The organism is Kitasatospora sp. NPDC101235, from assembly GCF_044767505.1.
Taxonomy (GTDB): domain Bacteria; phylum Actinomycetota; class Actinomycetes; order Streptomycetales; family Streptomycetaceae; genus Kitasatospora.
On the sequence record NZ_JBIWNZ010000025.1, the window covers coordinates 1 to 57,671 of the forward strand.

A 57,671-nucleotide genomic window follows, 5' to 3' on the forward strand; every position below is an offset into this window, starting at 1 on the left:
GGTTACATTCCGAACCCGGAAGCTAAGCCTTACAGCGCCGATGGTACTGCAGGGGGGACCCTGTGGGAGAGTAGGACGCCGCCGAACAATTATTCCGAAAAGCCCCTTCCCATCCCGGGAAGGGGCTTTTTGCGTTACCCTCTGCCAATGCAGAACCTGACCCTGAACTGGCAGTCCGCCGGGGCCGCCGCCATCGGCCTCTACGCGGGTGCGTACGCGGCGGTGAAGGGCCGGAAGCCTGCGCTGTCCGCGCTGTTGCGGGAGGCCGGCACGCTGTTGGCGCTGTTCGCGCTCTGGCAGCTGGTCGGGCACCTCTCGGTGATGAGTACGGACCACGCGCTGGACCGTGCGAGCTGGATCCACCACACCGAGCAGGTGATCGGACTGCCGGACGAGGCTTCCTGGCAGAAGGCGGTCACGCCGTACCCGGTGCTGGCGAGGCTGGCGAACTACTACTACGCGGTCATGCACTTCGCCGTCATGCTCGGCGTCCTGCTCTGGGTGTTCGTGCGGCACCGGGACCGCTACGCGTGGGTGCGCAACACGGTGGTGATCACGACGGCGGTCTGCCTGCTGGTGCAGTTCATCCCGGTGGCGCCGCCGCGGATGCTGCCGGAGAGCGGCTTCGTGGACCTGGCCGCCCAGTACGGGCAGTCGGTGTACGGCGGCGCGGTCGGCGGTGTGGTGGTGGCCGACCAGTTGTCGGCGATGCCCTCGGTGCACGTCGCCTGGTGCCTGCTGGCGGCGGTCGCGGTGATCCGGGTGTCACGCAGTTCGCTGCGATGGGTGATGGTGCTGCATCCGGTGCTGACGGTGGCCGTGGTGGTGGTGACGGCCAACCACTTCTGGTTGGACGGCATCGTGGCCGTGGTGATCCTGCTCCTCGCCTACGCCGTGCTGGCGTTGGTGGCACGCCGACGGGGCCGGGCCTCCGCCGGGACGGAGATCCGGCCCCGTACCACCGCCGAGGAGCGGCTGGAGCAGGTCGGTTGAACCGAGGCTGAACCCAGGTCGAGCCGAATCGGAACCCAGGTCGGGCCGAAGCGGAGCCCAGCTCCGGTCGAGGTCGGACCGAGGTCGTTCCGGACCGGTCACTTGACCGGCAGGGCGACCTTCCCCCAGGACCCGTTGCTCAGCGCGGAGGTGGCCCAGTACCAGGCGGCGAGCCCGGAGGCGGCCGCGATCCAGCCGGCGGTCTTGGCCAGGCCGCCGTAGCCGCCGAAGGTGGCGATGGCGGAGAGCAGCAGGGAGACCGTCAGCAGGCCGTAGACGGCGCGGCTGAGCAGGCCCGCGCCCCAGCTCGCGGCGGTGAGGGTGAGGGCGAGCAGGGCCCACAGCAGCAGGAAGAGGCCGGCGGCGTTCTTGCTCGCCCCGCCGGCCGCGGACCAGGTCGCCCAGAAGGCGCCGAGGCTGGTGAAGGCGGTTCCGGTGAAGCCCTCGCCGCCGCGGAGCTGCCAGAGGCCCGCGATGAAGAGGGTGACGCCGCCGAGCAGGTGGGTGAGGTGGGCCGCGTCCCCGAGTCCGGCGCCGTGCAGGATGCCGGTGGAGAGCAGACCGTAGGCGAGCAGTGTGAGTCCGAGCGCGAGGTAGCCGAGGTTACCTGCGTCGGCTCCGGTGGAGCGGGCGTTCGTTGCCCCGGAAGCGTCGTTGCTCACCGGAGGCTCCTTTCACTCTGGGCGCGCGCAGGGCGCAGTGACGCTGTGGGTGTCGTCTCGATGAGTGGATGCGCGCGACCGCACCGAAGGCACACGGCTGTGAGCGTGCGCGGGTTGCGGTCGGAAGTGATGGGCCATCGGAAGTGATGGGCCAGCGGAGAGCCGCTGGTCACGTCCCCACCGGAGGGATTCCCCGGTGAGATCGGTCTACCCGGGCCGGCCCGCTTGTACCCTTGTGAATATAACAATTTGTGACTGCGTCAGCACGGCGTCAGCACGGCACGAGCCGCGGAACGCTCACGCCTGGCGCTGGGTGGGCACCCGCAGGGTCAGGATCGCCATGTCGTCGGACGGCGGTTCCGGAGCGAAGCGCTCGACCGCGCGCTGCACCCGCGCCGCGACCGCGCCCGCGGTCAGGCCGGTGCAGCCGGTGAGCACCTCGGCGAGGCCGTCGTCGCCCAGCATCCGCCGGCCCTCGCGGCGTTCGGTGACCCCGTCGGTGACGCAGAGCAGGACCTCGCCGGGGGCGAGCACCAGGTGTTCGGCGGTGAGATCGAGGTCGTCCATGACGCCGAGCAGCGGCTGCGGGGTGGCGGCGCGGTCGACCTGGCCGTCGGTGCGCAGCCGCAGCGGCAGCGGGTGGCCGGCGCAGACCAGGGAGAGTTCGGTGCTGCCGTCCGGGCGGGGCGTCAGTTCGCCGTAGAGCAGGGTGAGGAAGCGGCTGCGCGAACCCTCGTCCAGGATGGCCGCGTTGAGCCGGCGCAGCACCTGCGGGGCGTCGAGGCCCTCGCGGGCGAGCAGCCGCAGGGAGTGCCGGGCCAGGCCGGTGACCGAGGCGGCCTCGGGGCCGGTGCCGCAGACGTCGCCGATGGCGAAGCCGTAGGTGCCCTCGCGGATGGTGAACAGGTCGTAGAAGTCGCCGCCGACCTCGTTGCCCTCGCCGGCCGCCTGGTAGTAGACGTCCACCTCGACGCCGGGGATCTCCGGCAGGTCCGGTGGGAGCAGGCTGCGCTGGAGGGCCTGGCTGGTGGCGGTGCGCTCGGAGTAGAGGCGGGAGTTGTCCAGGGCGAGGGCGGCCCGGCGGGAGAGGTCCTCGGCGAGTTCGAGGATCTCCTGACGGAACCGGACGCCGGCCGGGACGCCGAGCACCAGCAGGCCGATGACGCGGTTGCGGGCGGTCAGCGGGAGGACGACGGTCTCGCCGAGCAGTCCGGCGAGTTCCGTGCCGTCGGTGAGGCCGCCGGCTTCGGCGGTCTCGGTGGGGGCCGTCCAGAACCGGACGCCGTGGGTGGGGCCGGCCTCCGGGGCGGGGGTCTTGCCGAGCAGGTCGCGCAGTGGGTCGATGCGGTCCTCGTCCTCGTGCAGGACGAAGGCGAGCCGGGCCGGGGAGGCGTGGTCGGGGGTGGTGTAGACGGCGCACCAGGAGGCGAGGGTGGGGACGGCCATCTGGGCCATCAGCGCGAGGGTCTGCTCGTGTTCGAGGGTGCCGGCCAGCAGGTCGGAGGCCTCGACCAGGAAGGAGAGCGAGCCGCGGCGGAGCTGTTCGAGCTCGGTCAGCCGGGTGCTCTCGACGGCCAGGGCGACCCGGTCGGCGGCGAACTGGAGGCGGAGCGCGTCCTCGTTGTCGTAGCGGCCGGGCACGGCGGCGGCGATGCCGAGGGAGCCGATCAGCCGGCCCTCGACCTTGAGCGGGACGGTGACCAGGGAGCGCATGCCGCTGTCGGAGAGCAGGGGCAGGCCGGTGGGCCGAGTGGAGAGGTCCTCGTGGACGGAGGGCAGCCGGGCGGAGTCGTAGCGGTTGCCGGTCCCGACCGGGAAGCGGGCGTGCCGGCGGTGTCCGGCGGTGAGGCCGGTGGCGGCCCGGACCTCGAACTCGGCCTCGTCGTCGGTGGTGAGCAGCAGGTACGCGGCGTCGCCGTCGAGCAGGTCGCGGGCGCGTTCGACGGTGCGTTGGAGCAGGGTGTCGAGGTCGTCGGTGGCGACCGGGCCGGCCAGCAGGTCGAGCCGGGGGCCGGCCGGGTCGGGGCGGTCGCCGGGCAGGGCGCGGGCGGGGGAGCGCAGCACCGCGCGGTCGGGTTCGAGGACGAGCAGACAGAGGGTGGAGGGGACGCCCTCGGTGTCGCGCAGACGGACCTGGACTCCGTACACCTCGACCTCGCGGCCGTCCTGGAGACGGAGGCCGTAGCCGCCCTCCCAGCGGGCCATCCGCAGGGTGTCGGTCAGGCCGAGGCCTCGGGCGGGGGCCTGCGGCCAGACCGCGAGGTCGGCCCAGGGGCGGCCGAGGACGGCGGCGGCGGGGTACTGGAAGAGCGCCTCGGCGTCCGGGTTCCAGGCCAGCACCCGGCCGTCCTCGTCGAGTTGGACGACGGCGACGTGCACCGGGCCGGGGCCGCTGGGCAGATCGCTGCCGGGGGTCGCGGGAACGGCGTAGCGGGTGCCGAGCACGTGTGCGGGCAGCTGGAGGCGGAACCAGACGGTCTTGCGGCCGGCCGCGTACTCGACGCCCCACCGTTCGGCGAGGGCGGAGCACATCAGCAGGCCGCGGCCGCCCTCGCCGTCCGGGTCGGCGTAGCGGTCGGAGGCGGTGACCGGACCGTCACCGAGCGAGGGCAGGCCGCGCTCGGGGTGGTGGTCGGTGACCTCTATCCGGACGCTCTCCTCCTCGCGCAGGCAGCAGACCTCCGCGGCGGTGCCGGCGTGCACGACGGCGTTGGTGACGAGCTCGCTGACCAGCACGACCGCGTCGTCGACGACCTCGGGCAGGCCCCACCCGAGCAGAGCGTCCCGGACGAAACCCCGCGCGGCGGCCGCGGACCGGCCGTCGGGGTCGAAGGTGGCGGCTGCGCGCGCGGTGACCACGTTGCCACTTCTCCTCTGCTGCTCATGCCCTGGCTGTCCGGGGTGCGGCGCCGACTCCCCGTGCGCGCCGTCGGGGTGAGCGGCGGCGCTGGGTCGGGTCGTGGCCCGGTGCAGCGCTCCACCCTACTTTCCGCTTGGTTCCCCGTGGGGGCGGGGAGTCGAAACAGGCACCAGAGGGTGATTCTGCCCACCTGTTTCGGACGGTGCGGTACGAACCGAGCACAACCGGCGGTGCACCCGCTGCCGGTGCTGCCAGACTGGGGGGTCCGCGACGGCCGGTGGGAGCAGTACGGTCGTGTGGGTGCCGGCGCGTCTCGGGCCGCCGGTACGCAGCCCAGCCGGGCCGGTGCCCGGGTGCGTGCCGCACCGGCACGGTCGGTCACCGGACAGTTCACGATGTGGGAGGGGCCCGTTGAGTTCGGCCACCAAGGACGCAACCGGAACGACGCCACCCGCCGCGCGCGGTGGGCGCCCCGGGGCCGTGCCGCGGAACGCGGCCGGTCGGCGGGCGAGCCACAACCGTGGCGCGGAGCCCGCCGAGCTGCGCAAGCTGCTGTCGGCGCTGACCGCGATGCGGGACGGCAACTTCCGCCGCCGGCTGACCGTCCCCGGGGACGGTCCGCTGGCCGAGATCGCCGCGGTTTTCAACGAGGTCGCCGAGCGCAACCAGCACCTGACCGGCGAACTGGCACGGGTGCGGCGGGCGGTGGGCCGCGAGGGCCGGCTGAACGAGCGGCTGGAGACCGGCGCGGGCGAGGGCGCCTGGATGGCGGCGGTCGACAACTGCAACGCGCTGATCGACGACCTGGCCCGCCCGATGGCCGAGGTGGGCCGGGTGCTGACCTCGATCGCCGAGGGCGACCTGGACCAGAAGATGGAGCTGCGCTCGCTGCACAGCAACGGGGTGAGCCACCCGCTGCGCGGCGAGTACCTGAAGATCGGGCGGACCGTCAACGGGCTGGTGGACCAGCTCTCCGAGTTCACCGACGAGGTGACCCGGGTGGCCCGCGAGGTCGGCACCGAGGGCAAGCTCGGCGGCCAGGCCAAGGTCCGCAGTGTCTCGGGCAGTTGGAAGGACCTGGCGGACTCGGTCAACACCATGGCGGGCCGGCTGACCGCGCAGGTGCGCAACATCGCCCAGGTGACCACGGCGGTGGCCAAGGGCGACCTGTCCCGCAAGGTCACCGTCGAGGTGGCCGGCGAGATGCTGGAGCTGAAGAACACCGTCAACACGATGGTGGACCAGCTGAACGGATTCGCCGCCCAAGTCACCGCGGTGGCCCGGGACGTGGGGACGGAGGGCCGGCTCGGCGGGCAGGCCCAGGTGCCGGGCGTGGCCGGGGTCTGGCGGGACCTGACCGACTCGGTGAACTTCATGGCCGACAACCTGACCGGTCAGGTGCGCAACATCGCCCAGGTGACCACGGCGGTGGCGCGCGGGGACCTCTCGCAGAAGATCGAGGTGGACGCGCGCGGCGAGATGCTGGAGCTGAAGAACACCATCAACACGATGGTGGACCAGCTCTCCGGCTTCGCCGAGCAGGTGACCCGGGTGGCCCGCCAGGTGGGCACCGAGGGGCGGCTCGGCGGTCAGGCACAGGTGCCCTGGGCGGCCGGGGTCTGGCGGGACCTGACCGACAACGTCAACTTCATGGCGAACAACCTCACCGATCAGGTCCGCAACATCGCCCAGGTGACGACCGCGGTCGCCAAGGGCGACCTGTCGCAGAAGATCCAGGTGGACGCGCGCGGGGAGATCCTGGAGCTGAAGAACACCATCAACACGATGGTGGACCAGCTGGGCGCCTTCGCGGACGAGGTCACCCGGGTCGCCCGGGACGTCGGTACCGAGGGCATCCTCGGCGGGCAGGCCAGCGTGCCCGGTGTGGCCGGGATCTGGAAGGACCTGACCAACTCCGTCAACCTGATGGCCAACAACCTGACCAGCCAGGTCCGGAACATCGCCGAGGTGACCACGGCGGTGGCGCGCGGCGACGTCTCCAAGAAGATCACCGTCGACGCCCGGGGCGAGATCCTGGAGCTGGTGACGACCGTCAACACCATGGTCGACCAGCTGTCGGCGTTCGCCGACGAGGTGACCCGGGTGGCCCGTGAGGTGGGCACCGAGGGCATCCTGGGCGGCCAGGCCCGGGTGCGCGGGGTGTCGGGCATCTGGAAGGACCTGACCGACAACGTCAACTTCATGGCGTCCAACCTGACCGGCCAGGTGCGCAACATCGCCGAGGTCGCCGGCGCGGTCGCCCGCGGCGACCTCTCCAAGAAGATCTCCATCGACGCGCAGGGCGAGGTGGCGGCCCTCGCCGCGACGCTCAACACCATGGTCGACCAGCTCTCCTCCTTCGCGGTGGAGGTCACCAGGGTGGCCCGCGAGGTGGGCACCGACGGCACCCTGGGCGGTCAGGCGAGCGTGCCGGGCGTCGCCGGGATCTGGAAGGACCTGACCGACAACGTCAACCTGATGGCCAACAACCTCACCGGCCAGGTGCGGAACATCGCGCTGGTGATCACCGCGGTCGCCCGCGGCGACCTCTCGCAGAAGATCGACGTCGACGCGCGCGGCGAGATCCTCCAGCTCAAGACCAGCATCAACACCATGGTCGACCAGCTCTCCGCGTTCGCCGACGAGGTGACCCGGGTGGCCCGCGAGGTGGGCACCGACGGACGGCTCGGCGGCCAGGCCCGGGTGCCCGGCGTGGACGGCACCTGGCAGGACCTCACCGAGTCGGTGAACGAGCTGGCCAACAACCTGACCCGGCAGGTGCGCGCGATCGCCCAGGTCGCCACCGCGGTCACCAGGGGTGACCTGAGCCTGCGGATCGACGTGGACGCCGCGGGCGAGCTCGACGAGCTCAAGGACAACATCAACCAGATGATCGCCAACCTGCGCGAGACCACCCGCACCAACCAGGAGCAGGACTGGCTCAAGACCAACCTGGCCCGGATCTCCGGCCTGCTCCAGGGCCGCCGGGACCTGGAGGCGGTGGCCTCGCTGATCATGACCGAGCTGACCCCGGTGGTCTCCGCCCAGCACGGCGCCTTCTTCCTCGCCCAGCCGGCCGGCCGCACCGCCGAGCTGATCACCGAGGACGACGACGAGAACGACACCGTGCTGCGCCTGATCGGCAGCTACGGCTACCAGCGGCGGGCGATGCCGACCACCTTCCGCCCCGGCGAGTCGCTGATCGGCCAGGCCGCGGTGGAGAAGCGGGCGATCATCCTCAAGGAGGCGCCGCCCGGGTACCTGAAGATCGCCTCCGGGCTCGGTGAGGCCTCCCCGGCCCACATCGTGGTGCTGCCGGTGCTGTTCGAGGGCCGGCTGCTGGGCGTGATCGAGCTGGCCACCTTCAGCTCCTTCACCACCGTCGCGCTGGACTTCCTGAACCAGATCGCCGACCTGATCGGCGTCACCGTCAACACCATCAGCGTCAACACCAAGACCGAGGGCCTGTTGCTGGAGTCCCAGCGACTGACCGCCGAACTCTCGATGCGGTCGGCCGAGTTGGAAGCCCGCCAGGAGGAACTGGAGCGCACCAACGAGGAGTTGCAGGAGAAGGCCGAGCAACTCGCCCAGCAGAACCGCGACATCGAGATCAAGAACGGCGAGATCGAGGAGGCCCGGCAGGTCCTGGAGGAGCGCGCCGAGCAGCTCGCCCTGGCCTCCCGGTACAAGAGCGAGTTCCTCGCCAACATGTCGCACGAGCTGCGCACCCCGCTCAACTCGCTGCTGATCCTGGCCAAGCTGCTCTCCGACAACAACGAGGGCAACCTCTCGCCCAAGCAGGTCGAGTTCGCCGACACCATCCACGGCGCGGGCTCCGACCTGCTCCAGCTGATCAACGACATCCTCGACCTGTCCAAGGTCGAGGCCGGCAAGATGGACGTCCGCCCGGCCCGGATCGCCCTGGTCCAGCTGGTCGACTACGTCGAGGCCACCTTCCAGCCGGTCGCGCTGGACAAGAACCTGGACTTCGCCGTCCGGGTCTCGCCCGCCCTGCCGGTCACCCTGCACACCGACGAGCAGCGGCTCCAGCAGGTGCTGCGCAACCTGATCTCCAACGCGGTGAAGTTCACCGACGCCGGAGCCGTCGACTTCTCGATCCGCCCGGCCGGCCGGGAGGCCCCGCAGCACGTGCGCGAGCGGCTGCTGGAGTCCGGCTCGATCCAGGACCCGGACGACGAGCTGATCGCCTTCTCGGTCTCCGACACCGGCATCGGCATCCCCGGCAACAAGCTGCGGGAGATCTTCGAGGCGTTCAAGCAGGCCGACGGCACCACCAGCCGCAAGTACGGCGGCACCGGCCTCGGCCTGTCCATCAGCCGCGAGATCGCCCGGCTGCTCGGCGGCGAGATCCACGCCGAGAGCGAGCTGGGCAAGGGCTCCACCTTCACGCTCTACCTGCCGCTGCGCACCGAGGCCCCGGAGCCCGTCGGCGAGCCGCGCCCGGCCGTGGCGAACGGCCTGGCGCCGCGCGCCTCGGTCGGGGTGACCCCGGTGGGCCTGCCGGTGCCGGTCGGCGAGAACCCGGCCGACCACTGGGCCCAGGAGGTCCGCGAGCTGGCCGAGGAACGCCGCCGCGGTGCCGTGGAGCGCCGGCGCAGTGCCGCCCTGGAGAGCGTCGCCGGGCTGCGGGCGGCGGAGCCCGTGCAGCTCCGGCCGGTCAACGGGGACCGGCGTTTCGACGGCCAGCAGGTGCTGATCGTGGACGACGACGTCCGCAACGTGTTCGCCCTCACCAGCGTGCTGGAGCAGCACGGCCTGACCGTCCTGTACGCGGAGAACGGCCGGGAGGGCATCGAGATGCTGGAGCAGCACGAGAGCGTGGCGCTGGTCCTGATGGACATCATGATGCCGGAGATGGACGGCTACGCGACCACCGAGGCGATCCGCCGGATGCCCCAGTTCGCCGGCCTGCCGATCATCGCGCTGACCGCCAAGGCGATGAAGGGCGACCGGGAGAAGTCGCTGGAGGCGGGCGCCACCGACCACATCACCAAGCCGGTGGAGACCGACCACCTGCTGTCGGTGATGCACGAATGGTTGAACGGGGACCGCGCGTGACCGCGTGGGGAGGCGTGAACCCCGGACCGGGCCCCGGGGTTCACGCCAGCCGGTCGGTCGGTTTGCTGGCGGCGGGGCCCGGGAACCGGGTAGGGTCACCGATCGTTGCGAACAGTGACCGGACGGCGACACGCTGGTGAGCGTGCGCCGGAGCACTGGCTGCGCGCCGCTCCGGATCGGGTGACGACGGGGCGATGTGCCGGACGAGGGGGTGCGGCTAGCATGACCGGGGTAGCGGTGGGCAGCACGCGGGTGCCTGCACCGGGCGGCAGGCAGGCGACAGGAGGGCGAGCCCTGATGCAGAAGGCCAAGATCCTCCTGGTCGACGACCGACCGGAGAACCTGCTGGCGCTGGAGGCGATCCTCTCGGCCCTGGACCAGACGCTGGTGCGCGCGGCCTCCGGTGAGGAGGCGCTCAAGGCGCTGCTCACCGACGACTTCGCGGTGATCCTGCTGGACGTCCAGATGCCGGGGATGGACGGCTTCGAGACCGCCGCCCACATCAAGCGCCGCGAGCGCACCCGGGACATCCCGATCATCTTCCTGACCGCGATCAACCACGGCCCGCACCACACCTTCCGCGGCTACGCGGCCGGTGCGGTGGACTACATCTCCAAGCCCTTCGACCCGTGGGTGCTGCGCGCCAAGGTCTCCGTCTTCGTCGACCTGTACGCGAAGAACTGCCAGCTGAAGGAGCAGGCGGCGCTGCTGCGCCTGCAACTGGAGGAGGGCGGCGGCGAGCAGGCCCTCGGCGGGGCGCTGCTGGGCGAGCTGTCCGCGCGGCTGGCGGCGGTCGAGGAGCAGGCGGAGGCGCTCGGCAAGCAGCTGGACGGGGCCGAGGACGCCGGGGTGGCCGCCACCGCCGCGCACCTGGAGCGCAAGCTCGTGGGGCTGCGCCGGGCGCTGGACGCGATGCGCCCGGGCAGTTCCTGACCCGCTGCCGGCAGTTCACCCGTACGGGTGGTCCGGTGGGTGCGAACGGGTGAAACCCGGTCAGGGTGACGGGGTGTCTGCGACACGTCCGGGCACCCGGGCTCGGGCACGTGTGCAGTGGTCGCCCGCCCCGGTAGGCTGCTGACCCATGGCCACTCGCACGCCCGGGAACGCAGCACGTAAGACGAGTCCGGGACCGTCCAAGAAGGCCGCGGCGAAGGCCCCGGGCAAGCCGCCCGCGAAGAAGGCGGCGGCGAAGAAGGCGGCTCCCGCGAAGAAGACGGCGGCCAAGCCGGCCCCGCCCCCGCCGAAACCGTCCAGGTCGGTGCTGATGGGCGCGCTCAACGCCCTGGCGAGCCCGATCGCCGCGATCTTCCGGGGTGCCAGGAACCTCCACCCCGACCATCGCAAGGACGGGGTGGGCCTGCTGCTGTTCGGGCTCGCACTGATGGTCGCCGCCGGCACCTGGTTCAGCTCCGCCGGCTGGCTGACCGAGGCGGCCACCGCCGTGGTGTCCGGGCTGTTCGGCCGGCTCGACGTGCTGGTGCCCTTCCTGCTGGCCGGGATCGCGATCCGGCTCTGGCGCCACCCGGAGCTGCCGGAGGCCAACGGCCGGATCATGATCGGGCTGAGCGCGCTGCTGGTCGGCGTCCTCGGCCTGGTCCACATCGGCTGCGGCGCGCCCATGATGGGCAGCGGCGCCTCCCGGATAAGGGGGGCCGGCGGGATCATCGGCTGGGCCGTGTCCACCCCGATGATGGCCGCCGCCGGGCCGGCGCTCGCCGTGCCGCTGCTCCTGCTGCTGTCCTTCTTCGGCCTGTTGGTGGTCACCGCCACTCCGATCAACCGGATCGGCGATCGGGTGCGGGGGATCGGCATACGGCTCGGGGTGGTCGAGCCCGGTCCGGAGGACGAGCAGCACTGGGGGCGCACGCCGGAGCGCGAGCTGTCCACCGACCCGCCGGAGGACGCAGACCCCGACGCGCTGCCGTTCACCGTGGACACCGACGGTGACGACCCCTCGGACGAGGTGGCCGCCCGCCGGCGCCGCCGCCGGCGCAAGCCGACCGAGGAGCCGGAGGACGCCGGGCGGATCTCCCTGGACAAGGAGCCGCTGGACCCGTACGCCACCCGCGACCTCGCCGCCGGCGCGGCCGCCGACCTGGACGGCGCGCTGGTCTACGGCGTGCCCGCCTCCTCCGCGGTGGCGGACATGATGCACCAGGTGCAGGACCGCACCGCCCCGCCGGAGGAGCCCGCCGTCCCGGCCGCCCGCAGCGGTGGCCCGGGCGCGCCCGAGGAGCACGGCGCTGCGCCGGTGCGGATGGAGCAGCTCCAGCTCGGCGAGGGCGTCACCTATGCGCTGCCCTCGCTCGACCTGCTGGAGCGCGGCGGCCCGGCCAAGGCCCGCAGCGCCCTCAACGACGAGGTGGTCGCCCAGCTCACCGGCACCTTCACCGAGTTCAAGGTGGACGCCAAGGTCACCGGCTTCACCCGGGGCCCGACGGTCACCCGCTACGAGGTCGAGCTCGGCCCGGCCGTCAAGGTGGAGCGGATCACCGCGCTCGCCAAGAACATCGCGTACGCGGTGGCCAGCCCGGACGTGCGGATCATCAGCCCGATCCCGGGCAAGTCCGCGGTCGGCATCGAGATCCCCAACCGGGACCGCGAGATGGTCAACCTCGGCGACCTGCTGCGCTCGCGCACGGCCGCCGAGGACTCGCACCCGATGGTCGTCGGCATGGGCAAGGACGTCGAGGGCCACACCGTGATGGCCAATCTCGCCAAGATGCCGCACATCCTGGTGGCCGGCGCGACCGGTGCGGGAAAGTCGTCCTGCATCAACTGCCTGATCACCTCGATCCTCGCCCGGGCCACCCCGGACGAGGTGCGAATGGTGCTGGTCGACCCCAAGCGGGTCGAGCTGACCGCGTACGAGGGCATCCCGCACCTGATCACGCCGATCATCACCAACCCCAAGAAGGCCGCCGAGGCCCTCCAGTGGGTGGTGCGCGAGATGGACATGCGCTACGACGACCTCGCGGCGTTCGGCTTCCGGCACGTGGACGACTTCAACGCGGCGGTGCGGGCCGGCAAGGTCACCCCGCCACTGGGCAGCGAGCGCGAGCTGAGGCCGTACCCGTACCTGCTGGTGATCGTCGACGAGCTGGCCGACCTGATGATGGTCGCGCCGCGCGACGTCGAGGACTCGGTGGTCCGGATCACCCAGTTGGCCCGCGCGGCCGGCATCCATCTGGTGCTCGCCACCCAGCGGCCCTCGGTGGACGTGGTCACCGGCCTGATCAAGGCCAACGTGCCGTCCCGGCTGGCCTTCGCGACCTCCGCGATGGCCGACTCCCGGGTCATCCTGGACCAGCCCGGCGCGGAGAAGCTGATCGGCAAGGGCGACGCGCTCTTCCTGCCGATGGGCGCGAGCAAGCCGATCCGCATGCAGGGCGCGTTCGTCACCGAGGCGGAGATCGCCAGGGTGGTGCAGCACTGCAAGGACCAGCTGACCGCCGTCTACCGGGACGACGTGATGGCCGGGGCCGGGCCGAAGAAGGAGATCGACGAGGAGATCGGCGACGACCTGGACCTGCTGATCCAGGCGGCCGAGCTGGTGGTCTCCACCCAGTTCGGCTCGACCTCGATGCTCCAGCGCAAGCTCCGGGTCGGTTTCGCCAAGGCGGGCCGGCTGATGGACCTGATGGAGTCGCGGGGGATCGTCGGCCCGAGTGAGGGCTCCAAGGCCCGCGACGTGCTGGTGAAGCCGGACGAGCTGGACGGGGTGCTGATCACCCTTCGGGGCTGACGGTCCGGGCCCTGCGGGGCTCGGACCGTGTCCTGGGCGAGGCGTCACTCGTTCGGAGGAGGGTAGGCGCCGTGTGGGGAACCGAACGTCCGTACGCCGCGTCACACGGCGGAAAGCGAACCCCGGGCTCCCCGCGCGGCTCCGCTGACGGGCCGTCGGCGGGGTGTCGGACCCGTTCCGCTTGAGAAACGATCCGCTCACGCCCCTAGACTGTTCTCCAGCAGGTGGCCATCCGCTCGAAAGGCGCGCCCAGTGACCATCGGCAAGTCCTCCGACCGCGAGAACGCCAGCTCGTCCGTCGAGCCGACCGACGACATGGTGCAGGCGGCCGGTGCCCCGAGCATCGGCCGGGTGTTGTCCACCGCCCGGATCGACGCGGGACTCACGGTGGACCAGGTGAGCACCGCCACCCGGGTGCGGGTGCCGATCGTCCATGCCATCGAGCAAGACGATTTCGCCCGCTGCGGCGGCGACTTCTACGCCCGGGGGCACATCCGCCTGATCGCCCGGGTGGTCGGCCTGGACGGCGAGGCGCTGGTCGCCCGGTACGACGCCGCGCACGGCGGCTCGCCCGCCGGCAAGCGCCCGGCGACCCAGCTGATCGACAGCGGCCTGATCAAGGTGCCCCGCCGCGGCCGGCCGAACTGGGCGGCCGCCATGGTCGCCGCGATCGTCGCCGTGGTCGTGCTGATCGGCTTCAACCTGGTCGGCGGCAAGGGCTGGCACGGCACCACCGGCTCGGCCAGCTCGCCGCTGCCCAGCGGCGCCGGGACCGGCTCGGTGGCCCCGGTGGAAACGCCCACCGTCCAGCCGCCGGCGCCCGCGCCGAGCGCCGCCGCGATCGCCGCCGTCCCAGCCGACAAGGTCACCGTGAAGCTGGTCGCCGAGGGCACCAGCTGGGTCTCGGCGACGGACGGCACCGGCAAGTCGCTGTTCCAGAACAACATCAGCAACGGCCAGGACCAGACCTTCACCGACCCCAGGCAGATCAAGCTGGTGCTGGGCAACGGCGGGGCCGTGCACGCGTACGTCAACGGAAAGGACCTCGGTCTCCTCGGCAAGGACGGCCAGGTGGTGCACGTCACGTACACCCCCGGAGACCCGCAGGCGGGCTGACCACAGGGGCCGGAGGGCCCGCTGATGATCAGCTGATCCGAGGCTCGCGACCTCCGGGGCGAACGGCACCGGAGGTCGCGCGTTAATCTTGGCCCTATGCCTGAACGCCGCACTGTCGCCCTTGTCACGCTCGGATGCGCCCGCAACGAGGTGGACTCCGAGGAACTCGCCGGGCGACTGGAAGCCGACGGCTGGTTGCTCGTCGACGACGCCGCCGAGGCGGACGTCGCCGTGGTCAACACCTGCGGCTTCGTCGAGGCCGCCAAGAAGGACTCGGTGGACGCCCTGCTGGAGGCCAACGACCTCAAGGGGCACGGCCGCACCCAGGCCGTCGTCGCGGTCGGCTGCATGGCCGAGCGGTACGGCAAGGAGCTCGCCGACGCCCTCCCCGAGGCGGACGGCGTGCTCGGCTTCGACGACTACGCGGACATCTCCGACCGCCTCCAGACCATCCTCTCCGGCGGCCACCACGCCCCGCACATCCCGCGCGACCGCCGCAAGCTGCTGCCGATCAGCCCGGCCGAGCGGCAGACCGCCGCCGAGGCCGTCGCCCTGCCCGGCCACGGCGCCGAGGCCGCCGCCGAGCCGATCGCCGACCTGCCCGACGGCCTCGCCCCGGCCTCCGGCCCGCGCACCCTGCGCAAGCGGCTGGACGACAGCCCGGTCGCCTCGGTCAAGCTCGCCTCCGGCTGCGACCGGCGCTGCTCCTTCTGCGCCATCCCGGCCTTCCGCGGCTCCTTCATCTCCCGCCGCCCCTCCGACGTGCTGCACGAGGCCCAGTGGCTGGCCGGGCAGGGCGTGCGCGAGATCGTCCTGGTGAGCGAGAACAACACCTCGTACGGCAAGGACCTCGGCGACATCCGGCTGCTGGAGACGCTGCTCGGCGAGATCGCCGCGATCGAGGGCGTCGAGCGGGTCCGGGTCTCCTACCTCCAGCCGGCCGAGATGCGCCCCGGCCTGATCGACTCGATGACCGGGACCGCCGACGTGGTGCCGTACTTCGACCTGTCCTTCCAGCACTCGGCGCCCGCCGTGCTGCGCCGGATGCGCCGCTTCGGCTCCACCGACCAGTTCCTGGAACTGCTGGGGACCATCCGCGGCAAGGCCCCGCAGGCCGGCGCCCGGTCCAACTTCATCGTCGGCTTCCCCGGTGAGACCGAGGAGGACTTCGCCGAGCTGGAGCGGTTCGTCACGCACGCCGGGCTGGACGCGATCGGCGTCTTCGGCTACTCGGACGAGGACGGCACCGAGGCCGCCACCTACGACGGCAAGCTCGCCGAGGACGTGGTCGCCGACCGGCTGGACCGGCTGAGCCGGCTGGCCGAGGAGATGACCGCCCAGCGGGCCGAGCAGCGGATCGGCACCGAGGTCGAGGTGCTGATCGAGTCGATCGAGGACGGCGTGGTCGAGGGCCGCTCCGCCCACCAGGCCCCGGAGACCGACGGCCTGACCACCCTCAACGGTGTCGAGGCCCCCGAGGTCGGCCAGTTCTGGCGGGCCAAGGTGGTCGCCAGTGAGGGCGTCGACCTGATCGCCGAGGCGCTGGAGCAGGTGCGACTGCCCAAGTCTTCGGGGGCCAAGTCCTCGGGAGCCGGGGAATGACCAAGGGGCCCGGCGCCCCGGCCGCGGCCCACCCGGGCAGACCGGTGGCCGCGGCGCCGTCCACCCCGGGGGTCTGGAACATCGCCAACGTGCTCACGATGGTCCGGGTGCTGCTGGTGCCGGTCTTCGTGGCGCTGCTGTTCGCCGACGGCGGGCACAACCCCAAGTGGCGCTCGGTCGCCTGGGCCGCGTTCGCGATCGCGATGATCACCGACCTGTTCGACGGTGAGCTGGCCCGGCGCAAGGGCCTGGTCACCGACTTCGGGAAGATCGCCGACCCGATCGCCGACAAGGCGATCATGGGCTCGGCACTGATCGGCCTCTCGCTGCTCGGCGACCTGCCCTGGTGGGTCACCGTGGTGATCCTGGCCCGCGAGCTCGGCATCACGCTGATGCGGTTCTGGGTGATCCGCTACGGGGTCATCCCGGCCAGCCGCGGCGGCAAGCTCAAGACGCTGACCCAGGGCACCGCGGTCGGCATGTACGTACTGGACCTGACCGGCTGGCTGGCCACCGGGCGGGCCGTGCTGATGGGGCTGGCGGTGCTGCTGACCGTCGGCACCGCGCTGGACTACATCGGACAGGCGCTGCGACTGCGCCGCGAGGGACAGGCCGCGGCGCGCGCGGGCCACTGAGCGACGGGGGAACCGGGTGGCGGAGCGGGACTACGAGCTGGCCGAGCGGGCGCACGCCGCGCTGCGGGCCGAGGGCGGCACGCTGGCCGTCGCCGAGTCGCTGACCGGGGGCCTGCTGGCCGCCGCGCTGGTGGACGTCCCCGGGGCGTCCGCGACCTTCCGGGGCTCGGTCACCGCCTACGCGACCGAGCTGAAGGCCTCGGTGCTCGGGGTGGACGAGGGCCTGCTGGACGTGTACGGGCCGGTCCACCCGGTGGTGGTCCGGCAGATGGCCGAGGGCGTGCGCGGGCTGCTGGGGGCCACGTACGGGCTCGCGACGACCGGGGTGGCCGGGCCGGACCCGCAGGACGGGCAGCCGGTGGGCACGGTACACCTGGCGGTCGCCGGCCCAGGGGGAACTCTGGTCAGTTCGCCCCTGCTGTCGGGCAGTCGTGCCACAATCCGTCACGGGGCGGTGACCGCGGCGCTGGAGCTGCTCGTCGGTCGGTTCGTACGGTAAGGGCCCGCGGGGAGGTATCTCCACCGAACCGAGATCTGCCGATCCGGTGCGCGGGTATGGGACAGCTGGAGGATCGTGTTACATCCAACACCCTGGTTGGGCAGAAACCAGGTGGCGAACGAGTTGCGTGACGGTGGCCGGGTGGGCCGCGACGGGTACCACGAAGGGCCCGCGAACCCGGGTCTGACACCGGAACAAGGAGGGGGACGGCCTTGCAGCCCAGAGTGAACACGACCAGGGTCCCCGCACGCGAAGCGGGCAAGGCGGTACGGTGGGGACGTGACATCTCGATCCGCAGTCCGAGGAGGGAGGCACCGATGATCCTGCTCCGTCGCCTACTGGGCGATGTACTGCGTCGGCAGCGCCAGCGCCAGGGCCGCACACTCCGCGAGGTGTCGGCGGCCGCCAGGGTTTCGCTCGGATACCTCTCCGAGGTCGAGCGGGGACAGAAGGAGGCCTCCTCGGAGCTGCTCTCCGCCATCTGCGACGCACTCGACGTCCGGATGTCCGAGGTCATGCGCGAGGTCAGCGACGAACTGTCGCTCGCCGAACTTGCGGCGATGGCCACCCTCTCCGAAGGTGATCTGCTGAGGCCGGTACTCGAACCGGTTCCGCTGCCCGCCCCCGGCGCCGACCGGGCGAACATGTCGCCCAAGGCCGCCGCGATGGACGTGGTCGCCGCCTGATCCCGGCCTCGACTCCCGGGCGCCCCTGCCCGGGGCGAGCGAAGGGAGGGCGGTCGTGCGAACAGACGCGCAGACGCGCCCGATGGTCCGAATACGGGCCCGGGCGCGGCCGTTCCTCCGGGTGCGGTGGGCGCTGGCGGTCTCCGCGGCCGGGCTCGCCTGGTGGCTCCTGGTGGTGCGGGGCCAGTCGGCCGACGGTGCGGCGCTGGGGCTGCTCGCGGCTGGCGGCTGGGGACTCGGTCTCATTCCGGTCCACGCCGACTGGAACGCGACCGGACCGGCCCGGCGCCCGCGCCCGGAGCCGGTGGGACCGGCGGAGGCGCAGCCGCCGCCGATCGGGTGATTCGACGTGGCCGGAGGCCGCGGGGTTCTCGACCCCGCGGCCTCCGGCGTTTTCCCGCCGCCGCTGTCCGCCGGTTCCCGCGTCCGGTTCGGCGGCGCACGGTTCACGGGCGCAGGCGCAGGCCGCGCGGGGTGGCGTGGAAACCGGCCTCCTCCAGGGCGCGGCCGAGGGCCGAGCCGAGGGCGGGCTCGCCGTTGGCCCGTTCGACCGTGACGCTGCCGAGCGCGCCCTCCCGGACGGCGGCCGCGAGCGCTCCGGCCGCCAGCACCCGGGTGGCCTCGTCCTCCGGCCAGGCCAGCAGGGACTTGCCGCCGCGTTCGACGTACAGCGCCAGCTCGCCGTCCACCAGGACCACCAGGGCGCCCGCCTTGCGGCCCGGGCGGTGGGCGGTGGACTCCTTGCCGCCGGGGGCGGTGGGCGGTTCGGGCCAGGGCAGGGCCGCGCCGTAGGCGTTGGCCGGATCCGCGGCGGCCAGCACCAGCGTCTGCGGCGGCTCGCCGGACGGGGCGGCCGGCCACTCGGCGGCCCGGGCCCGCTCCAGCCGGCCGTTCACCGAGCGCAGCCGGTCGGCCGCGCCCTCCATGGCGAACTGGGCGCCGCCCAGGCCCTCGACGAAGTAGCCACGGCGGGCCCGGCCGCGCTCCTCCATCGCGGCGAGCACCCGGTAGACCCCGGCGAAGCCGCCGGGAACCCGCTCGGCCACCACCGTGCCCCGGGTGAGCAGGCCGTGCCGGTCCAGCAGGCTCTGCGCCTGGGCGGTGGCCCGGACCGTCGGGTCGGCGGCGAAGGCGGGCAGCAGCGACCAGCGTCCGGCCACCGTCGGCGGGCCGCTGCGCAGGGCGCCGCCGACCCGGCCGAAGGCGCGGCCGGCACCGCCGTAGCGGCCGCGCGGGGTGGACCGGGGAGCGCGGTGGGCGGTGGCGCCCGCCGTCCGGCCGGAGCCGAGCAGGGCGCGCAGCGGGGCGAGGGTGTCGTTGGTGACGTAACCGGCCCAGACCAGGTCCCAGAGCGCCTCGACGATCTCGGGCTCGGTGGTCTCCACCGGGAGCTGCTGGACGAGTTGGCGGAAGAACAGGCCGTAGCCGCCGGCCAGTGCGGACATCAGGGCGCTGTGCACCGGGGTGAGCGCGGGCGGGACGGGCTCGGGGCGCAGCAGGTGGGCGTTCTCGGCGAGGTGCAGGCTGAGCCAGCCGTCCTTGCCGGGCAGGGCGCCGGCCCCGCACCAGCCGACCTCGCCGGCCGCCATCAGCTCGTCCAGCAGGCCGGGGGAGTAGTCGGCGAGCCGGACCGGGAGGACCAGCTTCTCCAGTGCGGAGGCAGGCAGGGCGGTGCCCTGGAGCTGCTCGATCACCCGCAGCAGGCCGTCCGGGCCGCGCAGCCGGTGGCCGGCCAGGTGCTGCCACTGCGGCAGGAAGGCGGCCAGGGCGCGCGGCGGGACCGGCTCGACCTCCTGGCGCAGGGCGGCCAGCGAGCGGCGGCGAAGCCGGCGCAGCACCTCGGCGTCGCACCACTCGGGGGCGGTGTGCTGCTCGGCGGGCCGGTACTGACCCTGGACCAGGCGGCCGGCGGCGGTCAGGCGGTGCAGGGTGCCGGTGACCACGGCGGTGCCCAGGCCGTAGCGGTCGGCGGCCTCGGCGGCGGTGAACGGGCCGTGGGTGCGGGCGTGGCGGGCGATCAGATCGCCCAGCGGGTCCTTGACCGGCTCGGTGAAGGCCTCCGGGACGCCGACCGGCAGGGGCGTGCCCAGCGCGTCACGCAGCCGTCCGGCGTCCTCGATCGCGGCCCACCGCTGCTCGCCCGCGATCCGGACCTGGATCACCCGGCGGGCCGCCTCCAGCTCCAGGGCCCAGAGCGGCTCGGCGCCGCGGAGGGTCAACTCGGCCTCGGTGAGCGGGCCGAGCAGGCGCAGGGCGTCGGCGACGCCCTCGGCGTCCTTGATCCGGCGCTCGGGGGTGAGGCGCTGGAGCTCGGCCTCCAGCTCGGTGAGCACCTGGGGGTCGAGCAGTTCGCTCAGCTCGGCCTGGCCGAGGAGTTCGGACAGCAGCCGGGAGTCGAGCGAGAGGGCGGCGGCGCGGCGCTCGGCGAGCGGGGAGTCGCCCTCGTAGAGGAACTGGGCGACGTAGCCGAACAGCAGTGAGCGGGCGAACGGTGAGGGTTCGGGGGTGGTGACCTCGACCAGACGGACGGCGCGGGACTCCAGATCGCCCATCAGCTCGACCAGGCCGGGGACGTCGAAGACGTCCTGCAGGCACTCCCGGACGGCCTCCAGGACGATCGGGAACGAGCCGTACTCGGAGGCGACTTCGAGGAGTTGGGCGGCACGCTGGCGCTGCTGCCAGAGCGGGGTGCGGCGGCCGGGGTTGCGGCGGGGGAGCAGCAGGGCGCGGCCGGCGCACTCGCGGAAGCGGGAGGCGAACAGGGCGGAGCCGCCGACCTGGTCGGTGACCAGCTGTTCGATCTCGCCGGGGTCGAACAGGGCGGCGTCGGCGCCGACGGGGGCCTCGTCCGGGCTCGACTGCTTCGACGGGCTGCCGAGATCGAAGTCGAGGCCGAGCAGGTCGGCGTCGGGCAGGCGGAGCACGATGCCGTCGTCGGCGTGCATGACCTGTGGGTCCAGACCGTGCTTCTCGCGCAGCCGGGCGCCGAGGGCGAGCGCCCAGGGGGCGTGCACCTGGGCGCCGAACGGGGAGTGGATGACGATCCGCCAGTCGCCGAGCTCGTCCCGGAAGCGCTCGACCACGATGGTGCGGTCGTCCGGGAGGTGGCCGCAGGCGGCGCGCTGCTCGGCCAGGTAGTCCAGCAGGTTGGCGGCCGCCCAGTCGTCCAGGCCGGCCTGCTTGAGGCGATCGGTGGCGGCCTCGGGCCGCATGCCGCCCAGCTCGCGGGTGAACGCGCCGAGGGCGCGGCCGAGTTCGAGCGGGCGGCCGAGGGTGTCGCCCTTCCAGAACGGGAGCCGGCCGGGGACGCCGGGGGCGGGGGTGACCAGCACCTTGTCGTGGGTGATCTCCTCGATCCGCCAGGAGGTGGTGCCGAGGGTGAAGACGTCGCCGACGCGGGACTCGTAGACCATCTCCTCGTCGAGCTCTCCGACGCGGCCGCCACCCTTCTTGTTCGTTCCGGCGTCGGACGCGGTGGTGCCGGCGATGAAGACGCCGAACAGGCCGCGGTCGGGGATGGTGCCGCCGGAGGTGACGGCCAGTCGCTGGGCGCCGGGGCGGCCGGTCACCGTGCCGGCCACCCGGTCCCACACCAGGCGGGGGCGCAACTCGGCGAAGGCGTCCGAGGGGTAGCGGCCGGCCAGCATGTCGAGCACGGCGTCGAAGGCGGACTGCGGGAGGGTCGCGAAGGGCGCGGCGCGGCGGACCACGGCGAGCAGCTCGTCCACCGGCCAGGCGTCCAGGGCCGTCATCGCGACCAGCTGCTGGGCGAGCACGTCCAACGGGTTGCGCGGGATGCGCAGCGACTCGATCCGGCCGGCCCGCATCCGCTCGGTGACCACGGCGGACTGCACCAGGTCGCCCCGGTACTTGGGGAAGAAGACGCCGGTGGAGACGGCGCCGACCTGATGGCCGGCCCGGCCGACCCGCTGCAGGCCGGAGGCGACCGAGGGCGGGGACTCGACCTGGACGACCAGCTCGACGGCGCCCATGTCGATGCCCAGCTCCAGGCTGGAGGTGGCGACCACGGCGGGCAGCCGGCCGGCCTTCAACTCCTCCTCGACGAGCGCGCGTTGCTCCTTGGAGACGGAGCCGTGGTGGGCCCGGGCGATGACCGGTGGCGCGCCCTTGGCCGTGCCCGAGCCGCCCATCAGCTCGGCCGGGGCGTGCGCCTCGGGGACGGCGGTGCCGGTGGCGCGCTCGTGGGCGATCTCGTTCAGCCGGTTGCACAGCCGCTCGGCCAGCCGACGGGAGTTGGCGAAGACGATGGTCGAGCGGTGCGCCTCGACCAGGTCGACGATCCGCTCCTCGACGTGCGGCCAGATCGATGCGCCCCCAGCCTGGCGGCCGGGAGGTGCCCCCAGCCGCTGCGGGTCGCTGCCGGCGGCGCCGCCGGTGGCCGGGGCGGCGGGCAGGTCGTCGAGGTCGGGGACGGGGACGACCACCGAGAGGTCGAAGTCCTTGGCAGCGGCGGGCTGGACCACGGCGGCGCCGCGCTGCGGGCTGAGGAAGCGGGCCACCTCCTCGACCGGGCGGACCGTGGCGGACAGGCCGATCCGGCGGGCCGGGCGGTCCAGCAGTTCGTCCAGCCGCTCCAGGCTGAGGGCGAGGTGGGCACCGCGCTTGGTGCCGGCGACCGCGTGCACCTCGTCCAGGATCACCGTGTCCACGCCGCGCAGGGCCTCCCGGGAGGCGGAGGTGAGCAGCAGGAACAGCGACTCGGGGGTGGTGATCAGGATGTCCGGCGGGTGGGTCGCGAAGCGGCGGCGGTCGGCGGCCGGGGTGTCGCCGGAGCGGATGGCGACCTGGACCTCGGGCTCCGCCAGGCCGAGCCGGACGGCGGCCTGGCGCAGGCCGGCCAGCGGGGCGCGCAGGTTCCGTTCGACGTCCACCGCGAGGGCCTTGAGCGGTGAGACGTAGAGGACCCGGCAGCGGCGTTTGGGCTCGGCGGGGGAAGGGGTGCTGCTGAGCCGGTCGAGGGCGGAGAGAAAGGCGGCCAGCGTCTTGCCGGAGCCGGTGGGGGCGACCACCAGGACGTCCGTCTCCCGCTGGATGGCCTGCCAGGCCTCGGCCTGGGCGGCGGTGGGGGCGGAGAAGGCACCGGTGAACCAGGCCCGCGTGGCCGGGGCGAATCCGGCCAGGGGGTCGTCGGCGGGCGGGGTCGGGTGTGGGGGCGCCATGCCCCCATGGTGCCGGGTGGGACTGACAGGTGGGGCCGGGGCGGAGGCCTGGGTGGAAGCGCCGGGGGCGTGCGGGCGGAGGGGTGCAAGCTGAGGAGCAGAAATAACAATCCGCTCATATGGTGATGAATCGGAAGCTTGATCCACCCGAGACCCAGCTGATCCACCCCGTGACCCACCGGACCGACGAGCGGAGGCCGTGCGATGGCGCAGGCGCACCCGGGGGGCGGGCCCGCCCGCGCCGCCCGGCGCCGCCGGGTCCGCGGGCCCGCCCGGGCGCTGGTCGCGATGCTGCTCACGGCGCTCGTCGGGGGTGGCGCCGTCCCGTACGTGTCCGGGCCGGGGCGGGCCTACCTCAGCTACCTGGTGCTGGCCGAGGACGAGGACGCCGCCGGCGCGGCCCGGGCCGGGGCGGAGAGCCGGGCGGCGGGCGGGCAGGTGCTCCAGGAGTACCCGCAGATCGGGGCCGTGCTGGTGTACGCGACCGGCCCGTTCGCCGACCGGTTGCGGGCCCGGCCCGGGATCGCCGCCGTCGGGGCGACCAGGACCGCGCCGGTGGTCGCGCCGCCGCGGACGGTGGTGGGCGCGGGGTACTTCACGGCGGGCACGGCCGCGGGGGCTCGGACGGGCGGCGGGAGGGGTGGTGACCGGATGGACGGGGGGTCCGCGACGGTGCCCGATCCGGGGGAGGGGGGTGCCTGGAACCTGGCCATGCTCGCGGGCGCCGCCGCTCGGGTGGGAGATGCGTCGGTGGTGTCCGCCGGTGTCGTGCCGAGCGCCGAGGCGTTGCACAAGGTGCTGGTAGCGGTCCTGGACTCAGGCGTCGACGACACCCACCCGGACCTGCGCGCCGCCGTCGACCCGAAGGCCTCCGCCTCCTGCGCGGACGGCCGGCCCGACGCCCGCACAGGCGCCTGGCGGCCGGACCCCGGGGTGGGCGAGAGCGGCCACGGCACGCACGTCGCCGGGATCGTCGGCGCCACCCGGGACGGCCACGGCGTCACCGGGGTCGCGCCGGGCGTGCGGATCGCCGCCGTCCGGCTGCTCGGGCCGCTCGGGCAGTACTACGCGGAGAACATCGTCTGCGGCATGCTCTGGGCCGCCGACCACGGGGCCAAGGCGATCAACAACAGCTACTTCGCCGACCCGTGGAAGTACAACTGCCCCGAGGACCGGGACCAGGCCGCGCTGATCGCGGCCGTCGGGCGGGCCGCCGGGTACGCGCAGCGGAAGGGCGCGGTGGTGGTCGCCTCGGCGGGCAACGACGGGCAGGACCTCGGCGCCTCGCGGACCGACGAGCGGAGCCCCAACGACCGGGTCTCGGGGCCCGCCCTCGTCCGTCACCTGGGCACCGAGTGCGTGAGGCTGCCCGGCGAGCTGCCCGGAGTGGTCACCGTCACCGCGGTCAACCGGGACGGGCGCCCGGCCGGCTACTCCAACTACGGGCGCGGGCGGGTCTCGCTGGCCGCGCCGGGGGGCGAACCGGACGGTGGGCCGCAGGGGGCGATCGTCTCCGACTGGCCGGCAGGGCAGTACGCGGCGCTGGCGGGGACCTCGATGGCGGCTGCGCACGTGACCGGGGCGGTGGCGGTGGCGGCGGCGCTGCACCCGGAGTTGGGGTCGGACGGGCTGGCGGGGGTGTTGGCGGGGGCGGCGGCTTCGGGGTGTCCTTCGGGGCCCCACGGGTGTGGGGAGCGGCAGTACTTCGGGGCGGGGTTGGTGGTGGTGCCCCGTTGACCGGCGGGGCGGGGGTTCGGGGGTCGGGAGCTGGCGGGCCCGGTCCGGGATACTGGGGGGCATGAGGCTGACGGAGTTCTGGCGACGGATGCACGCGCACTTCGGGGAGGCGTACGCGGAGTCGTTCGCGACCGACCACGTGATGAGCGAGTTGGGCGGGCGGACGGTACGGCAGGCGCTGGAGGCGGGCTGGGAGGCCAAGGACGTCTGGCGCGTGGTCTGCGACACCCAGGGGGTCTCCGGCGTGCTGCGCTGAGTGCCGGCGCCCGGGTGGCATGGGACAGACTGTTCGGGTGACAAGTAGCGCAGAACAGAAGAATACGGACGGGGTGGAGCGGGGTGCCGACGGCGCTCCGGCGGGTGGGGGGCTGTGGGGCGGCGGGATGCCGCGCTGGCTGCCTCGGGCGATGGTGCTGTTCCTGGTGCTGGTGGGGCTGTTCCAGCTCGCCGACTGGGCGTTCCGGCAGCTGATCGACCTGTTCGTGATGCTGCTGGTGTCCTTCTTCCTCTCGCTGGCGCTGGAGCCCGCCGTGGACCGGATGGCGGCGCGGGGGGTGCGCCGGGGGGTGGGGACCTTCCTGGTGTTCGTGGCGGTCGGGGTCGCGGTGGTGGGCTTCCTCGCCGCGCTCGGCACGCTGCTGGTCGACCAGGTGGCGAAGATCGCCGGGGACCTGCCGCACCTGGTCGACAGTCTGATCGGGTGGGTCAACCGGACCTTCCATCAGGACGTCTCGCTGGGCGAGCTGCAGAATCGATTGCTCAAGGACTCCGGCACCATCGAGACCTACGTCCAGCAAGCCGCCGACAACGTCTGGGGCGTCTCCTCGACCCTGATCGGCGGGCTCTTCCAGGCCTTCACGGTCGGGCTGTTCACCTTCTACTTCACCGCCGAGGGCCCGCGGGTGCGCCGGACGGTCTGTTCGATGCTGCCGCCCGCCAAGCAGGGCGAGGTGCTGCGGGCCTGGGAGATCGCGCTCGCCAAGACCGGCGGCTACCTGTACTCCCGGGCGCTGCTCGCGGTGGTGTCGTCCGTCGGACACTGGGTGATGTTCGAACTGCTCGGCCTGCCGTACGCGGCGGCGCTGGCGGTCTGGGTGGGCGTCATGTCGCAGTTCGTGCCGACCCTCGGGACCTACCTGGCCGGGGCGCTGCCGGTGCTGGTGGCGCTGACGGTGGATCCGGTGGACGCGCTCTGGGTGCTGGGCTTCGTGGTGGTCTACCAGCAGATCGAGAACTACCTGCTGCAACCGCGGATCACCGCGCGGACCGTGGACGTGCACCCGGCGCTGGCCTTCGGCTCGGTGATCGCGGGGGCGGCGCTGCTCGGCGCGGTGGGCGCGGTGATCGCGATCCCGGCGGCGGCCACGCTCCAGGGCTTCGTGGGGACCTACGTGCGGCGGTACGAGGTGGCCACCGATCCGCGGATCGACCGGGGAGAGCAGCGGCGGGTCCGGCGGGAGCTGCGCCGGGAGGCGGCCCGGCGGCTGCGCAGGATGGTCGGCGGGGACGGGAGGCGCGGGGAGTGACGCGGGGCGCCGTCCCCGGGGTGTCCTCGGGGGCGGCGTGGCCCGGACGTGCGACGCTTGAATCGAACAGATGTTCTTTGTACTCTCCGGCGAGGAGTTTTCCACAGGCCGAGCCCGCTCGGGCCCGTTTGTCAGTGGGACGCGCTAGCGTCGAGGACGATGAAGCGCACAGCACAGAACCCGAGGGAAAAAGCCATGGCAGGTACGGACCGCGAGAAGGCCCTGGAGACCGCTCTCGCCCAGATCGAGCGGCAGTTCGGCAAGGGCTCGGTGATGCGCCTCGGCGAGAAGGCCAACGAGCCGGTCGAGGTGATCTCCACCGGGTCCACCGCCCTGGACGTCGCCCTCGGGGTCGGCGGCATCCCGCGCGGCCGGGTGATCGAGATCTACGGCCCCGAGTCCTCCGGTAAGACCACCCTGACCCTGCACCTGGCCGCCAACGCCCAGAAGGCCGGCGGCACGGTCGCGTTCGTCGACGCGGAGCACGCGCTCGACCCGGAGTACGCCAAGAAGCTCGGCGTGGACACCGATGCCCTGCTGGTCAGCCAGCCGGACACCGGTGAGCAGGCGCTGGAGATCACCGACATGCTGATCCGCTCCGGCGCGATCGACCTGGTGATCATCGACTCGGTCGCGGCGCTCGTCCCGCGCGCCGAGATCGAGGGCGAGATGGGCGACTCGCACGTCGGTCTCCAGGCCCGGCTGATGAGCCAGGCGCTGCGCAAGATCGCCGGTGCGCTGAACCAGTCGAACACCACCGCGATCTTCATCAACCAGCTGCGCGAGAAGATCGGCGTGATGTTCGGTTCGCCGGAGACCACGACCGGTGGCCGGGCGCTGAAGTTCTACGCCTCGGTCCGCCTCGACATCCGCCGGATCGAGACCCTGAAGGACGGCACCGAGGCGGTCGGCAACCGCACCCGCGTCAAGGTGGTCAAGAACAAGGTCGCCGCGCCGTTCAAGCAGGCCGAGTTCGACATCCTCTACGGCGTGGGCATCAGCCGCGAGGGCGGCCTGATCGACATGGGCGTGGAGCACGGCTTCATCCGCAAGTCGGGCGCTTGGTACACCTACGAGGGGGACCAGCTCGGCCAGGGCAAGGAGAACGCCCGCAACTTCCTGCGGGACAACCCGCAGCTCGCCGACGAGATCGAGCGGAAGATCAAGGGCAAGCTCGGCATCGGCCCGAAGCTGGAGGAGCCGGCCGAGGGCGGGGCGGAGGCCGCCGCCGACGGCGCCGCCAAGCCGATCACCGCGACCGCCACCAAGACGGCCGCGGCGAAGAAGACGGCGGCGGCCAAGGCCTGAGTCGTTGACGCAGTACGACACGGTGGGCGGCGGCCCGGAGGACGACGACCACGGGCCGCCGGACTGGTTCGCCGCGGTCGCGGAGGAGCCCGAGCCGGTGGCCGCGAAGCCCCGGGGACCGCGCTCCCGGCGCGGCCGTCAGTCCACCACGCAGTGGGCATCCGGCTCCGAGCCGGAGTTCGACCGGGCTCCGGCCCGGCCGGTGCGCGGCGCGGCGCCCGGGCCGGAGCCGGCGGAGGCCTCGGTCGAGGCGCTCGGCCTGGTCTCCGCCTCCGAGCTGCCCACCGGCCGTCGTCGGCGGCGCTCGGCCGTGGCGGCAGAGGAATTCGAAGCGGCCGGAAGCGCCTCGACGCCAGCGGCCGTGGAGAGCGGTCGGGGCGGGACCGAGGCGGCCGGTCACGGGGGTGTGGCCGCCTCGGCCTCCCGCCGTGGCGCGCGTCGGGGCCGTTCCGCCGCCGGGCCGTCCGGGGAGGAGGGCGTCGGCCGTACCTCCCGCAAGCAGGCCGAGGAGTCGGCCGATCCGCAGACCCGTGCCCGGGACGTCTGCCTGCGGCTGCTGACCGGCGCCGCCAAGACCCGCAAACAGCTCGCCGACGCCCTGCGCAAACGGGAGATCCCGGACGAGGTCGCCGACGAGGTGCTCACCCGGCTCGAAGAGGTCGGGCTGATCGACGACGCGGCCTTCGCCGCAGCCTGGGTGGAGTCCCGGCACGCCGTCCGGGGCCTGTCCCGGCGGGCGCTGGCCCAGGAACTGCGCACCAAGGGCGTCGCCGCCGACCTGGTCGAGCAGGCCGTCGCCCAGCTCGACCACGACGACGAGACGGACGCGGCCCGGGCGCTGGTCGAGCGCAAGCTGCGGTCCACCCGGGGGCTGGACACACAGGTGCGCACCCGGCGGCTGGTCGGGATGCTGGCGCGGCGCGGCTACTCCGAGGGGCTGGCGTTCCGGGTGGTACGCAGTGCGCTGGAGGAGGAGTCGAGTGAACCGTCAGGTCGGGAGTAGTGGCAGTTTTGTAGGCTTCTTGGAGTGAGCCAGGTCAACCCTTGACCGTTTCGTGACCCCCACCTAGCCTCGCCTTCAGTGCCCGGGGCGCCTCTGGACGGCGGCCCGCGCGGCGACGGGGGAGTGGGCGGCAATGGGGATCTCGGCGGGCACCGGTCCGAGCGGCTCACTGGTGTCGGTCACCGGATCGGCCGCACTCCTCCTGCTGGTGCTCGTGGTGGCCGCCGGGCTGATCATCAGGCGGCTCCAGGCGGCCCGGCGCAGCGCGCTGGCCGCGGCCGAGCAGGCCCGCCGGTGGGCCGAGGAGCAGACCGCCCGGCAGCGGGCCGAAACCGCCCGCCGTGAGGAGGACCTGGCCGGGGAGCTGCGCAGGCTGCGCCTTCGGGAGGACGAACTGGCGGAGCGCTCCGCCGAGTTGGAACGTTCCCGGAGTGAGGCCGAGACGCTGGTCACCCGCCGGGTGGCGGCGCTGGAGCGGGCGGCCGGGCTCTCCGCCGAGCAGGCCCGCGCCGAGATCCTGCGGGAGGCCGAGCAGTCGGCCCGGCGGGAGGCCGCGGTCACCGTCCGGGAGATCGAGCGCGAGGCCAAGGAGGAGGGCGGGCGCCGGGCCCGGGACATCATCGCCGGGGCGATCCAGCGGCTGGCGACGGAGCAGACCGCGGAGAGCGCCGTCACCGTCCTCCGGCTGCCGAACGAGGACATCAAGGGTCGGATCATCGGCCGCGAGGGCCGCAACATCCGCGCCTTCGAGGCGGTCACCGGCGTGAACCTGATCGTCGACGACACTCCCGAGTCGGTGCAGTTGTCCTGCTTCGACCCGGTCCGCCGGGAGACCGCCCGGCTCACCCTGGAGCAGCTGGTCGAGGACGGCCGGATCCACCCGAACCGGATCGAGCACCTGCACGAGCGCAGCCGCGAGGAGGTCGGGCAGCGCTGCGTCCGGGCCGGTGAGGACGCCCTGCTGGACGCCCGGGTCGGCGGGATGCACCCCGAACTCGTCCGTACCCTGGGCTCGTTGCGCTACCGGTCCTCGTACGGGCAGAACGTGCTCGGGCACCTGCTGGAGTCCGCGCACCTGGCCGGGATGATGGCCGCCGAGCTCGGGGTGGATCCGGAGCCGGTGCGGCGCGCGGCGCTGCTGCACGACATCGGCAAGGCGCTCAGCCACGAGTCCGAGGGCAGCCACGCGGCGGTCGGCGCGGAGCTCGCCCGGCGGTACGGGGAGTCCCCCGAGGTGGTGCACGCGATCGCCGCCCACCACAACGAGGTCGAGCCCCGCACCGTGACGGCCGCGCTGACCCAGGCCGCGGACGGCTGCTCGGGCGGCCGGCCGGGCGCGCGCAAGGAGTCGCTGGAGCTGTACGTCCGGCGGCTGGCGCGGCTGGAGGAGATCGCGCGCTCGCACGAGGGCGTGGCCGAGGTGTACGCGATGCAGGCCGGCCGCGAGGTCCGGGTGATGGTCCGTCCGGACGCGGTGGACGACCTCGGCGCGGAGCTGATCGCCCGCGAGGTGGCCCGCCAGGTCTCCACCGAGTTGACCTACCCGGGCCGGATCCGGGTGACGGTGGTCCGTGAGAGCCGGGCCACGGCCGTGGCCGGCTAAGGCGCCCTAGGAGACGCCCCGGCTCGGGGAGTCCACCTGCTGCGGCGCGGGCTGCTCGGCCGGGTCGGGCACCCGGGTGAGCGTGGCCGGGCCGCCGCGGGCGCGGTCGGCGAGGGCGAGCAGGTCCTCGGCGACGGCGCCCTGGGTGGCGCCGACCAGGTGGCCGTCCGGGCGGATCAGCAGGACGGTGTGCGGGCCGGCGCCCGGGTAGTCCTCGGTGACCAGGACCTCGGCGGGGACGGGCAGCGCGGCGGCGACCTCCGCGAGGCGGGGCATCAGGCCGGCGCCGAGCCAGTGCTCGGAGGACCAGACGGTGGTGCCGGGGGCGACCAGCAGCAGCAGGAAGGTGGCGCCGAGCCGGGCGTGCAGGTGGTCGGGGGTGCCGTCGTCGGCGAGCACCGGCAGGTCCGGGACGAGCACGCCGGGGGCGGTGGGGGGCAGCAGCTCGCTGAGCGAGGTGATGCCGCGCGCGCCGCGCTGCACCGGGACCCGGCCCGGGGCGCCGGAGGGCGCCGCCGGGTAGGCGGGCGCTCCGCCGAACCGGCCGGTGCCGAGCTGGCCGTCGGCGAGCAGCGGGGCGTGCTTGCGGAAGCCGCCGACCAGCAGCGAGCGCCGGGTCTGCTGCCAGCCGCGCAGTGGGCGCAGCAGCGGCATGGACTGGTCGACCGCGCGCAGCCGGGCGCCGACCGCCCCGCGCCGCTCGGCCTCGTAGCCGTCCAGCAGCGAGCCGCCGGGCTGCGGGCCGCCGGAGTGGAGGTGCCAGGCGAGGGCGAGCCGCCAGGCGAGGTTGTCGGCGTCGCGCAGCCCGTCCGAGAGGTTCTGCATGCCGAGCGCGCCGTGCAGGTGGGCGGCGTCGCCGGCGAGGAAGCAGCGGCCGACCCGGAAGCGGGCGGCGAGCCGCTGCTGGGCCGTGTGGTCGGCGGCGGCCAGCAGTTCGAATCGGGGCAGCTCGCCGCACCAGCCGGCGAGGGTGGAGGTGACCCGGGTGAGCAGGGTGTCGCCGGTGACGATGCCGGGCCAGGTGGCGTGCGGGTCGACCGTCTCGGTGACGGCGGGACGGCCGGGGGGCAGCCGCCAGTCGAGCCGCCAGACGCCGTCCGGCAGCGGACGGGCGGAGGCCTCGCGGTCGCCCCGCCACGGGGGCTCGCGGTGCAGCCGGGCGCCGTCGAAGGGCAGGTCGACCCGGACGGTGGCGATGGCGTTGCGGTCGACCGCCGGGCGGCCGGGGAAACGGATCTTCAGGAGCTTGCGGACGGCGGATCTGGCGCCGTCGCAGCCGACCAGGTGGCTGCCGCGCCACCAGGTGGTGGAGCCGTCCTGGGTGCCCACGGTACGGACGCTGACGCCGTCCCGGTCCTGTTCGAGCTCGACGACCCGGTTGAGCGGGACCAGCTTGATCAGCGGGGTGCCGGACAGGGCGTCGCGCAGCCCGCGCTGGAGGCGGTGCTGGGGCAGGTGGAAGGTGGGCGAGTCGGTGAGGTCGATCCGCAGCACCTCCTGGCGGCGGCGCCAGACGGCGAAGGAGTCCCACAGCGCGGAGTCCGAGACCGCCCGCGGGTACCCGATCCGGGTCAGGAAGGCGGCGGTGTCGGCGCCGAGGACGAGGCTGCGCGGGCCCTCGGGACAGAGCCCGGAGCCCTCGTCCAGGACGATGGTCGGCACCTCGTGCCGGGCCAGGGCGAGGGCCAGGGCCAGACCGACCGGTCCGGCCCCGACCACGATCACCGGGTCCATGAGGGAACCTCCGGGCACGAACCGGCCGATCGGCCGGCGTCAGTTACGGCTGCCGCATATGCCGCGTGGATGCTCCCGGGAGGTGTCACGAACAGCAATGCAACAGTTCACCTGCGTGTCCGTCAAGCAGCAGCTGAAGTGCGCCGGTTCGCGCCGCGACGGCCACGTGCTTCGATCCAGCGTGCGAGCGCGGTCAACAGCAGGCACATCGCGATGTAGACGGGACCGATCACGAGCACCACGGGGATGTAGGGGAAGCCCGCGGCGTTGATCGGCTGGCTGGCGATCGCCTTACCGACGAACAGCAGCTCGTGGTAGGTGATGATGAAGCCGAGCGAGGTGTCCTTGAGGGTGACGACCAGCTGGCCGATCATCGAGGGCAGCATCGAGCGGACGGCCTGCGGCACCAGGATGGACATCATCACCTGGGTCTTGCGCATGCCGAGCCCGTACGCCGCCTCGCCCTGGCCGCGCGGGACGGCGTTGACGCCGCTGCGGATGATCTCGGCCTGGACCGCCCCGTTGTAGAGGGTGAGGCCGAGCACCAGCGCCCACATCGGCTGCTGGGCGAAGAAGGCGTAGTAGAGCCCGACGATCAGGATCAGCAGCGGCATCGCCCGGAAGAACTGGGTGAAGGCCGTGCAGGCCCAGCGGACCGGCCGGTGGTCGGAGAGCTGACCGGCCGCCAGCAGGGCGCCCAGGGCGAGGGAGAACAGCGCGGCCAGCCCGAAGGCCTCCAGGGTGGACAGCAGGCCGTCCACGATCCGCTGCTGGACGTAGGTGTACTGGAAGGCGTCCCAGAGGTCGGGGTCGAACTGGCCGTTGTCGTTCAGTGCGCTGAAGACGTACCAGAGGAGACCGGCGATGCCGAGCACCGAGAGGACGCCGAACGCGCGGTACCGGGCGCGGGCCTTCCGGCCGGGGGTGTCGTAGAGGACACTCGCCGAAGCCTGACGGTTGAGAATGCTCATCGGGCCACCGCCAGTCGGGATTCCAGGAAGCGGAAGAACGAGGCGATCGTCGCACTGATCAGCAGGTAGGCGCAGGCCACCCAGAAGAAGATGGCGAAGATCGAGTAGCCACGCTCGGAGAAGGTCTGCTGGGCGCTGTACAACTCGGGGACGCTGAACGCGCCGGCGATCGCCGAGTTCCTGGGCAGGGCGATGAACACGCTGCTCATCGGGCCCAGGACGGTCCGGGCCGCCTGCGGCAGGACGACCAGGGTGAGGGTCTGGCCGAAGGTCATGCCGAGGCTGCGGGCGGCCTCCGCCTGGCCGAGCGGCACGGTGTTGATGCCGGAGCGGATCACCTCGCAGACGAACGAGGCGGTGTACCCGCCGAGCGCCAGCACCGCGAACACCAGGTGGCTGAAGTGCACGCCCAGCGGCGGCAGGCCGAAGGTGACGGCGAAGAACAGCAGGGTCAGCGGGGTGTTGCGGAAGAGCGTCACCCAGGCGGTGCCGAAGGCGCGCAGGACGGGCACCGGGGAGACCCGGAAGGCCGCCAGCAGGGTGCCCAGCAGCAGGGCGAGCAGAGCGCTGAGCGCGCTCACCTCGATCGTCTGTAGGAAGCCGTCGCGGAACAACGCGAAGTTGTCGTCCTCGAACAGGAACCCCATCCGGCGGCCCTCCTCTCAGTTCATGGTCGGGAATCGACGTACGGCGGGCGGATCAGTAGCGCTCGAGGGCCGGGACGTCCGGCGCCGGGGAGCCGGAGGCGCCCAGGGTCGCGTCGTAGGCCTTCTTCCAGTCGCCGTTGTCCTCGTGGGCCTTGAGGGCGTCGCTGATGGCGTCCCGCAGCGCCTTGTCGTCCTTGTTGAGGCCGACGCCGTAGTTCTCCTTGGTGAACGGCTTGCCGACCACCTTGAGCTTGGGGGAGTACTTGGAGGCGTAGCCCTTGAGGATCGCGTCGTCCGTGGTGACCGCGTCGACCTCGCCGGACAGCAGCTTCTCGACGCAGGCCGAGTAGGTGTCGAACTGCGTGACCTTCGGGTTGTACTGCTGGATGTTCTTGATCGAGGTCGAGCCGGTGGCGGTGCAGACGTTCTTGCCGCTGGTGCTCTCCGGGCCGGTGATCGAGGTGTTGTCGGCCTTCACCAGCAGGTCCTGGCCGGCGATGTAGTACGGGCCGGCGAAGGAGACGCTCTTCTTGCGCTCGTCGTTGATGCTGTAGGTGCCGACGTAGAGGTCGATCTGGCCCTTGGCGATGGCCGGCTCGCGCTGCGAGGAGACCAGGGTCTGCCACTTGATCTGCTGCGGGCTGAAGCCGAGGTCGGCGGCGATCATCTTGGCGATCTCGATGTCGAAGCCGCTGCGGTCGCCGCTGGCGACGTCCTCCCAGCCGAGGTTCGGCTGGTCGGCCTTGGCGCCGATGATCAGCTGGCCGCGCTTCCTGGCCTCGGCGAGGACCGCGGAGTCGACCTTGACGTCGGTCTTGACGGTGTAGCTCGGCAGCTTCGGGGCACCGGCGCCGCTGCTCGCGGCGGTGGCACCGGGGGTGCCGTCCTTGCCGCAGGCGGCGGTGGCGGTGAGCGCGACGGCACAGAGCGCGACGGCGAGGGTGCGGGACGTCCTCATGAGGGTTCTCCTGGGGCTGGGCCGCGGTGTCAACCGGGCTCTGGCGTCTGGAAGTCGTGCATGGGCAGGGCCGGCCGGCACCGTTGCCGGAGGCGGCCCCGCTGGTCTCGAAGCGTCAGTGGTGGAGGATCTTCGAGAGGAAGTCCCTGGCGCGGTCGGAGCGCGGCGCGGTGAAGAAGGCGTCCGGGGTGTTCTGCTCGACGATCTTCCCGTCGGCCATGAACAGCACCCGGTTGGCGGCGGAGCGGGCGAAGCCCATCTCGTGGGTGACCACGACCATCGTCATGCCGTCCGCGGCCAGCTGGCGCATGACCTCCAGCACCTCGTTGACCATCTCCGGGTCCAGCGCCGAGGTGGGCTCGTCGAAGAGCATCACCTTGGGCTTCATCGCCAGCGCCCGGGCGATCGCCACGCGCTGCTGCTGGCCGCCGGAGAGCTGGGCCGGGAACTTGTCCGCCTGCGCGCCGACGCCGACCCGCTCCAGCAGCCCCCGGGCGGTCTTCTCGGCCTCCGGGCGGGGCACCTTGCGCACCTTCACCTGGCCGATGACCACGTTCTCCAGCACGGTCTTGTGCGCGAAAAGGTTGAAGCTCTGGAACACCATGCCGACCTCGGCGCGCAGCCTGGCCAGCTCCTTGCCCTCCTCGGGCAGCGGCCGGCCGTCGATGGTGATCGTGCCGGAGTCGATCGTCTCCAGCCGGTTGATCGTCCGGCAGAGCGTCGACTTGCCCGAGCCGGACGGGCCGATCAGCACGACCACCTCGCCCTGGGCGATCCTGAGGTCGATGTCCTGCAGCACGTGCAGCGCGCCGTAGTGCTTGTTGACGTTGCCCAGCACGACCAGCGGGGCGGCTGCGGGGGTGGAGTCCTCGACCGGGCTCTCGGTCATCGCGCCTGCTCCCTCTGTCGTCGAATAGGGCCTGCCCGAGAAGTCTCAACTCCCTTGGGAGGCAGTGGTGGTACGAAATCCGGGGGCCGCGGCCGGCGGAGCCGCAGCCCCCGGTGGGCCGACCATAGGAGCCGTGACCGCGCGCCGTCAGCCGATCTGAGCGGAACTTGAGGATCACGAAACGGCCACACGGCGCCCACGCGCTGTTCGCGCGGGCGCCGACGGGGCATGTCACAGCGGGAATCCGCTCCGGTGCTCCCCGTCCCCCACGAGCCCGGTGCGCGGTCGAACCTGGCGCCGGGCCGTTCACTGGCCCATACTGCGCAGGACCGGGACCTGTCCGATCGGCCCGGTGATCACCGGTGATCACGTGGGGGAAGGAGGAGAACAGGATGCGACTTCTGCTCGTCGAGGACGACGAACGCGTGGCCGCCGCGCTGGTCGCGGTGCTGGGCCGGCACGGCTTCCAGGTCCGGCACGCCCGCAGCGGGCACGAGGCGCTGGACGCCCTGGTGCCGGACGGCAACGAGCCGTACCGCGTGGTGCTGCTCGACCTCGGGCTGCCCGACCGCGACGGCTTCGAGGTGTGCAGCCGGATCAGGGCCGGCAGCGGCGTTCCGGTGATCATGGTCACCGCCCGCGCCGACGTCCGCTCCCGGATCCACGGCCTCAACCTGGGTGCCGACGACTACGTCACCAAGCCGTACGACATGGGCGAACTGCTCGCCCGCATCCACGCCGTGGCCCGCCGCGGCGCCGCCCCCGCCGCGGTGTCGGTGCCCGCGCCCGACACCGTGCCGCAGCAGCGCGGCCCGCTGGAGTCCCGCGGCATCCGGATCGACCGGGAGCGCCGCCGGGTCAGCGTGGACGGCCGCGACGTGCCGCTCACCCGCAAGGAGTTCGACCTGCTCGCACTGCTCGCCCAGAGCCCGGGCGTGGTCTACCGGCGCGAGCAGATCTTCAGCGAGGTCTGGCGCAGTGGCTGGGAGGGCAACGGGCGCACCCTGGAGGTGCACATCGGCTCACTGCGCAACAAGCTGGCGCTGCCCGGCCTGGTCGAGGCCGTGCGCGGGGTCGGCTACCGGCTGATCCCCGACCGTCCGACACCTTCCGCGGCCGAACCGGCCCCGCCCGCCCCCGCGGAGCACTGACCGTACGTGCGCACCCGCCTGCTCGGAATCCTGATCGCCCTCATGCTCTGCGTCCTGGCCGCCCTGGGGCTGCCGCTCGCGGCGGCGGTCGCGGCGGCCGAGCAGACCAAGGTGGTCGTCGACCGGCTCGACGACGCCGCCCGCCTCGCCCAGGACCTGCCCACCTCCGGCGCCGCCGACTCGGCGCGCAAGGGCGACCCGGAACCCGCCCCGGGCGACCTCAGCCGACAGCGCGCGATCGACGCCGAGGTCCGCCGCTACCACGACCTGTACGGCGTGCGCCTGGGCATCTTCCAGCGCGACGGCGTGCCGATCGCCACAGCCCCGGACGACTGGCGGGTGCCCTCCGGCGGCTGGGGCGCCCAGGCCTTCCAGGAGGCGCTGGACGGGCGGCGCAGCCACAACCCGCCGCAGGTCTGGCCGTGGACGCCGGACCGGACGATCATCGTCGCCGCCCCGGTGGTGCGCGACGGCGACGTGGTCGCGGTGGTGCTGAGCGAGTCCCCGACCGAGGCGCTGCGCACCCGGGTGCTGCACAAGTGGCTGGTGATCGGCGCGGGCGAGGCCGCCGCGATGATCGTCGCCGTGCTGCTCGCCGTCCGGCTCACCGAGTGGGTGCTACGCCCGGTGCGCACCCTGGACCGGGCCACCCACGACATCGCCACCGGGCGGATGGCCGCCCGGGTCGCCCCCGGCGGCGGACCGCCCGAACTCCAGCGGCTGGCCCGCTCGTTCAACGAGATGGCGGACCACGTGGTGCTCGCCATGGACCAGCAGAAGGCCTTCGTCGCCGATGCCTCGCACCAGCTGCGCAACCCGCTGTCGGCGCTGCTGCTGCGGGTCGAGCTGCTCGGCCTGGAACTGCCCGAGGGCCACGAGGAGGAGCTCAGCGGCGTCCGGGAGGAGGGCGCCCGGCTGGCCCGGGTGCTGGACGACCTGCTCGGGCTGGCCACCGCCGAGCACGCCCGCCCCGAACCGGAGCGCACCGACCTCGCCGAACTCACCCTGGCCCGGGTGGACGCCTGGCGGCCGGTGGCCGAGCAGCGCGGGATCGGGCTGCGCTGGGACGGTCCGGCGCTGGCGATCGGGATGGCCGATCCGATCGGCTTCGGCTCGGCCCTGGACGCCGTGGTGGACAACGCGCTCAAGTTCAGCCCGGCCGGCAGCGAGGTGCGGGTGAGGGTCGCGGTGCGCCGGGACGAGGTCGCGGTGACCGTCATCGACGCCGGGCCCGGCCTCACCGAGGACGAGCTGTCCCGGGCCGGGGACCGGTTCTGGCGCAGCCCGCGGCACCAGAACGTGGACGGCTCGGGGCTCGGGTTGTCCATCGCGCGCACCCTGCTGGCGGCCGGCGGCGGATCGCTCGGCTTCGCGCCGGTCAAGCCGACCGGGCTCGCGGTGACGCTGGCGGTGCCGCGGCCGGAGAAGTGACGGCCGCCGGGCGGGGCGCGGGCGCCCGCGGCTCACCGGGCGCGGTTGCGGACCTGGTGCGGCTCACCCGGCGGGGCGGTGGCCCGCCGGCCACGCCCTACGGCTTCACCGAGCGGTAGTAGCGCGCCGCGCCGGTGTGCAGCGGGAGCGGGTCGGTGTAGACGGCGGTGCGCAGGTCGACCAGCTGGGCCGCGTGCACCTGGGCGCCGATCTGGTCCCGGCTGTCGATCACCGCGCGGGTCATGCCCTCGACCAGGCCCGGGTCCGCGTCGTCCCGGGTGATCAGCAGGTTGGGCACGGCCACCGTGGCGACCGCGTCCGTGGGATCGGCGTTCGGGTAGGTGCCCTTGGGCATGGTGGCCGCCCGGTAGGCGTCGGTGCCGCCGCCCTCGGCCTTGTGCAGGGCCTCGGAGAGGTCGCTCAGCGGCACGACCCGGATCCGGACGTGTTCCGAGAGGTCGGTGAGCGCGCTGGTGGGCAGGCCGCCGGACCAGAAGAAGGCGTCCAGCCGGCCCGCGCGCAGGTCGTCGGCGGCCTCGCCGACCCCCTTCGGCACCGGGACTATGTCGCGGTCCGGGTCCAGCCCGGCGGCGGCCAGCAGCCGCTTGGTCACCAGGTTCACCCCGGACTGCGGCAGCCCGACGCCGACCCGCAGGCCCTTGAGGTCGGCGGTGCGGTGCACCGGGGAGGAGGCCGGGACGACCAGCTGCAGGTAGTCGTCGTACAGCCGGGCGATCGCCCGCAGCTTCTCCTTGCCGGGGCCCTGGTAGTCGGCGACCGCGTCGGCGGTGGCTATCGCGAAGGTGTCCCGGCCGGTGATCACCCGGGTGAGGTTGTCTATCGAGCCCTCGGAGTTGTCCAGGCCCAGCCGCACGCCCGGCATCGCCCGGGAGACGTGGGCCTGGAGCAGCTGCCCGTACCGGTCGTAGACGCCGCGCTGCACCCCGGTGGCGAAGCGGACCTCGCCGCGCGGGTACCCGGGGGAGCGGCCGGCCGACAGCCACCAGCCGCCGAACCCGGCCACCAGCAGTACCACCACCAGCACCGTCCGCCACAACGGGCTGCGCGCCGCGGTGCGGACGGCGGCGCCGAGACGGGACGGATTGGTGGGGGCCATGCAGGGATACTGCCAGGCGCTCCGGCCGAACGGGAGTGAACGGGTGGTGGAAGCTCCGGGAAAAGCGCTTCGCCGCTGCCCGTACCCTGGTCTGGTGAGCGGTGAGAGCGGATTGAAGAGCTACAAGGTCGTCACGCACGGCTGTCAGATGAACGTCCACGACTCCGAGCGGCTGTCCGGCCTGCTGGAGGACGCGGGGTACGTCAAGGCCGGGCCCGAGGGCGACCCGGACCTGGTCGTGTTCAACACCTGCGCGGTGCGCGAGAACGCCGACAACAAGCTGTACGGCAACCTCGGACAGCTCGCGCCGGTCAAGACCCGCCACAAGGGCATGCAGATCGCCGTCGGCGGCTGCCTGGCCCAGAAGGACCGCGAGACCATCGTCAAGCGCGCCCCCTGGGTCGACGTGGTCTTCGGCACCCACAACATCGGCCACCTGCCGGCGCTGCTGGAGCGGGCCGCGGTCGAGCGCAAGGCCCAGGTCGAGATCCTGGAGTCGCTGGAGACCTTCCCCTCCACCCTGCCGACCCGCCGCGAGTCCGCCTACGCCGCCTGGGTCGCCATCTCGGTCGGCTGCAACAACACCTGCACCTTCTGCATCGTCCCCGCCCTGCGCGGCAAGGAGGAGGACCGCCGCCCCGGCGATGTCCTCGCCGAGATCGAGGCACTGGTGGACGAGGGCGTCATCGAGGTGACCCTGCTCGGCCAGAACGTCAACGCCTACGGCTCCGACCTGGGCGACCGCGAGGCCTTCTCCAAGCTGCTGCGCGCCGCCGGCCAGATCGAGGGCCTGGAGCGGGTCCGCTTCACCTCGCCGCACCCGCGCGACTTCACCGACGACGTGATCGCCGCGATGGCCGAGACCCCGAACGTGATGCACCAGCTGCACATGCCGCTGCAGTCCGGCTCGGACCGTGTCCTCAAGGCGATGCGCCGCTCCTACCGGCAGGAGCGTTTCCTCGGGATCATCCGGAAGGTCCGCGAGGCGATGCCGGACGCGGCCATCTCCACCGACATCATCGTGGGCTTCCCCGGCGAGACCGAGGAGGACTTCGAGGAGACGATGCACGTCGTCCGCGAGGCCCGCTTCACCAACGCCTTCACCTTCCAGTACTCCAAGCGCCCCGGCACCCCGGCCGCCGAGATGGAGGACCAGGTGCCGAAGGCCGTCGTGCAGGCCCGCTACGACCGGCTGATCGCCCTCCAGGAGGAGATCTCCTGGGAGGAGAACAAGAAGCAGGTCGGCCGCACCCTGGAGATCCTGGTCGCCGAGGGCGAGGGCAAGAAGGACGACAAGACCGACCGGCTCTCCGGCCGCGCCCCCGACAACCGGCTGGTGCACTTCAGCCGGCCCGCCGAGCCTGTGCGCCCCGGCGACATGGTGACCGTCGAGATCACCTACGCCGCCCCGCACCACCTGCTCGCCGAGGGCCCGGCGCTCGCGGTGCGCCGCACCCGGGCCGGCGACGCCTGGGAGAAGCGCCAGGCCGCGCCCGCGGCCAAGCCGGCCGGCGTGATGCTCGGCCTGCCGAAGATCGGCGCCCCGGCCGAGCTGCCGCTCGCCGCGCCGGCCGGCGGGGCCTGCTGCGGCGACTGACCCCCTGCTCGTGACGGCGGCCCGGCGGGAGTTCCGACTCCCACCGGGCCGCCGTCGTCGTCGGTGCGGGCCTGCCGCCCGGAGCACGCAGAACGGGATCCGGGCGACAGGCCCTAAAGTGATCCGCATGCTGGTTGCCGCCGCCGTGTGCCCCTGTCCGCCCCTGCTCGTCCCGGAGGTCGCCGCCGGGGCGGCCGCCGAGCTGGACGTGCTGCGCGCCGCTTGCGACGAGGCGCTGGCAGCACTGGTCGCGGCCGGACCGCAGCTGGTCGTGGTGGTCGGCACCGGGCCGGAGGCCGAGGTGTGGACCGAGGGCGGCGCCGGCTCCTTCCACCGTTACGGGGTGCCGCTGGTCGCCAAGCTGCCCGGAGACCGGGTCGAGGGGCCGGAGCTGGCCCCCTCGCTGACTGTCGGCGCCTGGCTGCTGGAGCGCGCCGGGGTGACCCTGCCGACGCATGCCTGCGCGGTGCCCGCCGACGCCCCCGCCGACCGGATGCTCGGCCTCGGCCAGGGCCTGGCCGGCCTCGCGGACCGGGTCGCCCTGCTGGTGCTCGGTGACGGCAGCGCCTGCCGCTCGGTGAAGGCGCCCGGCTACCTGGACGAGCGGGCCGAGGGCTTCGACACCGACCTGGCCGCCGCCCTGGGCACGGCCGACCTGCCGGCCCTGGCCGCACTGGACCCGGGCCTGGCCGCCGAGCTCAAGGTCGACGGCCGGGCACCGTGGCAGGTGCTGGCCGGCGCCGCGGAGGGCGCGGGCCTCACCGGGAGGCTGGGCTACCAGGACGCGCCGTACGGGGTCGGGTACTTCGTGGCGTCCTGGTCCTAGCGGGTCAGGACTGCGGGGGCTGCCCCTCGTCACCGTGCTTCGGCTTGTGGGCGAAGTCGCCGACCGCGTCCTTGGCCTTGCCGGCGCCGTGCTCGATCTTGTCGCTGTACTTGCCCTTGGTCGCCTTGTCGATCGCGCCGCCGGCCTTGTCCACGGCCTTCTCGATCTGGTCGCTGTGCTTGCCCGCGAACTCGCTGGCCTTGTCCTTGAGCTCCTCGGCCTTGCCCTTGAGGTTGTCCATCAGACCCATGGCGATCTCCTTCATCCGCTGTTTCCTGCACAACGACCGTGCCCGGCAAAGCGTTCGCAAACCGGTCCCAACCGGGGAAACGGCCGGAAAAGTCCGGGAAACACTCATATCGTCGCGCGGCCGCGGCCCGCGCGACAGCCCGGTCTCCGGTGGCCCGGGGGTTTTGCGAGACTGGAGCGGTGAGCAGCTCCCGTACCCCGCGTGTCATCTCGATCGTCGGCGCGACCGCCGCCGGCAAGTCCGACCTGGCCGTCGCCATCGCCCGCAGTCTCGACGGCGAGGTGATCAACACCGACTCGATGCAGCTGTACCGGGGCATGGACATCGGCACCGCCAAGCTCACCACGGCCGAGCGCGGGGGAGTGCCGCACCACCTGCTGGACGTCTGGGACGTCACCGAGGCCGCCAGCGTCGCCGAGTACCAGCGGCTGGCCCGGGCCGAGATCGACCGGCTGCTCGTCGCCGGCCGCACGCCCGTCCTGGTCGGCGGCTCCGGACTGTACGTCCGGGCGGCGATCGACGAGATGGAGTTCCCGGGCACCGACCCGGCGGTGCGGGCCCGGCTGGAGGCCGAACTGGAGCAGGACGGCCCGTACGCGCTGCACCGGCGGCTCGCCGAGTTCGACCCGGCGGCCGCCGAGGCGATCCTCACCAGCAACGGGCGGCGGATCGTCCGCGCCCTGGAGGTCATCGAGATCACCGGGCAGCCGTTCACCGCCAACCTGCCGAGCAACACCGCCGTCTACGAGGCGGTGCAGATCGGCGTCGCCGTGCCGCGCCCCGAGCTGGACGAGCGGATCGCGCTGCGGGTCGACCGGATGTGGGAGGCCGGGCTGCTGGACGAGGTGCGGGAGCTGGAGAAGGCCGGGCTGCGGGAGGGGCGGACCGCCTCCCGGGCGCTCGGCTACCAGCAGGTGCTCGACCACTTCGCCGGAGAGTGCACCGAGGACGAGGCCCGGGCCGAAACCGTCCGGGCCACCAAGCGCTTCGCCCGTCGCCAGGAGTCCTGGTTCCGCCGCGACGACCGGATCAACTGGCTCTCCCGGCCGGCCGGCACCGACCCCGTCGAGCTGCTGGACCGGTCCCTCGAACTGATCGGGCGTCAGGGAGTTCCGGCCGCGTAGGACGGGTTTCCGGCCAATCCGGCGGTGCACCTGCGCGCGCAGGTGGCCGTGCAGGACGAACCGGCGGTCACGGCCCGATCACGTGATGGCCACGGATCACCCGTCGACCCCGGTCAGGCCCGGAACGCCTCTCTGGACATGCCATCATCGATGCCGTAGGGGTCGGCCAACGGGCCGACCGTGCCCGGCCGCGAGTCCGCTCGTGTCGAACTGTCAGGGGAGGCCGTGTGTCGACGGGTACCGGCCCCGAGTCCGGCCAGAGCGGGAGCGTCACCGCACCGGCCGAGGCGTTCGACGAGTCGACGATGGGTGACCTGCCCGTGCTGACCGGTCTGGAGGCACCGACCTCCTACGCGGTCGCGGTGCCCGCCCTGGACACCCGCACCCCGCCCGGCGGTGCGGTGCACGAACGGGAGATCCGTCCGCTGCGCCGGCTGCGCTGGTGGCAGACGCTGCCGATCGCCCTGCTGGGCACCCTCGGCTCGCTGATGTTCGCCTTCCCGCTCGCCTTCGGCTCGGCCGGGGCGCGCGCCACCATGGTCGGGATGCTCGGACTGCTGTTCACCGCCGCCTCGGTCGGCTGGGGCGCGATGGCCGCCCGGCACGCCGGCTACAAGTGGCCGGGGCTGCCGCGCCGGGGCTCCGGGCAGCGGGCCGGCTGGAAGGCGATCGTGGTCTACACCCTGATCGCGCTGGCCGCCTGCGCGCTCGCGGTCTGGCGGGTCGCGTACCTGCGCTGAGCGGGCGGCCGACCGCTCAGTACCATCGGAGGGGTGAGCGCATCCTCTCCCCAGCAGGGCGGCATCCCCTTCTTCAAGGGGCACGGCACCCAGAACGACTTCGTCATCGTCCCGGACCCGGACGGTTCGCTGGAGATCGGTCCCGAGACCGTCGCCGCGCTGTGCGACCGGCGGGCCGGCATCGGCGGGGACGGGCTGCTGCGCGTGGTGCGCGCCGCCGCCGACCCGGCCGCCGCGGGGATGGCCGACCGGGCCGAGTGGTTCATGGACTACCGCAACTCGGACGGCAGCATCGCCGAGATGTGCGGCAACGGCCTGCGGGTCTTCGCCCGCTTCCTGGTCGAGGCCGGCCTGTCCGAGCCCGGCGAGCTGGCCGTCGCCACCCGCTCCGGGGTGCTCACCGCCAAGGTCGCCGAGGCCGCCGCGGACGGCACGCCCGGCGACGTCACCATCGACATGGGCCGGGCCCGGCTGCCCGGGCCGGACGGCATCGAGGTCGCGGTCGGCGAGCGGCGCTGGCCGGCCCTGAACGTCAACATGGGCAACCCGCACGCGGTGGCCTTCGTGGAGAGCCTGGACCACGCCGGCGACCTGTTCACCGCGCCGCTCACCAGCCCCGCGGGCGCCTACCCGGAGGGCGTCAACGTCGAGTTCGTGGTGGACCGCGGGCCGCGGCACGTCGCGATGCGGGTGCACGAGCGCGGCTCGGGCGAGACCCGCTCCTGCGGCACCGGCGCCTGCGCGGTGGCGGTGGCGGCCATCCGCCGGGACGGCGCCGACCCGGCGGTCACCGGCGAGGCGGTCTCGTACACGGTGGACGTGCTGGGCGGCCGACTGGTCATCACCGAGCACCCGGACGGCCGGGTGGAGATGACCGGGCCGGCGGTGATCGTGGCCGAGGGGCGGCTGGACGGGCGCTGGTGGGAGTCGGTGCGCTGACGCCGCCCCAGGGGCAGGCTGGTTTGCCCAATTCGTGCGGTGACGAATCCCCCCGATCGGGTGATACCGGTCGCGGACGGGAATCAGGGCGTCGCGGAACGTGCTCCGCTCGGTAGCATGGACCACCGGGTCGATCACCCCTGGGGAGGGGTAGCAGGATCACCCCCCTCGGGAGGGGCGGCGCCCGGCGACCGTTGCCGGAGGTGCCGATGACCATCGAAGCCGGGCAGTCCCTGACGGGGCAGCCGACGACCGTACGGCAGGCCGGGGCCAGGCGGCCCCTCGGAGAGCTCGGCCGGGCAGCCCTCGGCCGGGCCGGGCGGGCCGCGTTACTCGCCACCGGCCGGCCGCCCGTGCCGGACGCCCTGGAACCGCTCGTCCGGGTCCACCGCCGGCACCACCCCCAGGCCGACCTCGGCCTGCTCGCCCGGGCGTACCGGCTCGCCGAGGCCAGCCACCGCGGCCAGAAGCGCAAGAGCGGCGAGCCGTACATCACCCACCCGCTGGCCGTCACCATGATCCTGGCCCAACTCGGCGCCGGGACGACGACCTTGGTCGCCTCGCTGCTCCACGACACGGTCGAGGACACCGAGTTGACGCTGGACCAGGTGGCCGCCGGGTTCGGCCCCGAAGTCGCCTACCTGGTCGACGGGGTGACGAAACTGGAGAAGGTCGACTTCGGCGCCGCCGCCGAGGCGGAGACCTTCCGCAAGATGCTGGTCGCCACCGGGGACGACGTCCGGGTGATGGTGATCAAGCTGGCCGACCGGCTGCACAACATGCGCACCATCCGGCACATGAAGCCGGCCAGCCAGGTGCGGATCGCCAAGGTCACCCGGGACGTGCTGATCCCCCTTGCCGAGCGGCTCGGCATCCAGGTGCTCAAGGCGGAGCTGGAGGACATCGTCTTCGCCACCCTGCACCCCGAGGAGCACACCCGTACCCGCGCCCTGATGGCCGGTCACGAGGCCGAGCCGGACACCCTGCTGGAGCCCTTCGCCCGGCAGCTGGCCCGCCAGCTGGCCGAGGCCGGGGTGGCCGCCGAGGTGACCGTCCGGCCCCGGCACTGCGTCTCGCTGCACCGGGTGCTGCTCCGGCGGGCCGCCGTGCCCGGGCCGGACGGGCGGCCGCCGGGGCCGCGGCCGGCCGACTTCGGGCGGCTGCTGGTGGTGGTCGAGGAGAACGCCGACTGCTACGCCGTGCTCGGCGAGCTGCACACCTGCTGGACACCGCTGCCCGGGGAGTTCAAGGACTTCGTGGCCGCGCCCAAGTTCAACCTCTACCAGTCGCTGCACACCGCCGTGGCGCTCAGCGGCGGCGCGGTGGTCGAGGTGCTGGTCCGCACCCGGCGGATGCACGAGGTGGCCGAGACCGGGGTGGTCGCGCTCGGCGACCCGTCCCCGGCCGGCGCCGTGCAGGACGCCGACGAGCTGGACCGCACCGACCCGGCCCGCCCGGGCTGGCTCAGCCGGCTGCTGGAGTGGCAGCAGGAGACGCCCGACCCGGACGCCTTCTGGTCCACGCTCACCGCCGACCTGGCCGGCGACCGCGAGATCACCGTGGTGACGGAGAGTGGCGAAACGCTTCAGTTGAGGGCCGGTGCCACCTGCGTGGACGCGGCCTACCTGCTCGGCGAGGAGACCGGCCACCGATGTATCGGCGCGCGGGTCAACGGGCGGCTCACCGCGCTGTCCACCGTGCTGGAGGACGGCGACCAGATCGCGGTGCTCACCGAGACCCTCCCGGCCGGTGGCGGCCAGCCCTCCGGCCCCGCCCCCGAGTGGCTGGCGCACGCCCGCACCCCGGCCGCCCGGCTGGCCATCGAGCGCTGGCTGGCCGACCACCCGGCCCGGCAGCCGGTGGTCCGCACCGGCCCGGCCGGCGGCCAGCCCGCCCCGCCCGGGCGCCCGGCCACCGAGCGGCGGGCCGCCCCGGTCGCGGTGGCCGGACGGCCCGGGGTGTCGGTCCGGCTGGCGCGCTGCTGCACCCCGGTGCCGCCGGACGAGGTGGTCGGCTACCCGATCCGCGGCGGCGCGGTCGCGGTGCACCGCACCGGCTGCCCGGCGGGGGAGCGGATGCGCGCGGACGGGCGGGCCGAGCTGGAGGTCCGTTGGCAGGCGCAGGGCGCGCCAGCCGCCGGGCACCGGGCCACCCTGCGGGCCGAGGCGCTGAACCGGCCCCGGCTGCTCGCCGACCTCACCGCGGCGATCTCCGGCGCGGGCGTCGGCATCGTCTCGGCCGAGGTCGAGCCGCCGCAGGAGTCCCGGGTCCGGCACACCTACACCGTCGAACTGCCCGAGCCGGCCGCGCTGCCGGGGCTGATGCGGGCGATGCTCAAGGTGTCCGGGGTGTACGACGTGAGCCGCCCGCACGCGCCGGAGGGCGGCAGGGAACCGGACCACCGGCCCGGCGGCCCGGTGGCCCGGGGGAAATGGGGATGACCGGCCCGCACCGGGCGTGCGACCATCATGGGGAATTCACGGCCGGTCCACGGCGTTCTCCGGGCACAGGAGCCCGGGGCGGCACCCGGGGACCTGAGGGGTAGCTCACCCCGCCCGGACGGTAGCCGGGGCGGCAGCTGGGCAGACTCCGTACGGGACCGCCACCGCGGTCCCCGAAGGCCATCCGTACCAGTCAGCCAAAGGACAGAATGACCTCCACGTTCGACACCCGCGACCACGCCGACGCTCCGCGCCGCCTCGACGGTCTGCGGGCGGAAGCCCTCATGGACGAGGACCTCGCGGCCATCGACGAGGACCTCGGCCACCACTACGACGGCGACCAGTACGACCGCAGCGAGCGAGCCGCCCTGCGCCGGGTCGCCGGCCTCTCCACCGAACTCGAAGACGTCACCGAGGTCGAGTACCGCCAGCTCCGCCTGGAGCGCGTGGTGCTCGTCGGCGTCTGGACCGACGGCACGCTGGAGGAGGCGGAGAACTCGATGGCCGAGCTCGCCGCGCTCGCCGAGACGGCCGGCTCCCAGGTGCTGGACGGCGTCATCCAGCGCCGTGACAAGCCCGATGCGGCCACCTACATCGGCTCCGGCAAGGCCCAGGAGCTGCGCGACATCGTCGCCGCCACCGGTGCCGACACCGTGGTCTGCGACGGTGAGCTCACCCCCGGCCAGCTGATCCACCTGGAGGACGTGGTCAAGGTCAAGGTCGTCGACCGGACGGCCCTGATCCTGGACATCTTCGCCCAGCACGCCAAGTCCCGGGAGGGCAAGGCGCAGGTCTCGCTCGCGCAGATGCAGTACATGCTGCCGCGTCTGCGCGGCTGGGGTCAGTCGCTGTCCCGGCAGATGGGTGGCGGTGGCTCCGGCTCCTCGGGCGGCGGCATGGCCACCCGTGGTCCCGGTGAGACCAAGATCGAGACCGACCGGCGCCGGATCCGCGAGAAGATGGCGAAGCTCCGCAAGGAGATCGCCGACATGAAGAAGGGCCGGGACACCAAGCGCCAGGAGCGCAAGCGCCACCAGGTGCCGTCCGTGGCCATCGCCGGGTACACCAACGCCGGCAAGTCCTCCCTGCTCAACCGGCTCACCGGCGCGGGCGTGCTGGTGGAGAACGCGCTGTTCGCCACCCTGGACCCGACCGTGCGCCGGGCCCAGACCCCGAGCGGGCGGCTCTACACCCTGGCCGACACCGTCGGCTTCGTCCGGCACCTGCCGCACCACCTGGTCGAGGCCTTCCGCTCGACCATGGAGGAGGTCGCCGACGCGGACCTCATCCTGCACGTGGTGGACGGCTCGCACCCCGAGCCTGAGACGCAGCTGGCCGCCGTCCGCGAGGTCGTCGTCTCGGTCGACGCACAGAACGTGCCGGAGATCGTGGTGATCAACAAGGCGGACGCCGCCGATCCGCACGTGCTCCAGCGCCTGCTGCGCCGCGAGCCGCACGCCATCGTGGTGTCGGCCCGCACCGGCGCGGGCATCGAGGAGCTGCTGCAGCTCATCGACGACGAGCTGCCGCGCCCGGCGATCGAGGTGCGGGCCCTGGTGCCCTACACCCAGGGCGCGCTGGTCTCCCGGGTGCATGCGGAAGGGGAGCTGCTCTCCACCGAGCACACCGGCGAGGGCACCCTGCTGCACGCCAAGGTGCCGGCCGAGCTGGCCGCCGAGCTGGAGTACTTCACGGTGGCCCTGCAGGGCTGAGGCCGAAGCGAACGGAGGGGCCCCGGGACGCGTTGCCGTCCCGGGGCCCCTCCCGCGTCTCTCCCTGGCGGGGGCTACCTGACGTTCTTGACGAAGTAGTCGAAGGCCTGCTTCGCCTGGTCCTGCAGGGAGGGGCCGGCCTGGTAGCCGGCCGGGTTGCGGTTGCCGAGCGCGCCGACGCTGACCAGGTTGGGCTTGCCGTCCCTGGTGACGAACCAGCCGTCGCCGCTGGAGCCGGCCGTCATGGTGCAGCCGATCAGGTACATCGGCGGGCGGGTCCGGTCGAAGGAGAGCAGCCCGGGCGCGGCCGGGGAGTCGCAGTGTTCGAGCTCCAGGCCGTCGAACGGCCGCTCGGCCGGGTAGCCGTAGGCGGCGGCCGCGGTGATCCGGTCGCGCGGGGCGTTGAACCAGATCGGCACCGAGCCGCCGACCGTCTCCTCCAGGGACCTTCCGGAGCTGTCCTCGCCGCGCACCCGCAGGACGCCGTAGTCGTACTGGTGGCGGGCGCCGACGCCGCCCTCCTGGAGCCAGGTCGGCGAGACCAGCGCGCGCACCGCCGTCCACCGGCCGTACGGGGCGGCCTGCTGGTCGGGGTTCGGCTTGCCGTGGACCATCTGGCCGTCCCGGTTGAAGCCGGGTACGAAGACCAGGTTCTTCAGCCAGCCGCCGCCCTTGCCGTCGTGCAGGCAGTGCGCGGCGGTGTAGACGAGGTTGCTGCGGCCGGGGTTGACCGGGTCGGAGACCACGGTGGCGGAGCAGGCCGCGTCGCCCTGCGATGTGGTCATGAAGAGCCGGCCGACCACCGAGCCGGCCTGGCCGTACGGGTGCGGCAGCGGCTTGGCCTGGACGGCGGCGGGCGGGGCGTCCCGCTCGACGCCGGCCGCCGCGGGGGCGGTCAGGGAGTACTCCGGGGTCGGCCGGGGCTTGGCGGCGTCCATCCGGGACGCCGGCCAGGAGCCGGGCGCCGCGTCGTTGGCGAAGGCGCTGTCGGCGACGTAGCGGGCCCAGTCCTCCACCTTCCAACCGGTGAGGTCGCCCAGGCTGGTGGGCGCGGACCTGGGCAGGGCGAGGGGGGCGGTGGCGGGCCGGGCGGGGCCGTCCGGGCCGCACCCGGCCGTGCCCAGCGCGAGCGCGGCGAACAGCGCGGCGCCCGCCGTCGCGGCCCGGCGCCGCCGGCTGGTGGTTCTCGGCATGCTGGCTCGTTCCCCCGTGCTGTGCTGGTGGTTCCGTACCGCCCCCCGGTGGCGGCTGCTTCGTCGGCGCGGCTGCTACTTCTTGGAGATCCAGTCCAGTGCCTGCCGGGCGACCGCCTCCAGGTACGGACCGCTCAGCGAGGTGTGCTCCTGGGTGCCGATCGAGGTGTTGCTGACCAGGGCGGTCCGGCCGTCGGGCATGGTGGCGAACCAGCCGCCTCCGCTGGCGCCCTGGGTCATGTTGCAGCCGATGGTCAGCATGGTCGGGCGCTTGGCGTCGAAGGAGAGCCGGGTGGGCTTGCCGCCGTCGCACGCGTACAGCTCCTGGCCGTCGAACGGCTTGACGAGCGGGTAACCGACGGCCGAGACCCTGAGCTGGTCGCGCGGCGCGTCGAACCAGACCGGGACGGCCGAACCGACCGTCTCCTCCAGGGACTTGCCGGTGTCGTTCTGGTTGTGCACGCGCATGACCGCGAAGTCGTACTGGTTGGCGGCGTCGCCGCTGCCGCCGCCCTCGATCATCCACTGCGGCGAGGTGGTGACCTGGTCGGCCCACCAGGTGCCGAGCGGGGCCAGTTCGGACAGCGGGGCCCGCTTGCCGCCGCTGGAGGCGCCCGAGTTGTTGTACGCGGGCACGAAGACCAGGTCCTTGTAGAAGTTCCCGCCCTTGCCCTCGTGCACGCAGTGGCCGGCCGTCCAGACCAGGTTGCTCTTGCCCGGGTGCTGCGGGTCGGTGATCACCGTCGCCGAGCAGTTGCCGCGGCCGCCCTTGGCGGAGAAGAACACCTTGCCGGAGGGCTGCTTGGTGTACGGGCGGGGCATCGCCACGGCCTTGACCGCCGGGGGCTCGGGGTCGGTCACGCCGTCGTCGGTGGACGGCTTGGGGGTGGCCGGGGCGGGCTTGGCAGCGGGCGGGGCCGGATCGGCGGGCTTGGAGTCGCCCATCTTGTCCGGGTCCCAGAAGTCCTTGACCACCGGGTTGTTGAAGACGTGCTTGGACGCCCACTTGTCCCAGTCCTCGAACTTCCACTTCTTCAGGTCGTCCCAGCTCCTGGGCAGCCCCTCCAGCAGGCTGGTCGGCAGCCCGGACGGGAGGGTGATCCCGCCGATCACGCCGCCCGAGCCCGCGGCCGGGGCCGCTGCCGAGGAGGAGGGCGGCGGCGCGGGGCTGGTCCCGCCGCCCGCCGGACCGTCCGGCCCGCAGGCGCTCACGGCGAGCAGGGTGCCCGCGGCCAGGGCGGCGGCCAGGGCTGACCGGTGGATCGTTGGCATCTGTGCGCTTCCCCCTGTGCTCGGTCGTTCGGTGCCGGGCGGTGCCGGGTCGCCGGGTGGTGCCCCGGCCGGTGGCCCGGTATCCGGGCGGTGCGTGTCCGGCCGGTTCGCGGTGCGGCGGGCCGCCGCCCTGGAGTCTTCCATCGCAGACGAGGACGGCGGTGCCCGCCCCCCGGGTTGCGCTGCGGGCCGGAGGTCACCGATCCGTGATCCGGGCCCCAGCAGGTTGACCGGCCCAGCAGGGCATCCGGCCCCGGAGATGGACAATCGCCGATTCTCACCCGGACGAGTGAGCAGTCCTTGTGATCAACCGTCAGGGATAGGTAACCCTTACCTGACGCGACGGTGCGGGTGCCCGCCGATCCCCTCCACCACAGTGCGCGTCCGCACCCCCACGCGCCCCAAGGAGCAGCCTTGAGCACCGCCCTCACCGGAGCCCCGCCCGTACCGCCGCCCACCGTGGAGCGGGCCTGCGGGCACGACCTGCTGCTGCACCCCGACCCGGCCGTCGCCGCCGAGCAGGCCGGACTGGAGGCCCTGCTGCGCTGCTGGACGCGGGAGACCGGAGCCCGGCCCGGCCCGGACGGCCGGCTGCGGATCGCCGTCCTCGGCGGGGCCGCCCGGCTCACCGCCCCGGTCCGCTACTGGTCGCCCGGCGGCTGGCACCGCTTCGGGCCCGCCACCCTCGCGGCCGGCGAGGGCACTGCGGAGGCCCCGGTGGACGCCGTCACCGCCGCCGCGCTGCTCGCCGCCGCGGCCGCCGAACGGCCCGACCCCGGCCAGGTCGCCGACCTGGCCGGCCGGGTCGCCGACTCGGTCGTGCGCACCACCGAGATCCTCACCCACCGCCGTACCGCCGCCGCGCCCGGCGGGCCGGAGCGCTCGCACTTCCTCGCCGCCGAGCAGTCCCTGCTGCTCGGCCACCCGCTGCACCCCACGCCGAAGAGCCGCGACGGCCTCGGGCCGGCCCAGAGCGCCGCCTACTCGCCCGAGCTGCACGGCTCCTTCCAGCTGCACTGGTACGCGGTGGACCGTGAGCTGCTCGCGGCCGGCTCCGCCGTCGCCGAGAGCGCCGAGCAGCTCACCGCAGGCCTGCTCGGCGGCGGCACGGCGCTGCCGCCCGGCACCGCCGCCGTCCCGCTGCACCCGTGGCAGGCCCGCGAACTCGCCCACCGCCCACCCGTTGCCGCACTGCTCGCCGACGGGCTGCTGCACGACCTCGGGCCGGCCGGCGAACCCTGGTACCCCACCTCCTCGGTGCGCACCGTCTACCGGCCCGGCACTCCGTGGATGCTCAAGCTCTCGCTCGGCCTGCGGATCACCAACTCCCGCCGGGAGAACCTGCGCAAGGAGCTCCACCGCGGCCTGGAGATGCACCGGCTGCTGGAGAGCGGACTGGCGGCCGAGTGGCGGGCCGCCCACCCCGGCTTCGACATCGTCCGCGACCCGGCCTGGATCGGCGTCGACCACCCCGATCTCGGCGACCCGGGCGGCCTGGACACCGTGCTGCGCGCCCAGCCCTTCGCGCCCGCCGAGCGCGCCCTGTGCGTCGCCGGGCTGGTCGCCGAACAGCCGCTGGGCACCGGCGACACCGTGCCCTCCCGGCTCGGCGACATCCTGCGGGCGCTGGCCGCGGGCTGCGCCCGCCCGCTGCCGACCGTCGCCGCCGAATGGTTCCTGCGCTACCTGGACGCGGTCGTGCTGCCCATCCTCTGGCTGGACGGCCGGGGCGGCATCGCCCTGGAGGCGCACCAGCAGAACAGCCTCGTGCTGCTGGACGCCGAGGGCTGGCCGTGCGGCGGCCGCTACCGCGACAACCAGGGCTACTACTACCGGGAGAGCGCCGCCGGGAAGCTCGCCGCCCGACTGCCCGGGCTCGGCGCGGACAGCGACACCTTCCTGCCGGACGAGGTGATCGACCACCACTTCGCCTACTACCTCGGCATCAACCACGTGCTCGGCCTGATCGGCGCCTTCGGGTCCCAGCGGCTCGCCGACGAGACGGTGCTGCTGGCCGCGCTGCGCCGGTTCCTGGCCGGCCCGCGGGTCACCGCCACCGGATCGGCGCTGCCCACGCTGCTGCTGGACGCGCCCGCGCTGCCCTGCAAGGCCAACCTGCTCACCCGGATCAACGGCATGGACGAGTTGGTCGGCCCGGTCGCCAGCCAGTCCGTGTACGTGGACATCCCCAACCCGGTGGCGGGGCACGCGAGCGAGCGGTGGGGGCGCCCCCGGCCGGAGGCCGGGGGAGAGTGAAGCGGAAAGAGGTGCGCCCGGGCGAACGCCCCGGCGAGGGGAGCGAGGTGGCAGCGTGAAGTCGTGCGACCCGCCCGGGTGGGGCGCCGTCCCCACCCCGGTCGGTGAGTTCCGGCTCGACCCGGTCCGGCTGCCCGCCGACCTCGCGCTGCTCGCCGGATGGATGAACGACCCCGAGGTCGACGCCTTCTGGGAGCTCGCCGGGCCGCCGGAGGTCACCGAACGGCACGTCCGGGACCAGCTGGACGGCGACGGACGCAGCATTCCGTGCCTCGGCCTGCTCGACGGCGAGCCGATGAGCTACTGGGAGGTCTACCGGGCCGACCTCGACCCGCTCGCTGCGCACTACCCGGCCCGGCCGTACGACACCGGCGTGCACCTGCTGCTCGGCCCGGCCGCCAGCCGCGGCCGCGGGCTGGGCGTCGTCCTCCTGACCGCCCTAGCAGAATTGATTCTCCATCGGAATCCGCGCTGCGAACGGGTGGTGGCCGAGCCGGACGTCCGCAACCGGCGGTCCGTCCGAGCCTTCGAACGGGCCGGATTCCGGGCCGCCGCCGAACTCGACCTGCCCGACAAGCGCGCCGCCCTGATGGTCCGCGACCGGCCCGGCCGGCCCGCCGCGCAGGCCCAACTCCCCGCCTAGGACACCCCTGTGGACACCTCGACACCCGCTCCGTACGACCTGCTCGGCGTCGGAATCGGTCCATTCAACCTCTCGCTCGCCGCGCTCGCCGAGCCCGTCCCCGGCCTGCGTACGCTCTTCTGCGACCAGCGCCCGGAGTTCCGCTGGCACCACGGGATGCTGGTGGACGGCGCCCGGATGCAGGTGCCGTTCCTCGCCGACCTGGTCTCCCTGGTCGACCCGACCAGCCGCTGGTCCTTCCTCAACTACCTGCGCGAGCAGGACCGGCTGTTCCCGTTCTACTTCGCCGAGCGCTTCCAGCTGCCGCGCCGCGAGTACGACCACTACTGCCGCTGGGCCACCGAGCGGCTGGCCAACTGCCGCTTCGGCACCGAGGTCACCGCCCTGCACTGGGACGCGCCCTGGTACCGCGTCGAGCTGACCGACACCGCGACCGGCCGGCGCTCCGAGGCCAGGGCCCGCAACCTCGCCCTCGGCGTCGGCACCCGGCCGGTGCTGCCCGAGGCCTTCGCCGCGCTGGCCGGCCACCCGAGGGCCTTCCACTCCGCCGAGTACCTGGACCGCCGCACCGACCTGGCCGGCGCCCGGGACATCACCGTGATCGGCAGCGGACAGTCCGGCGCCGAGGTCTTCCTCGACCTGCTCCGGCAGCACGAGGGCGACGGCGTCCGGCTGCGCTGGCTCACCCGGACCAGGGCGCTCGCCCCCATGGAGTACTCCAAGCTCGGCCTGGAACACTTCACCCCCGACTACACCCGCTACTTCCACGGCCTGCCCGCCCCCGTCCGGGACGCACTGGTCGCCGCCCAGTGGCAGCTGCACAAGGCCGCCAGCGCCGAGACCCTCGCCGAGATCCACGACCACCTCTACGAGCGCACCATCGGCCGCCCGATCGACACCGCCCCGGTCGAGATCACCCCCGGCACCGCCGTCGACGCCGCCCGCCCCGGCCCGTGCGGCGGCCTCGAACTGCACTGCCGGCACACCGACTCCGGCGCCGAGCACCTGCTGCGCACCGACGCCGTGGTGCTCGCCACCGGCTACCGGGCGGCCCGCCCGGCCGCGCTCGAACCGCTCGCCGAGCTGATCGACTGGGACGAGGCCGGGCGTTACCGGGTCGACCTAAACCACCGGGTCGCCACCCGGCCCGAGCTCACCGGCGGGCTGTACGTCCAGAACGCCGAGCTGCACACCCACGGCGTCGGCACCCCCGACCTCGGGCTCGGTGCCCACCGTGCCGCCGTGATCCTCAACGCCGTCACCGGGCGCACCGTCCACCGGCTGCCCGGCCGCACCGCCTGGACCGGCTTCGCGCCACCCGTCCCCGCGCCCGCGTCCTTCGACCAGACCCCCGTCGTCCCCCGCCCCCAGGAGTTGACCCGTGCCGCAACCGCCGGCCGCTGAACCGCCGCTCCACCTGCCCCCGCACCTCACCGCCGGGCACTGGCGGCGGGCCGGCCGCGCCCTGCTGGCCAAGATGCTGGGCGAGTTCGCCTACGAGGAACTGCTCCGGCCCGTCCCCGGCGACGCGCCCGGCGAGTACCGGCTGGAGCTGCCCGAGGCCGAGTACCGCTTCACCGCCCGGCGCGGCGCCTACGACAGCTGGCAGGTCGACCCGGAGTCCGTCCGCTGCTCCCGCCCGGACGGCCTGGACCCGCTGCGCTTCCTCCCGTACGCCCGGCAGACCCTCGGCATGCGCGGCGAGACCACCGGCCACCTGATCCGCGAGCTCTCCGCCACCCTGACCGCCGACGCCCGCCAGCTCGCCACCGCGCTGACCGCCGCCGAGCTCGCCGACCTCGACCACACCGCGCTGGAGGGCCGGCAGACCGGCCACCCCTGGATCGTCCCCAACAAGGGCCGGATCGGCTTCTCCGCCACCGACGCCGCCCGCTGGGCGCCGGAGGCCCGCAGCCCGCGCCCGCTGCCCTGGATCGCCGTCCACCGCCGGCTCGCCGAGTACCGCGGCGTGCCCGGCCTGGAACGGCCCGAGCAGCTGTACGCCCGCGAGCTGGACGACGTGGACGCGCTGCGCGCCCCGCTCGGCCCGGACGCCGAGGACTACCTGCTGCTGCCCGTCCACCCCTGGCAGTGGGACGAGACGGTCCTGCCGCTCTTCGCCCCCTGGATCGCCTCCGGCGAGATCGTCCCGCTGCCCTCGGACGGCGACCCACGGCTGCCCCAGCAGTCCATCCGCTCCTTCTTCAACACCGCCCACCCCGAGCGCTGCACCGTCAAGCTGCCGCTGTCCGTCCTCAACACCCTGGTCTGGCGGGGCCTGCCGGTCGAGCGCACGCTCGCCGCGCCCACCGTCACCGCCTGGCTGCTCGGGCTGCGCGACGCCGACCCGTACCTGCACGACGAGTGCCGGGTGATCCTGCTCGGCGAGATCGCCTCCGTCACCGTCGACCATCCGCTCTACCGCGAGCTGCCCGAGGCGCCCTACCAGTACAAGGAGCTGCTCGGCGCGATCTGGCGCCAGCCGCTCGGCCCCTTCCTGGACGGCGGCGAGCGGGCCCGCACCCTGGCCGCGCTGCTGCAGACCGGCTCCGACGGGCGGGCGCTCACCGCCGAGCTGATCGCCCGCTCCGGCCTCGCCCCCGCCGAGTGGACCGGCCGGCTGTTCGCCGCGATGATGCCGCCGCTGCTGCACTTCCTCTACCGCTACGGGCTGGTCTTCTCCCCGCACGGTGAGAACGCCATCGTGGTCTTCGACGAGCGGGACACCCCGGTCCGGCTCGCGGTCAAGGACTTCGTGGACGACGTCAACCTCAGCGCGCAGAGCCTTCCCGAGCTGCACGGCCTGCCCGCCGAGGTGGCCGAGGTGCTGCTGCGGGAGAGCCCGCAGGGGCTCTGCCAGTTCATCCACTCCGGGCTGTTCATCGGCGTCTTCCGCTACCTCGCCCCGCTGCTGGAGGCGCAGACCGGGCTGCCCGAGACCGAGTTCTGGGCCCTGCTGCGCGCCGAGGTGCTCCGTTACCAGGACCGCTTCCCCGAGCTGCGCGAGCGCTTCGAGCTGTTCGACCTGTTCCGCCCCCGGATCGACCGGCTCTGCCTCAACCGCAACCGGCTGCTGCTGGACGGCTACCAGGACCGCCCGCACCGCCCGCACGCCGCCCGGTACGGGACCGTGCCCAACGCGCTGGTGGCCGTGGACGTGCGACTGCCCGCGCAACGGGACCGGATTGTCACCCCCGCCCCGTAGGGTGGGAGGGTCATGACGAACGACTCCGAATCCCACGACTCCGAATCCCAGCGGGCGGCGGACCTCGGCGACGAGGCCGAGGAAGCCGTAGCCGTCCCGCGCTCGCGGATCCCCGAACTGCTGCACGCCGCGGTGGCGGCCGTCGGCGGCGTGGAGCGCCCCGGCCAGGTCCGGATGGCCGAGGCGGTTGCCGACGCCGTCGACCACGGCGAGCACCTGCTCGTCCAGGCCGGCACCGGCACCGGGAAGTCCCTGGCCTACCTGGTGCCCGCGCTCGCCCACGGCGATCGCGTGGTGGTCGCCACCGCCACGCTGGCGCTGCAACGCCAGCTGGTGGAGCG

At 73.4% G+C, this 57,671-nt stretch carries 42 protein-coding genes and 1 rRNA gene (1 of these 43 running past the window's edge); 31 read left to right on the forward strand and 12 right to left on the reverse strand.

Annotated features, from left to right (window positions below):
* Positions 1-87 (forward strand): 5S ribosomal RNA (gene rrf / locus ACIRRH_RS32130); the annotation flags it as partial.
* A 60-nt stretch (positions 88-147) separates the two neighbouring features.
* Positions 148-993 (forward strand): phosphatase PAP2 family protein, encoded by an 846-nt coding sequence (locus tag ACIRRH_RS32135; protein WP_403074376.1) that lies wholly within the window; start codon positions 148-150, stop codon positions 991-993.
* A 98-nt stretch (positions 994-1,091) separates the two neighbouring features.
* On the opposite strand, the gene ACIRRH_RS32140 is transcribed toward ACIRRH_RS32135, so the two are convergent.
* Both ACIRRH_RS32140 and ACIRRH_RS32145 read right to left on the reverse strand, forming a co-directional pair.
* The gene (locus tag ACIRRH_RS32140; RefSeq protein ID WP_403074378.1) at positions 1,092-1,655 is read right to left on the reverse strand and encodes a GPR1/FUN34/YaaH family transporter; all 564 of its coding nucleotides are present in this window, start codon (positions 1,653-1,655) and stop codon (positions 1,092-1,094) included.
* Between the two features lie 297 nt (positions 1,656-1,952).
* A complete protein-coding gene (locus ACIRRH_RS32145) occupies positions 1,953-4,514 on the reverse strand; it encodes a SpoIIE family protein phosphatase (RefSeq protein ID WP_403074380.1) in 2,562 nt (853 codons plus the stop codon).
* A gap of 571 nt (positions 4,515-5,085) precedes the next feature.
* On the opposite strand from ACIRRH_RS32145, the gene ACIRRH_RS32150 reads away from it, so the two are divergent.
* The 9 genes from ACIRRH_RS32150 to ACIRRH_RS32190 all read left to right on the forward strand — a co-directional run bounded on the left by ACIRRH_RS32150 (position 5,086) and on the right by ACIRRH_RS32190 (position 18,220).
* The gene (locus ACIRRH_RS32150; RefSeq protein WP_403074556.1) at positions 5,086-9,594 is read left to right on the forward strand and encodes a HAMP domain-containing protein; all 4,509 of its coding nucleotides are present in this window, start codon (positions 5,086-5,088) and stop codon (positions 9,592-9,594) included.
* 294 nt (positions 9,595-9,888) lie between these two features.
* A complete protein-coding gene (locus tag ACIRRH_RS32155; RefSeq protein WP_403074558.1) occupies positions 9,889-10,527 on the forward strand; it encodes a response regulator in 639 nt (212 codons plus the stop codon).
* Positions 10,528-10,675: 148 nt separating this feature from the next.
* On the forward strand, positions 10,676-13,339 hold the full coding sequence (locus ACIRRH_RS32160; RefSeq protein WP_403074382.1) for a DNA translocase FtsK: 2,664 nt from the start codon (positions 10,676-10,678) through the stop codon (positions 13,337-13,339).
* A 252-nt stretch (positions 13,340-13,591) separates the two neighbouring features.
* The gene (locus ACIRRH_RS32165; protein WP_403074384.1) at positions 13,592-14,455 is read left to right on the forward strand and encodes a helix-turn-helix domain-containing protein; all 864 of its coding nucleotides are present in this window, start codon (positions 13,592-13,594) and stop codon (positions 14,453-14,455) included.
* Between the two features lie 96 nt (positions 14,456-14,551).
* Positions 14,552-16,057, forward strand: a complete 1,506-nt coding sequence (gene rimO, locus ACIRRH_RS32170; RefSeq protein WP_403074386.1) for a 30S ribosomal protein S12 methylthiotransferase RimO — start codon at positions 14,552-14,554, stop codon at positions 16,055-16,057.
* Entirely contained in the window at positions 16,054-16,692 is a 639-nt protein-coding gene (pgsA, locus tag ACIRRH_RS32175) for a CDP-diacylglycerol--glycerol-3-phosphate 3-phosphatidyltransferase (RefSeq protein ID WP_403074388.1), read from the forward strand. Before rimO ends, pgsA begins: the two co-directional genes overlap by 4 nt.
* Positions 16,693-16,708: 16 nt before the next feature.
* Positions 16,709-17,191, forward strand: a complete 483-nt coding sequence (locus tag ACIRRH_RS32180) for a CinA family protein (protein WP_403074390.1) — start codon at positions 16,709-16,711, stop codon at positions 17,189-17,191.
* A 317-nt stretch (positions 17,192-17,508) separates the two neighbouring features.
* Complete coding sequence (locus ACIRRH_RS32185; RefSeq protein ID WP_030290911.1) at positions 17,509-17,877, forward strand: helix-turn-helix domain-containing protein; 369 nt, start codon at positions 17,509-17,511, stop codon at positions 17,875-17,877.
* A gap of 55 nt (positions 17,878-17,932) precedes the next feature.
* Positions 17,933-18,220, forward strand: a complete 288-nt coding sequence (locus ACIRRH_RS32190; RefSeq protein ID WP_403074392.1) for a hypothetical protein — start codon at positions 17,933-17,935, stop codon at positions 18,218-18,220.
* 103 nt (positions 18,221-18,323) lie between these two features.
* On the opposite strand, the gene ACIRRH_RS32195 is transcribed toward ACIRRH_RS32190, so the two are convergent.
* Positions 18,324-23,057 (reverse strand): ATP-dependent helicase, encoded by a 4,734-nt coding sequence (locus ACIRRH_RS32195; RefSeq protein ID WP_403074394.1) that lies wholly within the window; start codon positions 23,055-23,057, stop codon positions 18,324-18,326.
* 204 nt (positions 23,058-23,261) lie between these two features.
* Here ACIRRH_RS32195 and ACIRRH_RS32200 point away from each other — a divergent pair, with 204 nt between their 5' ends.
* From ACIRRH_RS32200 to rny, 6 genes are all read left to right on the forward strand, one after another.
* The gene (locus ACIRRH_RS32200) at positions 23,262-24,794 is read left to right on the forward strand and encodes a S8 family serine peptidase (protein ID WP_403074396.1); all 1,533 of its coding nucleotides are present in this window, start codon (positions 23,262-23,264) and stop codon (positions 24,792-24,794) included.
* Positions 24,795-24,855: 61 nt separating this feature from the next.
* Complete coding sequence (locus tag ACIRRH_RS32205) at positions 24,856-25,050, forward strand: DUF3046 domain-containing protein (protein WP_363393158.1); 195 nt, start codon at positions 24,856-24,858, stop codon at positions 25,048-25,050.
* 37 nt (positions 25,051-25,087) lie between these two features.
* Complete coding sequence (locus tag ACIRRH_RS32210; protein ID WP_403074398.1) at positions 25,088-26,320, forward strand: AI-2E family transporter; 1,233 nt, start codon at positions 25,088-25,090, stop codon at positions 26,318-26,320.
* 195 nt (positions 26,321-26,515) lie between these two features.
* The gene (gene recA, locus ACIRRH_RS32215; protein ID WP_224284746.1) at positions 26,516-27,628 is read left to right on the forward strand and encodes a recombinase RecA; all 1,113 of its coding nucleotides are present in this window, start codon (positions 26,516-26,518) and stop codon (positions 27,626-27,628) included.
* A gap of 4 nt (positions 27,629-27,632) precedes the next feature.
* Positions 27,633-28,631 (forward strand): recombination regulator RecX, encoded by a 999-nt coding sequence (recX, locus tag ACIRRH_RS32220; RefSeq protein ID WP_403074400.1) that lies wholly within the window; start codon positions 27,633-27,635, stop codon positions 28,629-28,631.
* A gap of 133 nt (positions 28,632-28,764) precedes the next feature.
* Entirely contained in the window at positions 28,765-30,234 is a 1,470-nt protein-coding gene (gene rny, locus ACIRRH_RS32225; RefSeq protein ID WP_403074402.1) for a ribonuclease Y, read from the forward strand.
* Between the two features lie 6 nt (positions 30,235-30,240).
* On the opposite strand, the gene ACIRRH_RS32230 is transcribed toward rny, so the two are convergent.
* From ACIRRH_RS32230 to ACIRRH_RS32250, 5 genes are all read right to left on the reverse strand, one after another.
* A complete protein-coding gene (locus ACIRRH_RS32230) occupies positions 30,241-31,968 on the reverse strand; it encodes an FAD-dependent monooxygenase (RefSeq protein ID WP_403074404.1) in 1,728 nt (575 codons plus the stop codon).
* Positions 31,969-32,090: 122 nt separating this feature from the next.
* Positions 32,091-32,939 (reverse strand): amino acid ABC transporter permease, encoded by an 849-nt coding sequence (locus ACIRRH_RS32235; RefSeq protein WP_403074406.1) that lies wholly within the window; start codon positions 32,937-32,939, stop codon positions 32,091-32,093.
* Positions 32,936-33,586: an amino acid ABC transporter permease gene (locus tag ACIRRH_RS32240; RefSeq protein WP_403074408.1), complete on the reverse strand. Its 651-nt coding sequence runs from the start codon at positions 33,584-33,586 to the stop codon at positions 32,936-32,938. The genes ACIRRH_RS32235 and ACIRRH_RS32240 overlap by 4 nt, the downstream gene beginning before the upstream one ends.
* 52 nt (positions 33,587-33,638) lie before the next feature.
* Positions 33,639-34,544, reverse strand: coding sequence for a glutamate ABC transporter substrate-binding protein (locus ACIRRH_RS32245; RefSeq protein ID WP_403074409.1), 906 nt, complete (start codon positions 34,542-34,544; stop codon positions 33,639-33,641).
* A gap of 115 nt (positions 34,545-34,659) precedes the next feature.
* The gene (locus tag ACIRRH_RS32250; RefSeq protein WP_403074411.1) at positions 34,660-35,433 is read right to left on the reverse strand and encodes an amino acid ABC transporter ATP-binding protein; all 774 of its coding nucleotides are present in this window, start codon (positions 35,431-35,433) and stop codon (positions 34,660-34,662) included.
* A 392-nt stretch (positions 35,434-35,825) separates the two neighbouring features.
* On the opposite strand from ACIRRH_RS32250, the gene ACIRRH_RS32255 reads away from it, so the two are divergent.
* Positions 35,826-36,584 (forward strand): response regulator transcription factor, encoded by a 759-nt coding sequence (locus ACIRRH_RS32255; protein WP_403074413.1) that lies wholly within the window; start codon positions 35,826-35,828, stop codon positions 36,582-36,584.
* A gap of 6 nt (positions 36,585-36,590) precedes the next feature.
* Positions 36,591-38,015: a sensor histidine kinase gene (locus tag ACIRRH_RS32260; protein WP_403074415.1), complete on the forward strand. Its 1,425-nt coding sequence runs from the start codon at positions 36,591-36,593 to the stop codon at positions 38,013-38,015.
* Between the two features lie 97 nt (positions 38,016-38,112).
* Here ACIRRH_RS32260 and ACIRRH_RS32265 read toward each other — a convergent pair whose 3' ends face one another.
* Positions 38,113-39,132: a TAXI family TRAP transporter solute-binding subunit gene (locus tag ACIRRH_RS32265; protein WP_403074417.1), complete on the reverse strand. Its 1,020-nt coding sequence runs from the start codon at positions 39,130-39,132 to the stop codon at positions 38,113-38,115.
* 94 nt (positions 39,133-39,226) lie between these two features.
* On the opposite strand from ACIRRH_RS32265, the gene miaB reads away from it, so the two are divergent.
* Both miaB and ACIRRH_RS32275 read left to right on the forward strand, forming a co-directional pair.
* On the forward strand, positions 39,227-40,729 hold the full coding sequence (gene miaB, locus ACIRRH_RS32270) for a tRNA (N6-isopentenyl adenosine(37)-C2)-methylthiotransferase MiaB (protein ID WP_403074419.1): 1,503 nt from the start codon (positions 39,227-39,229) through the stop codon (positions 40,727-40,729).
* Positions 40,730-40,856: 127 nt separating this feature from the next.
* Positions 40,857-41,555: a class III extradiol dioxygenase subunit B-like domain-containing protein gene (locus ACIRRH_RS32275; RefSeq protein ID WP_403074421.1), complete on the forward strand. Its 699-nt coding sequence runs from the start codon at positions 40,857-40,859 to the stop codon at positions 41,553-41,555.
* A gap of 4 nt (positions 41,556-41,559) precedes the next feature.
* Here ACIRRH_RS32275 and ACIRRH_RS32280 read toward each other — a convergent pair whose 3' ends face one another.
* On the reverse strand, positions 41,560-41,820 hold the full coding sequence (locus ACIRRH_RS32280; protein WP_403074423.1) for an antitoxin: 261 nt from the start codon (positions 41,818-41,820) through the stop codon (positions 41,560-41,562).
* A 164-nt stretch (positions 41,821-41,984) separates the two neighbouring features.
* Here ACIRRH_RS32280 and miaA point away from each other — a divergent pair, with 164 nt between their 5' ends.
* The 5 genes from miaA (at position 41,985) to hflX (ending at position 48,761) form a co-directional block, all read left to right on the forward strand.
* Positions 41,985-42,929, forward strand: a complete 945-nt coding sequence (miaA, locus tag ACIRRH_RS32285) for a tRNA (adenosine(37)-N6)-dimethylallyltransferase MiaA (RefSeq protein WP_403074425.1) — start codon at positions 41,985-41,987, stop codon at positions 42,927-42,929.
* Positions 42,930-43,156: 227 nt separating this feature from the next.
* Positions 43,157-43,669 (forward strand): hypothetical protein, encoded by a 513-nt coding sequence (locus tag ACIRRH_RS32290; protein ID WP_403074427.1) that lies wholly within the window; start codon positions 43,157-43,159, stop codon positions 43,667-43,669.
* Positions 43,670-43,702: 33 nt separating this feature from the next.
* Positions 43,703-44,608, forward strand: coding sequence for a diaminopimelate epimerase (gene dapF / locus ACIRRH_RS32295; RefSeq protein WP_403074428.1), 906 nt, complete (start codon positions 43,703-43,705; stop codon positions 44,606-44,608).
* Between the two features lie 209 nt (positions 44,609-44,817).
* Positions 44,818-47,049 carry a RelA/SpoT family protein gene (locus ACIRRH_RS32300; RefSeq protein ID WP_403074430.1) on the forward strand — a complete coding sequence of 744 codons (2,232 nt, stop codon included), beginning with the start codon at positions 44,818-44,820 and terminating at the stop codon, positions 47,047-47,049.
* A gap of 209 nt (positions 47,050-47,258) precedes the next feature.
* Positions 47,259-48,761 carry a GTPase HflX gene (gene hflX / locus ACIRRH_RS32305; RefSeq protein ID WP_403074432.1) on the forward strand — a complete coding sequence of 501 codons (1,503 nt, stop codon included), beginning with the start codon at positions 47,259-47,261 and terminating at the stop codon, positions 48,759-48,761.
* A 74-nt stretch (positions 48,762-48,835) separates the two neighbouring features.
* Here hflX and ACIRRH_RS32310 read toward each other — a convergent pair whose 3' ends face one another.
* Both ACIRRH_RS32310 and ACIRRH_RS32315 read right to left on the reverse strand, forming a co-directional pair.
* Positions 48,836-49,954, reverse strand: coding sequence for a trypsin-like serine peptidase (locus ACIRRH_RS32310; RefSeq protein ID WP_403074434.1), 1,119 nt, complete (start codon positions 49,952-49,954; stop codon positions 48,836-48,838).
* 75 nt (positions 49,955-50,029) lie between these two features.
* Positions 50,030-51,226: a trypsin-like serine peptidase gene (locus ACIRRH_RS32315; protein WP_403074436.1), complete on the reverse strand. Its 1,197-nt coding sequence runs from the start codon at positions 51,224-51,226 to the stop codon at positions 50,030-50,032.
* Positions 51,227-51,640: 414 nt separating this feature from the next.
* Here ACIRRH_RS32315 and ACIRRH_RS32320 point away from each other — a divergent pair, with 414 nt between their 5' ends.
* The 5 genes in view from ACIRRH_RS32320 to ACIRRH_RS32340 are tightly spaced (at most 55 nt apart) and all read left to right on the forward strand, a layout consistent with a single transcriptional unit that may run on beyond the window.
* Positions 51,641-53,482 (forward strand): IucA/IucC family protein, encoded by a 1,842-nt coding sequence (locus ACIRRH_RS32320; protein ID WP_403074438.1) that lies wholly within the window; start codon positions 51,641-51,643, stop codon positions 53,480-53,482.
* A gap of 55 nt (positions 53,483-53,537) precedes the next feature.
* On the forward strand, positions 53,538-54,125 hold the full coding sequence (locus ACIRRH_RS32325) for a GNAT family N-acetyltransferase (protein ID WP_403074440.1): 588 nt from the start codon (positions 53,538-53,540) through the stop codon (positions 54,123-54,125).
* A gap of 9 nt (positions 54,126-54,134) precedes the next feature.
* Positions 54,135-55,529, forward strand: a complete 1,395-nt coding sequence (locus tag ACIRRH_RS32330) for a lysine N(6)-hydroxylase/L-ornithine N(5)-oxygenase family protein (RefSeq protein WP_403074442.1) — start codon at positions 54,135-54,137, stop codon at positions 55,527-55,529.
* Positions 55,507-57,330: an IucA/IucC family protein gene (locus tag ACIRRH_RS32335; RefSeq protein WP_403074444.1), complete on the forward strand. Its 1,824-nt coding sequence runs from the start codon at positions 55,507-55,509 to the stop codon at positions 57,328-57,330. Before ACIRRH_RS32330 ends, ACIRRH_RS32335 begins: the two co-directional genes overlap by 23 nt.
* 12 nt (positions 57,331-57,342) lie before the next feature.
* Positions 57,343-57,671 carry the start of an ATP-dependent DNA helicase gene (locus ACIRRH_RS32340; protein ID WP_403074446.1) on the forward strand. It continues 1,801 nt past the right edge of the window, so 329 of the gene's 2,130 nt are visible here — the first part of the coding sequence; it begins with the start codon at positions 57,343-57,345; the stop codon falls past the right edge of the window.

Bases quoted from the DNA above. Each gene is read 5' to 3' on its own strand.
- ACIRRH_RS32230 (WP_403074404.1), bottom strand. From the start codon at position 31,968: ATGGACCCGGTGATCGTGGTCGGGGCCGGACCGGTCGGTCTGGCCCTG.
- ACIRRH_RS32315 (WP_403074436.1), bottom strand. From the start codon at position 51,226: ATGCCAACGATCCACCGGTCAGCCCTGGCCGCCGCCCTGGCCGCGGGC.
- ACIRRH_RS32310 (WP_403074434.1), bottom strand. From the start codon at position 49,954: ATGCCGAGAACCACCAGCCGGCGGCGCCGGGCCGCGACGGCGGGCGCC.
- rny (WP_403074402.1), top strand. From the start codon at position 28,765: ATGGGGATCTCGGCGGGCACCGGTCCGAGCGGCTCACTGGTGTCGGTC.
- ACIRRH_RS32240 (WP_403074408.1), bottom strand. From the start codon at position 33,586: ATGGGGTTCCTGTTCGAGGACGACAACTTCGCGTTGTTCCGCGACGGC.
- ACIRRH_RS32265 (WP_403074417.1), bottom strand. From the start codon at position 39,132: ATGGCCCCCACCAATCCGTCCCGTCTCGGCGCCGCCGTCCGCACCGCG.
- pgsA (WP_403074388.1), top strand. From the start codon at position 16,054: ATGACCAAGGGGCCCGGCGCCCCGGCCGCGGCCCACCCGGGCAGACCG.
- ACIRRH_RS32245 (WP_403074409.1), bottom strand. From the start codon at position 34,544: ATGAGGACGTCCCGCACCCTCGCCGTCGCGCTCTGTGCCGTCGCGCTC.
- recA (WP_224284746.1), top strand. From the start codon at position 26,516: ATGGCAGGTACGGACCGCGAGAAGGCCCTGGAGACCGCTCTCGCCCAG.
- ACIRRH_RS32160 (WP_403074382.1), top strand. From the start codon at position 10,676: ATGGCCACTCGCACGCCCGGGAACGCAGCACGTAAGACGAGTCCGGGA.
- ACIRRH_RS32250 (WP_403074411.1), bottom strand. From the start codon at position 35,433: ATGACCGAGAGCCCGGTCGAGGACTCCACCCCCGCAGCCGCCCCGCTG.
- hflX (WP_403074432.1), top strand. From the start codon at position 47,259: ATGACCTCCACGTTCGACACCCGCGACCACGCCGACGCTCCGCGCCGC.
- ACIRRH_RS32195 (WP_403074394.1), bottom strand. From the start codon at position 23,057: ATGGCGCCCCCACACCCGACCCCGCCCGCCGACGACCCCCTGGCCGGA.
- ACIRRH_RS32150 (WP_403074556.1), top strand. From the start codon at position 5,086: ATGCGGGACGGCAACTTCCGCCGCCGGCTGACCGTCCCCGGGGACGGT.
- ACIRRH_RS32205 (WP_363393158.1), top strand. From the start codon at position 24,856: ATGAGGCTGACGGAGTTCTGGCGACGGATGCACGCGCACTTCGGGGAG.
- ACIRRH_RS32200 (WP_403074396.1), top strand. From the start codon at position 23,262: ATGGCGCAGGCGCACCCGGGGGGCGGGCCCGCCCGCGCCGCCCGGCGC.
- ACIRRH_RS32235 (WP_403074406.1), bottom strand. From the start codon at position 32,939: ATGAGCATTCTCAACCGTCAGGCTTCGGCGAGTGTCCTCTACGACACC.
- rimO (WP_403074386.1), top strand. From the start codon at position 14,552: ATGCCTGAACGCCGCACTGTCGCCCTTGTCACGCTCGGATGCGCCCGC.
- ACIRRH_RS32280 (WP_403074423.1), bottom strand. From the start codon at position 41,820: ATGAAGGAGATCGCCATGGGTCTGATGGACAACCTCAAGGGCAAGGCC.
- ACIRRH_RS32135 (WP_403074376.1), top strand. From the start codon at position 148: ATGCAGAACCTGACCCTGAACTGGCAGTCCGCCGGGGCCGCCGCCATC.
- ACIRRH_RS32300 (WP_403074430.1), top strand. From the start codon at position 44,818: ATGACCATCGAAGCCGGGCAGTCCCTGACGGGGCAGCCGACGACCGTA.
- ACIRRH_RS32185 (WP_030290911.1), top strand. From the start codon at position 17,509: ATGATCCTGCTCCGTCGCCTACTGGGCGATGTACTGCGTCGGCAGCGC.
- ACIRRH_RS32275 (WP_403074421.1), top strand. From the start codon at position 40,857: ATGCTGGTTGCCGCCGCCGTGTGCCCCTGTCCGCCCCTGCTCGTCCCG.
- ACIRRH_RS32255 (WP_403074413.1), top strand. From the start codon at position 35,826: ATGCGACTTCTGCTCGTCGAGGACGACGAACGCGTGGCCGCCGCGCTG.